This is a genomic window from Pseudoduganella sp. GW821-FHT05F09, from assembly GCF_059419605.1.
The window spans coordinates 617,505-672,140 of sequence record NZ_JBWKSD010000003.1 but is presented as its reverse complement, the minus strand read 5'-3'; the positions used below and the strand labels follow the sequence as shown (position 1 = coordinate 672,140).

The window sequence follows — 54,636 nt, the reverse complement described above, 5'->3', positions numbered from 1 at the left end:
TCGTCGTCCCCATCCTCTGGCTCGCCCTGCTCGCCTTCCGGCTTGTTCTTGGCTTCCAGCTTGCGCCTGGCCTTTTCCTCGTTCTTCTTTTTCTTCTCCAGCTCCCGTTGCCGTTTTTCGTACTGGAAATTTGTCTTAGCCATTTGCTACTCTCCCATGTTGCGAACTATGTTTGTTCAGCTACATTATGACGCAGATGCGGCGCGCGCAAATTTTTCAGCCCCGGGGATGATGTTGCGCATGCAAATGCTTCAAACGCTCGCGCGCCACGTGGGTGTAGATTTGCGTGGTGGAGATGTCGGCATGGCCCAGCAGCAGCTGCACCACGCGCAGATCCGCCCCATGGTTGAGCAAATGCGTGGCGAAAGCGTGGCGCATGGTGTGCGGCGACAGCGGCGAGGTGATGCCGGCCTTGTGGGCGTGCTTTTTGATAATCACCCAGAACATCTGGCGCGTCATCGGCCCGCCGCGCCCGGTCACGAACAGCGCGTCGTCCTGCTGGCCGTCCAGGATGGCCCCGCGCGCCTCCTTCATATAGCGTTCTATCCACTGCCGCGCCTGGCCGCCGAACGGCACCAGCCGCGTCTTGCCGCCCTTGCCGGTGATGCGCAGCACGCCGTCGTTCAGGCTCAGCTCGAAAGTCTTCAGCGCCACCAGTTCGGACACCCGCAAGCCGCTGGCGTACATCAGCTCGAGCATGGTGCGCTCGCGCAGGCCCAGCGGGGTGCGCGTGTCCGGCGCGGCCAGCAAGGCCTCCACCTGCGCCTCGCTCAGCGTGTGGACAAAGCGCTGCGCCTGCTTGGCCGAGGCCAGCTTCAGGCACGGATCGGCCGCCACCAGCTTCTGCCGCAGCGCATACTGGTAATAGCGTTTCAGCACTGACAGGCGGCGATTGGACGAGCTGGCCTTGGTGTCCGCGTGGCGCGCGCTGAAATAGGCGTCGATATCGTGCGTGGCCACCGCGTTCAGGCCGGCCACGTCCGGCCGCGCCACGTCCAGCCAGCGCGCGAACAGGCGCAGGTCGCGGCGGTAGGCGTCCAGCGAGTTCTTGGCCAGGCCGTCCTCCAGCCACAGCGCGTCGCAGAACTCGTCGATCAGAGCAGCGTTGTCTGTTGCCATGCGTATTCGCTATGCCCTTCGTGCGCCAGCAGCCAGCGCTTCACGTTCAGGTGGAAGCCGTTGGCGTCGTCGTGGTGGGCGAAGCCGCCCAGGCCGTTGGCGCCCGTCACGCGGTGGCAGGGCACGGCCAGCGGGAACCAGTTGGCGCCGCAGGCCTGGCCCACGGCGCGCGGCGCCGATTCCAGGAACTTGGCCAGTTCGCCGTAAGTGCGCACCTGGCCGCGCGGAATGCTGTTGATGGCGGCCCACACGCGGCGCTGAAAGGCGCTGCCCACCGTCGCCAGCGGCAGGCTGAAGGGGAAGTCGGCGTCGGCGCAGTAGCGCAGGATCTGCTCGGCGGCCAGCGCCGCCACCGCGTCCTGGGCGTCCTTCTCGGCGTAGCCGGCCGGCAGGTAGACCAGTTCGGTCACCAGCGCGCCGCCGGTACGCACGCCCATGGCGCCGAACGGCGTGGCGACGACGGCGTTGAAAATATGGCTACTCTGTTGTTTATCCATCACAATTGTCCGGCTCATTGTTGCATCAATACTACACCACCAAAATGGGGCAGAGCAAAAAAAAAGCGCACTATAAGAGTGCGCTTTCAATCCTGCTGTCACGGAACCGGCCGTTTGGCGTCGACGTAGCTCACTTGTGGCGGCCTTCGTCAATCTTCCAACGACATACTGTGAACCGTGTGTCTCCTCAATGTATATGCGGCATGCGTGCCGTTTTTTTATTTACTCTCCCCACTAAACTTCATGTTCTTGCTACCAGACCAGATATCGTTATTTGTTTTGTTTGCCTCTGGAGCGAAGCAATCATAACTGATCCACTTCGCTTTTTGCTCATTTTTTTGAGCCATGAATTTTTTTAGTTTAGGAGTAAATTAAGTTAGGCAACCACAGCGAAATTTGTGGTACGTAGGTCACCAGCACCAGGAAGGCGAGCATGGTAAGCAGCCATGGCCACACCGCCACGGTCAATTCCGTAATCCCCATTTTGGTGATTCCGGACGCCACGTACAAATTCAGGCCGACCGGCGGATGGCACATCCCCACTTCCATATTGACAACGATCAGGATACCGAAGTGCACAGGATCGATGCCCAGCTTCATCGCCACCGGGAACAAGATCGGCGCCATGATCAGCACGATGGACGACGGCTCCATCACGTTACCCGCCAGCAGCAGCAGGATGTTGACCACCAGCAGGAAGCTGATCACGCCCAGGCCCTGGCCGGTGATCCATTCCGCCATCGCCTGCGGGATGTTTTCGCTGGTCATCAGGAAAGAGAACAGCACCGCGTTGGTGATGATGTAGAGCAGCATGGCCGACATGGCCGCCGAGTCCAGCAGCACCTTGCCCACCTGCTTGATTTTCAAGTCCTTGTAGACGAACACGGCGATCACGAAGGCGTACACGGCGGCCATGGCGGCCGCTTCGGTCGGCGTGAACGCGCCGCTGTAGATGCCGCCCATCACGATGACGATCAGCAGCAGGCCCCAGGCGCTCTTGCGGAAGGTGGCCCAGCGCTCGCCCCAGCTGGCCTTGGGCATGCGCGGATAGTTATGCTTCTTGGCCAGGGACCAGGTGGTCAGGCCCAGGAAGAAGGCCAGCATAATGCCCGGCACTACGCCGGCCATGAACAGCTTGCCCACCGAGGTGTTGGTGGTGACCGAATACATCACCATCACGATGGACGGCGGGATCAGGATGCCCAGCGCGCCGGAGGTGGTGATGACGCCGGCGCCGAAGCCTTTCGGATAGCCCTGGCGCACCATGGCCGGCAGGATGATGGAGCCGATCGCCACCACGGTGGCCGGCGAAGAGCCGGACACGGCCGCGAACAGCGCGCAGGCCAGCACGCCGGCCAGGGCCAGGCCGCCGTGCCAGTGGCCCACCATGGAGCTGGCGAAGTTGATCATGCGCCGCGCCACCCCGCCATGGGTGAGGAAGTTGCCCGCCAAAATAAAGAACGGGATGGCCATGATCTCGAATTTCTCGATGCCGGTGAACAGCTTCAGCGCCACCGATTCGATCGGCACCGAGGTCATGGTAAACAGGAAGGTCAGCACCGTCAGGCCGAGCGAGATGGAGATCGGCATGCCGGTCAACATCAGCGCCAGCAGCAGCACGAAGATAATCATGGCGTTCATGCTTTGGCTCCTTTTTCTTCAGCCGTCAGTTCGTCTTCCAGGCCCTCGACGTGCGAGTGGTCGTGTTTCGGCAGATTGCCGGTGCGCAGGAAGGCCACCGTCACCTGCAGGAAGCGGAAGCACATCAGGTAGGAACCCAGCGGCACGGCCAGGTAGACCAGCCACATCGGCACTTCCAGGTCGGCCGAGGTCTGGTCGGTGTGGCCGATTTCCCACACAAAGCTGGCGCCCAGGGTGCCCACGATGCCGGTGAAGGCGGCGCCGGCCAGCAGGCCGAACACCACGAACTTGTTGCGCCAAGCCGGGTTCATGCGGTTGATGATGACGTCCACGCCGACGTGGATGCCGGTGCGCACGCCATAGGCGGCGCCGAACTTGGCCATCCACACGAACATGTAGATGCACAGCTCTTGCGCCCAGCTGGTGTTAATTTGGATCAGGGCGTCTTGCAGGCCGGGGATGGGCAGGCCCGCCAGGTAGCGGTGCACCACCGCCACGAAGATAATGAAGGTGGCCAGACCCATCAGGGTCGCGATCAGCCATTCTTCCAGGTGGTCCAGGAATTTCATGGTCGAGATCTTTCCAGAGAAAGAGGAATAGAAAATGCGGGACGGCAGGACGCCGCCCCGCTACAGCCGGCTTACTTGGCGGCTTCTTTGTTGATGGCCTGGATCAGATCCTTGCCGATGCGGCCTTCCATGTCCTTCTGGACCGGCAGCAGCGCCTTGCGCCATTCGGCTTGTTCCTTGGCGCTCAGGTTGTAGATCTCGGTCTTGCCGGCCTTCTTGATGGCGTCCATGGCCAGGTCGTTGTCACGCTGGGCGATGGCTTTTTCAAACGTGGTGGCGTCGCGCATCGCCGTTTCCAGCGCGGTGCGCACGTCGGCCGGCAGGCCGTCCCAGAACTTCTTGTTGACGATGACGGCATAGCCCAGGTAGCCGTGGTTGGACACGGTCACATGCTTCTGCACCTCGTGCATCTTCTGGGTGTACATATTCGACGGCGGATTCTCGGTGCCGTCCACCACGCCGGTCTGCAGCGCCTGGTACACCTCGGAGAAGGCCAGCACTTGCGGGTTGGCGCCCAGGGTGCGCATCTGCGCGTCCAGCACCTTGGACGACTGGATGCGCATCTTCAGGCCCTTGAAGTCGGCCGGGGTGCGCAGCGGCTTGTTGGCCGACATCACCTTGAAGCCGTTGTCCCAGTAGGCCAGGCCGGTGATGCCCTTGCTTTCCAGCTTCTTCAGCAGGCCCTTGCCGATCGGACCTTCAGTCACGTTGTACAGCGCGGTCTTGGTGGGGAAGATGTAGGGCAGGTCGAAGGCTTCGAATTCCTTCACGCCCAGCGGGCCGAACTTGGCCAGCGACGGCGCCAGCATCTGCACCGCGCCCAGCTGCAGCGCTTCCAGTTCTTCCTTGTCCTTGTACAGCTGGCTGTTCGGGTACAGCTCCACCTTCACGCGGCCGTTGGTGGCCTTCTCGGCCAGCTGCTTGAAGCGCTCGGCGGCCTGGCCCTTCGGCGTGTCGGTCGCCACCACGTGGCTGAACTTGATGACGATGGGGGCTTGAGCAAAGGCGCTGAAGCTGGCGATGGCGCACAAGGCAGCCAGGGTGGCTTTCAATTTCATGTGGGGTCTCCCGTGGTGGATTTACATTATTATGCTTACGTTAGCAGTTTGGAACAGTCCTAAGATACACGGCAACTGTGGAAAACCACAATAGCCGCTGACACACTAAAGTTGAATGCTCCGGCCCATGCCCAACGCCACCGACCGTCCGCCGCGCCTGCACTTCGCCAACCCGGTACGCTGGCTGCTGCCGGTGGTGCTGGTGCTGTTCTTCCTCGCCGTGCTGATCTGGCTGCCCTGGCAGGCGCGCCAGATGGAAAGCAGCGAGCGCCAGGAGCAACTGATCGCCGACACGCTGTGGGTGGAACAGACCATCCGCTTCCAGCTCGGGCGCCACGAAGAAGCCATGCGCACGCTCAGCGGCGAGATCGCCGCCGGCCACCTGAGCCCTGCCCAGCTGCATGCGCGGCTGGTGCAACTGTTGCAAACGGGACACGAAATCCGCCGCGTGCTGTGGCTCACGCCGGACGGCGCGGTGGCCGCCACCAGCGAGGCGGCCGGCGCGTCCCCTGCGGCCGGGTCCGGACTGGGTCCGGCCTCGCTGGCCGCCGCCGACCATGCGCGGCGCGCGCGCAGGCCGGTCTACAGCCAGCCCGAGCTGCTGCCCGGCGGCAGCAAGCCCGGCCTGGACTACCACTACCCCATCTACAACGGCGACCAGTACCTGGGCAGCCTGGTGGCGCACTACGCGCTGGCCACCGTGCTCGACGAGCTGGTGCCGTGGTGGTTTGCGCAGGACAACCAGATCACCCTGCTCGACCGCGACGACAAGGTGCTGGCGCGCCGCTCGGCCGCCGGCGCCGGCCACGGCGTCTACACCCACAAGCGCGCGCTCGACCTGCCCGGCACCTCCATCACCCTGGTCACCGACAGCGTGAAAAGCGAGCCGCGCCTGCTGCCCAACCTGCTGGTGGGCTCGGTGATCGCGCTGTCGCTGGCCCTGCTGTGGAGTCTGCTCGCGCTGTGGGGCCATATCTCGCGCCGCCTGGCCGCCGAAGGCGCGCTGCGCCAGCAGATGAGCTTTCGCACCGCCATGGAAAATTCGCTGGTGACCGGGCTGCGCGCGCGCGACCTGGAGGGCCGCGTCACCTACGTCAACCCGGCCTTCTGCCAGATCGTCGGCTATCCGCCGGAAGAGCTGGTGGGCAAGCTGCCGCCCATGCCCTACTGGGCGCCGGAGGCGATGACGGAATACCAGCACCGCTTCGCCGGCGTATTGGCCGGCAACGTCACGCCGCAATTCGAAACCATCTTCCAGCGCGCCAGCGGCGAGCGGGTGCCGGTGCTGATCTTCGAGGCGCCGCTGGTGGACAACAACGGCAAGCAGACCGGCTGGATGGGCTCCATCCTCGACATCTCGGACCGCAAGCGCATCGAGGAACTGAACCGCCAGCAGGAACAGAAGCTGCAGACCAGCGCCCGCCTGGCCACCATGGGCGAACTGGCCTCCATGCTGGCTCACGAGCTAAACCAGCCGCTGGCGGCCATCTCCAGCTACACCACCGGCGCGCTGAACGTGATGGCGCGCGCCGAAGACTCCGGCCAGCCGCTCGACTGCGGCATGCTCAAGCCGGCCCTGCAGCAAGCCGGCGCGCAGGCCCAGCGCGCCGGGCAGATTATCCGCAGCGTGCATGAATTCGTGAAAAAGCGCGAGCCGGAGCGGCGCGAAGTGGCGGTGCAGTCCCTGCTCGACGGCATCGAAGCGCTGATCGAACTGCAGGCGCGGCAAAGCTATGTGGCGCTGCAGACCGACATCCCGGCCGCGCTGCCGCCGGTGCTGGCCGACCGCGTGATGATAGAGCAGGTGCTGCTCAACCTGACCCGCAACGGCATCGAATCCATGGCCCAGGTGCCGCCCGAGCGGCGCCTGCTGCGGGTGCGCGCGCGGCACGACGCGGCCGCCGCGCAGGTGGCGGTGGACGTGATAGACCAGGGCCACGGCATTCCGGACGACGTGGCCGAACGCCTGTTCGCGCCCTTCTTCTCCACCAAGGCCGAAGGCATGGGCATGGGTTTGAGTATCTGCCGCACCGCGATAGAATTCCATGGCGGCACGCTGGTGCACAAGGCCAATCCGGCCGGCGGCACCATTTTCACATTCACGCTGCCGGCCGCCGGCGCGCCCTGAAAGGACCCCTATGCTGCACATCGTGGACGACGAAGCCGTAGTGCGCGACTCGCTCTCCTGGCTGGCCTCATCGCGCGCCATCCCCGCCACCGCCTACGCCAGCGCGGCCGACTTCCTGGACTGGGCCGGGCGCGCCGAATTCGACGCCATGGGCGACTGCGTGCTGCTCGACGTGCGCATGCCCGACGTCAGCGGCGTGGCCGTGTTCGACCAGCTGGCCGCGCGCGGGCTGACGCAACGCCTGCCGGTGATCTTCCTGACCGGCCACGGCGATGTGCCGATGGCGGTCGACACCCTCAAGCGCGGCGCCTTCGACTTCTTCGAAAAACCCTTCAACGACAACCAGCTGATGGACCGGGTGCAGGAAGGCCTGGCCAACTCGCGCGCCGCCAGCGCGGCGGCGGCGGTGCACGCCCGGCTGGCCACCTTGTCCACCCGCGAGCGCGAAGTGCTGGACCTGATCCTGGCCGGCAAGATGAACAAGGTCGTGGCCGACCAGCTCGGCATCAGCATGCGCACGGTGGAAGTGCACCGCGCCCACATCTTCGACAAGATGCAGGTCAAGACCGCCGTGGAACTGGCCGGCCTGCTGAAATAAGCCGTAGCGCTGCAGCCCCGCAGCGCGCGCGCAAAATTACTTTACCGCTTATATAACTGCTGATATTATTGCCCCATGAAACCTGGACTCGGAACCCAATTGCGCCATTTGATCGATCTGCTGGACGGAGCGGTGGGCGCCGCCTATGAGGAAGCGGGGCTGGATTACCGGCCGCGCTACACGCCGGTGATGCGCGCGCTGATGCAGGGCGAGGCGCGCACCATAGGCCAGATCGCCGAGTCCGCCGGCATCACGCAGCCGGCCGCCACGCAGACCATCGCGCTCATGCTCAAGGCCGGGCTGATCGTTTCCGCGCCGGGCGCGCTGGACGGGCGGCAGAAAATGATCAGCCTGAGCGCCCAAGGCCAGGCGCTGCTGCCGCAATTGCAGCAGTGCTGGCAAGCCACGGCGGCGGCGGCCCGCAGCCTCGACGGCGACCTGCCCTATCCGCTGTCGGACGCGCTGGCCAACGCCATCGCCGCCCTGCAGCAGCAATCTTTCGGCGAGCGCATCCGCGCCGCGCGCAGCAAGCAGAAATAAAACCCGCAGCACTACCTGGAGAACATCATGAGCACGACGCAGCACGCTGTTCCGGTTTCCCCCGTCCCCGCCAGCCTGGCCGCGCGCGCCGCGCGCCAGCCGGTGGCCCGCATCCTGCTGGCCACGCTGGCCATGGTGCTGCCGGTGGCGGCGGTGCTGGTGTTCGCCAACGTGGCGCTGGAAAAATCCATGCGCGTGGCCTGGCCGCAGCTGCTGGCCGCCGCGCTGTGCGTGCTGGGCTACCGCCTCTACGCGGCGAAAATCGAAGGGCGCGCGCCGGACGAACTGGGCACGGCCGGCGCGGCGCGCGAAACCGGCGCGGGCCTGGCCTGGGGCGCGGCGCTGTCGCTGGGCGTGATCGGCGCGCTGGCGGCGGCCGGCGCATTCCAGGTGGTGGGCAGCAACAGCTGGACCGTCATCTTCAAGCCGGTTGCCGAGCTGGTGCTGGTGGCGCTGTTCGAAGAACTGCTGTTCCGCGCGGTGCTGCTGCGCATCCTGCAAGCGGCGCTAAGCACGCGCTGGGCGCTGGCGCTGTCGTCGCTGCTGTTCGCGCTGGCGCACTTCCCCAACGACGGCGTGAGCGCGCTCGGCCTGGTGATCACCGTGGCCGCCGGCGCCATGTTCGGCGCGGCCTACCTGAAAACCGGCCGCATCTGGCTGGCGGCGGGCCTGCACTTCGCCTGGAACTTCATCACCGGCACCGTGTTCTCGCTGCCCGTCTCCGGCGGCGCCGCCAAAGGCTGGATCATCGGCCGCCTGAGCGGCCCCGAATGGCTCAGCGGCGGCAACTACGGCATCGAAGCCTCCGCCGTCACCCTGCTGGCCGTCATCGCCGCCGCCATCCTGCTGCGCCCGGCCCGCTCGCCTGCCAAGGCCGCTTGATACAGGTCAAGTGCAGGCATAGTATGCAAAGGGAGAATGAAGTAGCGCGGCTGATTTCCTGCCGAAGGAGTACCAAGCATGAAAATCGAAAATATCTTCAAACCTTGGGCTAGCAGAGAGGCTTTTGAAAAGGCTCTTGCAGAAGCGCCAGACTGGGCCGATGATGCCGACACACGTGACGGCGCCTGGGCCAATCCAAGAGTCACCATGCCGGGACAAAACCCTTTCGAGACCAGCTCAACAACAATCGCTGAGCAGTTGGGCATACCGGCGGCGGGTAAGATCGCTGTCATTAATGGTGGCGATGCAAATGCCACCTTGCGCTCCTTAATTCCGACAGAAAAAATCGCCAGCTCCGTATCATCAGCAGATCTAGTTCTGCTTTTTGTTTGCGATCAGCAGGATTTCAATCGGCTTCTATCGAACGCGGCTGACCGCCTATCCTTGGATCCAGGAGCAACTCTATGGTTGTGCCACCCACGGCACCTGACAGGCACGGTGATGCTCAAGGACGCAGAAGAGCTCGGGCTGTTTAACGATGCCTTTCTGGTCATCGATAGCGACTGGGTTTGCCTACGCCTCAGACACCCATAATTCCTCAGTCAGGCATGCTGCGCCAGCGCCCATTCGACGTGTTCGCGCACCAGCGCTGACTCGTGGCTGCGGCGCGACTCCAGCGCGGCGATGATGGCCGCGTCGCCGCGCGCGCCGGCGGCGGCGTTGCCCAGGCCGACCGCGATGTTGCGCAGCCAGCGCTCGTGGCCGATGCGCCGTATCGGACTGCCTTCCATCTTGCGGTTGAACTCGTCCTCGCTCCAGCCGAACAGCTCCACCATGCCCGCGCTGCCCAGGCCGTGCCGTTCGTCGAAGTCCGGCAGCGTGGCGCGCTGGGCGAATTTATTCCACGGGCAGACGGTCTGGCAGTCGTCGCAGCCGTACACGCGGTTGCCGATCAGCGGGCGCATCTCTTCGGGGATGGCGTTCTTCAGCTCTATGGTCAGGTAGGAGATGCAGCGCCGCGCGTCCAGCCGGCCCGGGCCCAGGATGGCTTGCGTGGGGCAGGCCGTGATGCAAGCGCTGCACTGCCCGCAGTGCGCGCCGGTCGGCGGGTCCACCGGCAGCGGCAGGTCGACCAGGATCTCGCCCATGAAGAACATGGAGCCGGCCCTGCGGTTGATCAGCAAGGTGTGCTTGCCGCGCCAGCCCAGGCCGGACTTCTCGGCCAGCGGCAGCTCCATCACCGGCGCCGAGTCGGTAAACACCCGGTAGCCGAATGCGCCGATGGCGCGCTGGATGCGGTCGGCCAGTTGCTGCAGCCGCGCGCGCAGCACCTTGTGGTAGTCGCGTCCGCGCGCATAGACCGAGATCACCGCCGCCGACGGGGCGGCGATGCGCGCCGCCTCGCGCTCGCGCCAGTCCTCCTCCAGCGCTGCGGGCAGGTAGTTCATGCGCGCCGTGATCACGCGCACCGTGCCCGGCACCAGCTCGTCCGGGCGGGCGCGCTTCATGCCGTGCGCCGCCATATAGTCCATTTCGCCGTGCATGCCGGCGTCCAGCCAGGCCTGCAGCCCGGCCTCCTGCGCCGACAGGTCGATGTCGGCCACGCGCACTTCCGCAAAGCCCAGCTCCGTGCCCCATTCCTTGATGGATTGGGCAAGTTCGTCTAAATTGAGATCGGCAAGGGACATCGGCTTTACAATGCAACGGTTTACAACCTCACATTTTATTCGATGCAGCACTTTAAATCCCATCTCCACGACGAAGCCGGCACCGCCGCCCTGGGCGCGGCCCTGGCGCGCGCCATCCTGCCGGGCATGGCGATCTATCTGCACGGCGACCTGGGCGCGGGCAAAACCGCCCTCACGCGCGCGCTGCTGCACGCCGCCGGCCACGCGGGCAATGTGAAAAGCCCCACCTACACGCTGTCCGAGCCGTACAGCGTGCAGCTGGAAGGACGCGCCGTCAACGTGATCCACTTCGACCTGTACCGCATGGGCAGCCCCGAGGAATTCCTCGACGCCGGCTTCCGCGAGGACTTTAATGGCGACAACATCTGCATCGTCGAATGGCCGGAGAAGGCCGACCCCGTGCTGCCGCCTCCGGACCTGCATGTATTCTTGGCTGTGGCTGGCGAAGGACGTGATGTAGAATTGCAAGCGTCCTCCGCTTTAGGTCTGTCATGCCTGCAACGCCTCAAATTCGCACCGAACATGTAAAGTCCCGCCACAGGCGCACGGTACTGAGGGCCGGCAGCGCGCTGCTGCTGTCCGTGATGGCGCCGCTGTCGGCGCGCGCCGCGCAGATCCTGGCGGTGCGCGTCTGGCCCGCCGCCGACTACACCCGCGTGACGCTGGAGAACGATTCCAACCTGAAGGCCACCCACTTCATCGTGAAGGACCCGGAGCGCCTGGTGGTCGACATCGAAGGCCTGGAGCTCAATCCCACGCTGAAAACCCTGGTCGCCAAGATCCAGTCCAACGATCCCTACATCCGCCAGGTGCGCGTGGGCCAGAACCGGCCCAACGTGGTGCGGCTGGTGTTCGACCTGAAGGAAGAAATCACGCCGCAGGTGTTCGCGCTCGCGCCGGCCGGCCAGTACAAGCACCGCCTGATCTTCGACCTGTACCCGGTGAAGGCGGTCGACCCGATCGCGGCCATGATAGAAAAAGGCGACTGGAGCGGCGCGCCCGAGCTGCCGCACGGCGAGGCCGTCGTCGCTGGAACGGCGCCGGCGCCAGCGCCGGTCGGCGCCCCGGGCAGCGGCGTGCAGGCCAGCCAGGCCACGCAGGCAGCGCAAGCCAAAGCCGAAGCGCGCGCCGAGATCAAGGCCGAAGCAAAGGCAGATGCGGCCGCGCCGAAACCGGACCTGGCCCACACGCCGCCCGAAGCGCGGCCGGAGAACAAAGACCCGCTGCCGCAAGCCAAGCCCCTGCCGGGCCAGAAAGTGGCGCGCATGATCACCATCGCGCTCGACCCAGGCCACGGCGGCGAAGACCCCGGCGCCATCGGCTCCAGCGGCTCGCGCGAGAAGGACATTGTGCTGTCCATCGCCAAGCGGCTCAAGGGCAAGCTGGAACAGCACCCCAATATCCGCGTCATGCTGACCCGCGACGGCGACTACTTCGTGCCGCTCGGCACCCGCGTGGACAAGGCGCGCAAGGTGCAGGCCGACCTGTTCGTCTCCATCCACGCGGACGCCTTCGTGCAGCCGTCCGCGCGCGGCTCGTCGGTGTTCGTGCTGTCCGAAAAAGGCGCCAGCTCCAGCGCCGCGCGCTGGCTGGCCAACAAGGAAAACGACGCCGACAACATCGGCGGCGCCAACGTGCAGACCCAGGACAAGCAGCTCGCCAGCGTGCTGTTCGACCTGTCCACCACGGCCCAGATCAACGACAGCCTGAAACTGGGCAAGGCCGTGCTGGGCGAGATCGGCGGCATCAACCGCCTGCACAAAGGCTCGGTCGAACAGGCCGGCTTTGCGGTGCTGAAAGCGCCCGACATTCCGTCCATCCTGATTGAAACGGCCTTCATCTCCAACCCGGAAGAAGAAGCCCGCCTGAAGGACAACGACTACCAGGACAAGCTGGCCGACGCCGTCGTGAAAGGCATCCGCCAGTACTTCGCCAAAAATCCGCCGCTCGCCAAGAGCCGCATGACTTAAGCCAGGAAGACCACATGATCAGCCACACCAGGCACGGCGAGCTGCCGGCCATCCGCATCACCGCGCCCGACGGCGCCCAGGCCACCATTGCGCTGTACGGCGCGCACCTGCTGTCTTGGAAGACCCCGGACGGCAAGGAGCGCCTGTTCCTGAGCGCGTGCTCGCCGATGGACGGCAGCGCGGCCATACGCGGCGGCGTGCCGGTGATCTTTCCGCAGTTCTCCACGCGCGGCGACGGCCAGCGCCACGGCGTGGCGCGCCTGTCGCACTGGCGCCTGGGCGAGTCCGGCTCGGCGCAGGACGGCGTGTACGTTGAATTCGAACTGACGCAGGCCGACGTGCCCGCGCCGCTGGCCGCAGGCTGGCCGCACGACTTCGCGCTGCGCCTGCGCTTCGCGCTGCAAGGCAATGCGCTGCACATGCGCTTCAATGTGCGCAATACGGGCGCGCACAGCTTCGATTTCGCCAGTGCACTGCACACCTACTACGCGGCCGGCGACTTCCTGAAAACCACGCTGCAAGGCCTGGAACAGGGCGACATCGCGTTCGGCCCGCCGCTGGACAACATCTACGCCGCCGGACCGGAACTGGCGCTGCGCACGGCGGACAGCCAGCTGCAGCTGCGCCAGCAGGGCTTTACGGAATGGGTGGTGTGGAATCCAGGCGCCGAGAACGCGGCCAAGCTGACCGATATGGCGGACCACGAATGGCGCGAATTCCTGTGCATCGAACCGGCGCGCGTGGACAAGCAAGAGTTGAAGGCCGGCGCCGAATGGACCGGCCATCACAGCATTACTGCGACTCTTTGATGATGCGGCCCGAAGCGGGCTGGATCGGGCGCGAATTGAGCGGGTACAAGCGGCTGAACAGCGCCATCTGCGCCGGCGAGGCCTGCACCGGCTCCTTCATCACCAGCCACAGCACGTTCTCGGTGCACGGCGGCGTGGTCAGCGAACCCATATAGGTGTAGTAGTCGCGCCGCTGCGGCAGCAGGTCGTTCGGGTCGAGTACGATGGACGGCGCGGTCACGTCGCCCTTCTCCAGCGGCAGGTTGTTCCACACGGTCTGGATGGCCGGCTGCGGCTTGCCGCGCTCGAGCAGCAGCGCCAGCACCGCCAGGCGGCCCTCGCCGTCCTTGTGCACCAGGTGCACCACCATTTCAAAGCCCTTGCCGTTGATGCGTTCTTCCGAGGGACGGTGGAAGTGGAACTGCACCAGCTCATACATGCGGTTGCCCACCGACAGGAAGTTCCCCCCGCCCATGGTCACCTGCACGGTGTGGCCGTTGTCCTGCACGTTGAACGAGGACGGGCGGTAGTCGAAAGTGATCTGCTCCAGCTCCACCTTCATGCCGTCGCGGATATCGATGGGCGACTGGCGGTTGCCGGTGCTGCACTTGGCCCAGTCCGAATTGATCTTGCTCCAGTTGGCCGGGCCGAATTCGCCCTCGTAGCCCCAGTGGGTGCCGTTGGCGCGCGGCGGCGGCGCGGCGGCCTTGATGGCGGCGGCCTTTTTGGCCTGGGCTGCGGCGGCGGCGCGCGCGGCCTGGTTGGCGCGCATCTGCGCCAGGCGCTCGGCGATCTTGGCCGACAGTTCGGCTTCCGCCTGTTCCTCGCGTTCGCGCTCGCTCAGCTTGGGCGCGGCCGGCGCTTTCGCGGCCGGCTTGGCGCCGAATTTGGTAGCGCCGGTTGCGGGGGCAGCGCCGGCGGTGCCGGCAGTGCTGCTGGCCGCCCCGCCCCCGCTGCCGCCGATAGGCTGCGGGTTCGACGGACGGATATTGTTGATGTTGGCCTGCGCCAGCTTGGTCAGCGGCGGCGCATACGGCGCGGGATCGGCGGCGCCCGCCGCCGCAATGGCGAGCCAGCAGGCAGTCAGGGCGATCAGGTTGCGCATGGGAGTCCAGGTATAAAGTGCATACCTGGATTAACGGTTGCACAGCGGGAAAACTTGAGCTGTGCAGGACGAATCAGCGTCCCGGGTCAGCGTCCCAGCACGCGGCGTCCCAGCTTCCAGGCTCCGCCCAGCATCAGCGGCACGATCGCGGCGCCCACGCCGACCATGACGATGGTGGTCAGATGGTCGCGCACGACAGGAATATTGCCGAACAGATAACCACCCACGGTCAGCGACACCACCCACGCCACGGCGCCGGTGACGTTGTAGAGCTGGAAGCGGCTGAACGTCATGTCCGACACGCCCGCCACGAAGGGCGCGAAGGTGCGCACCACGGGAATAAAGCGCGCCAGGATGATGGTTTTGCCGCCGTGCTTCTCGAAGAAGTTGTGCGTGCGGTGCAGCGCGTCCTTGTTCAGCCAGCGGTAGTCATGGGTAAACACCCGTTGCCCGATGGCCTCGCCTATCCAGTAATTGACCGTGTTGCCGCTGACGGCCGCCGTGATCAGCAGCGCGATCAGCACCGGCAGGTTCATCTGGCCGGTGGCGCACAGCGCGCCGGCGATGAAGAGCAAGGTGTCGCCAGGGAAGAAAAACAGCACTACCAGGCCTGTCTCGCTGAAAATGATGAAGAACAGCACCGCGTAGACCCACAGGCCATACTGCGCGATCAACCCATCCAGAGCCTTGTCGACATGCAGCAGCATGTCTAGTAATTGCACGAAATCCATAAAAATCCCAAAAGGTAGCGCCGGAATCATACACCACACAGAGCAGTGCAAGAACGTAGTGACGGTTAAATTTCACCAAGCTGCAGTATGGGGTCGCTTGCCGGTATTACAATTCCCGCATTCATAACCTGGAGACAAACGGATGGATTACACGACGAAGCAAGCGCTGGCGATCCCGGCGCTGGCCGCCCTGCTCTGGCAAACCGCCCACGCGGCCCCGGCCGCCCCGGCCGCCAACCCGCCCAAGCCCACCGTGGCCGACGTGGTCAAGGCCTCCAAGCCGGCCGAATGGCGCCCGCTGGACCCGGAGCACACGCTGTACATGGACCTGCCCGGCGGCCGCGTGGTGATCGAACTGGCGCCAGCCTTCGCGCCCGCCCACGCCGCCAACCTGCGCGCGCTGGCGCGCGACCGCTATTTCGACGGCCTGGCCATCCTGCGCTCGCAGGACAACTACGTGGCCCAGTGGGGCGACCCGGACGAAAAGAACCCGCGCGCCTTCAAGACCGCGAAAGCCAGGCTGCCCGGCGAATTCACGGTCCCCATGGCCAATGACAAGCACTTCACCCTGCTGCCGGACCGCGACGGCTACGCCGCCCAGGTCGGCCACTCGAACGGTTTCCCGTCCGCGCGCGACCCAAAAACCGGGCGCGCCTGGCTAGCGCACTGCTACGGCATGGTGGGCGTGGGCCGCGACGTGGACAGCGACAGCGCCAACGGCAGCTCGCTGTATGCCGTCACCGGCCACGCGCCGCGCCACCTGGACCGCAACATCACGGTGGTCGGCCGCGTGGTGGCCGGCATGCCGCTGCTGTCGTCGCTGCCGCGCGGCACCGGCGCGCTCGGCTTCTACGAGAAGCCCGAGCAGCAGACGCCGATCAAATCGGTGCGCCTGGCGGCCGACGTGCCGGAAGCCGAACGCGTCAAGCTCGAAGTGATGCGCACCGACTCGGCCAGCTTCCAGGCCGTGGCCGAAGCCCAGCGCAACCGGGGCGGCCCGTGGACCAAGGTCCCGGCCGGCTACATCGAGCTGTGCAACGTCACCATCCCCGTGCGCGAAGCGAAATAGCCGTTTGGATGCCCGCCGCGCGGGAATCCCGAGGCGGGAGCCGCCGTGTTTTATAATCACGGCATGAACGCTCCCGCCCCACACCGTCCCATCCAGGCCCTGCCCGACCAGCTGATTTCCCAGATTGCCGCCGGCGAGGTGGTGGAGCGGCCCTCGGCCGTGGTCAAGGAATTGCTGGAAAACGCACTCGACGCGGGTTCCACGCAGATCACCGTGCGGCTGGAGGAAGGCGGCGTGAAGCGCATCGCCATCACCGACAACGGCCGTGGCATCGCCCCCGAGCAGCTGCCGCTCGCGCTGGCGCGCCACGCCACCTCCAAGATCGCCTCGCTGGACGACCTGGAAAACGTCCACACCCTGGGCTTCCGCGGCGAGGCGCTGGCCTCCATCGCGTCCGTGGCGGCGGTGACGCTGACCTCGCGCACGGCCGACGCGGCCCACGCCTGGGAAATCACCGGCTCGCACCTGGCCACCGTCACGCCGTCCTCCGGCGCGCACGGCACCACCATCGACGTGCGCGACCTGTACTTCAACACCCCGGCGCGGCGCAAATTCCTGAAATCCGAACAGACCGAATTCGGTCACTGCGCCGACGTGGTGCGCCGCATTGCGCTGGCGCGGCCGGACGTGTCGTTCTCGCTGTCGCACAACGGCAAGACCGTGGACCACTGGATGGTGGGCGAAATGGCCAAGCGCAGCGCGCAGATCCTGGGCGACAATTTCGCCAGCGCGCGCCTGTCCATCGATGAAAACGCCGGCCCGCTGCGCATCCACGGCTACGCCGGCCTGCCCACCGCCTCCAAGGCGCGCGCCGACGGCCAGTTCTTCTACGTGAACGGCCGCTTCGTGCGCGACAAGGTGCTGATGCACGCGGTGCGCGCGGCCTACGAGGACGTGCTGCACGGCGACCGATTCCCATCCTACGTGCTGGCGCTCGACCTGGACCCGGCGCTGGTGGATGTGAACGTGCACCCGTCGAAAATCGAAGTGCGCTTCCGCGACAGCCGCGCCGTGCACCAGTTCGTGTTCCATGCGGTGCAGCGCGCGCTGGCGCAGACCTCGGCCACCTCGCACGGCAGCGTGCCCTCGCCGCTGCCCGCAGCCGACGGCCTGACCGCCACTGCGCCGTGGCGCCCGCAGGAGCAGACTTCGTTCGGCTCCATCCTGAATCCCGACTACCAGCCCACGTTCTCGGCCTCGCCTTTCGGCCAGCCGCAGCGCCAGTTTGGAGACACCGGCGGCGTGGCCCAGAGCACCGAGCGCTACGGCGCCCTGTTCAGCGGCGGCAGCGCATTCGGCGCGCGCGCCAGCTATGGCGTTGACGGCGGCGACGGCGCGGCGGGCGGCCCATCCGGCAGCGGCGGCGGCTCCGGCAGCGGCTACGCCCTGCCCCAGGCCGCCCCCTACATCGCCTCCCCGGCCACCATGGCCGACGAAGAATTCCCGCTCGGCTTCGCGCTGGCGCAGCTGCACGGCATCTACATCATGGCGCAGAACAGCAAAGGCCTGGTGCTGGTGGACATGCACGCCGCGCACGAGCGCATCCTGTACGAGCAGCTGAAAAACGCGCTCGACGCGCAAGTGTCCGGCCAGGACATGCAGGTGCAGCAGCTGCTCATCCCCGTCACCTTCTACGCCGACGCGGTGGAAGTGGGCACCGCCCAGGAGCACCAGGAAACCCTGCACTCGCTGGGCTTCGACATTGCCGCCCTGTCGCCCACCACGCTGGCGGTGCGCACCGTGCCCGCCCTGCTGAAGAACGCCGACGCGCAAACCCTGGCGCGCGACGTGCTGCGCGACGTGCGCGAATTCGGCGGCTCGCGCGTGCTCATCGAGCGCCGCAACGAGCTGCTCGGCACGTTGGCCTGCCACACCGCCGTGCGCGCCAACCGTATCCTGTCGGTGCAGGAAATGAACGCCCTGCTGCGCCAGATGGAAAGCACCGAACGCGCCGACCAGTGCAACCACGGCCGCCCGACCTGGGTGCAGGTGGAAATCAACGCGCTGGACAAGCTGTTCCTGCGCGGCCAGTAATCAAGAAAAGCATCATGACGCAAGCATCGAAGAAAGCGCTGGCCGTGGCCATCATGGGTCCCACCGCCAGCGGCAAGACCGCCGCCGCGCTGGCCATCGCGCGGCAGATCCCGTCCGAAATCATCTCCGTCGACTCGGCGCTGGTGTACCGGGGCATGGACATCGGCACCGCCAAGCCCACGCGCGCAGAGCGCGCCGCCGCGCCGCACCACCTGATCGACATCATCGACCCGCTCGATTCCTACTCGGTGGCCCAGTTCCGCAACGACACCCTGCGCCTGGTGGACGAGATCACCGCGCGCGGCAAGCTGCCGCTGCTGGTGGGCGGCACCATGCTGTACTTCAAAGGCCTGGCCGACGGCCTGGACGACCTGCCCGGCGCCGACCCGGCCCTGCGCGCCGAACTGGAAGAGCAGGCCGCGCGCGACGGCTGGCCCGCCATGCACGCGCGCCTGGCGCAGCAGGATCCGGCCACCGCCGCCCGCCTGGCGCCCAACGACGCCCAGCGTATCCAGCGCGCGCTGGAAATCATCGCGCTCAGCGGCAAGCCCATGTCCGAACTGCTGGCCCTGCGCGAAAAGACCGAGCTGCCGTTCGAGCTGCTGTCGTTCGCGCTGGAACCGTCCGACCGCGCCGTGCTGCACGCGCGCATAGCGCAGCGTTTCAACCTGATGCTGAAGGAAACCGAAGACGGCGACCTGATCACCGAAGTGGAGCAACTGCGCCGCCGCGGCGACCTGCATCCCGGCCTGCCGTCCATGCGCTGCGTGGGCTACCGCCAAGCCTGGGAATACCTGGACGGCGCCATCGACTTCAAGACCATGCGCGAGACCGGCATCATCGCCACGCGCCAGCTCGCCAAGCGCCAGCTGACCTGGCTGCGCTCGATGCCGGAGCGCGTGGTCATCGATTGCCTGGCCCCGGACACGGCCGGCACGATGCTGGCCGACATCCGAAAAATTATGTAATCGCTATCAAAAACAGCTCTGCAGCAAATTATTTAGGCGCTTTCCTTGACAGCCCCCGCTCCAAAACGCGATAATGCTGGCCGTTGCGCGGTGATATAGCTCAGTTGGTTAGAGCACAGCATTCATAATGCTGGGGTCGGTGGTTCAAGTCCACCTATCACCACCAACCTTTCGGTGATATAGCTCAGTTGGTTAGAGCACAGCATTCATAATGCTGGGGTCGGTGGTTCAAGTCCACCTATCACCACCAGGATTCATCAAAAAAGCCCTGCCCCGGAAACGGCGCAGGGCTTTTTTGTTGACTTCTTAAATGCGACGATTATAATCACATTCAATTGAAGTGTGCATATGCACTCTTTGTCGAAAAACAGTCGTCAACATTAAGGAAACCACCATGATCCTCCGACCTACCGTGGCTCTATTGGCCACCGCCGGCCTGGCCGCCGCCATCCTCAGCGGCTGCGGCGACGCCAACAGCAAGCCTGCCGAGGCGGCCGCCGGCCAGGGCGCGCCCATCACCGCCGCCGTGGTGCTGGAAAAACCAGTGACCGAGACGCAGGAGTTCTCGGGCCGCCTGGAAGCCATCGAACGGGTGCAGATCCGCTCGCGCGTGTCCGGCTACATCACGGCGGTGAATTTCCAGCCCGGCGGCAAGGTGAAAAAAGGCCAGGTGCTGTTCGTGATCGACACCCGCCCCTTCCAGGCCGAGGCCAACCGCGCCGACGCCGCCGCGCATGCAGCCCAGGCCAAGGCCGACCTGGCGCGCCTGGAACTGGCGCGCGCGGAAAAGCTGCTGGCCGATAAAGCCATCGCCCAGCGCGAGTACGACGAGCGCGCCTCCAGCCTGAAAGAGCTGGACGCGAACGCGCGCGCCGCGCTGGCGCAGGCGGAGAACGCCAAGCTCAATCTGGGCTACACGCAGGTGATCGCGCCCATCGACGGCCGCGTGGGCAAGGCCGAGATCACCGTGGGCAACCTGATCGACGCGTCCGCCGTGCTGACCTCCGTGGTCTCGGACGACAAGATCTACGCCAGCTTCGACGGCGATGAATCGACCTATCTGAACGTGGGCGCGCGGGCGCATGGCGGCCAGCCGGTCAAGGTGCGCATCGGCCTGGCCAGCGAGAGCGGCTTCCCGCACGAGGGCAAGCTGGAATTCGTGGACAACCAGCTGGATCCGCGCACCGGCGCCGTGCGCATGCGCGCCGTGTTCGCCAACGAGGACAATCTGCTGGCGCCCGGCCTGTTCGCCAAGGTGCAGCTGGACAGCAGCGCCCAGGCGCGCCGCGCGGCCCTGCTGATCAGCGAGCAGGCCATCGGCACGGACCAGAACCGCAAATTCGTCTTCGTGGTCACGCCGGACAGCAAGGCCGAGTACCGCCAGGTGACGCTGGGCCAGACCGTGGACGGCTTGCGCATCGTGCGCTCCGGCCTGAAGGCGGGTGAAAAAATCGTCGTCAACGGCTTGCAGCGCGTGCGCCCCGGCGCGCCGCTGTCGCCGCAGCTGGTGCTGATGGACGGCGGCCAGGCCGCCGATAAACTGGCCTCCGCGAAAGGCAACTGATCATGAACTTCTCCCGATTCTTCGTGGACAAACCGATCTTCGCGGCGGTGCTGTCCATTATCGTGTTCGTGGCGGGCCTGATCGCCATCTTCAAGCTGCCCATCTCCGAATACCCCAACGTGGTGCCGCCTTCGGTGGTGGTGACGGCCCAGTACCCGGGCGCCAATCCCAAGGTGATCGCCGAAACGGTGGCCGCGCCGCTGGAGGAGCAGATCAATGGCGTGGAGCACATGATCTACATGTCCTCGCAAAACACGTCCGACGGCGCGCTCAAGCTGACCGTCACCTTCAAGATCGGCACCAATATCCAGCAGGCGGAAACCGAAGTGCAGAACCGCGTCCAGCGCGCGCTGCCCCGCCTGCCCGAGGAGGTGCGCCAGATCGGCGTGACGACGGTGAAGACCTCGCCCAACCTGACCATGGTGGTGCACCTGGTATCGCCGGACAACAGCTACGACGAACTGTATCTGCGCAACTACGCGGTGCTTAACGTGAAAGACCAGCTGGCGCGCATACCCGGCATGGGCCAGGTCAACATCCTCGGCTCGGGCGACTACGCCATGCGCATCTGGCTCGACCCGCAAAAGGTCGCCGCCCGCAACATGACCGCCACCGACGTCACCAACGCCATCCGCGAGCAGAACGTGCAGGTGGCCGCCGGCGTCGTGGGCGCCTCGCCCAGCAAGGACAGCGAGTTCCAGCTCACCCTCAACACCCAGGGCCGCCTGAAAACCGAGGAAGACTTCGGCAACATCATCGTGCGCACCAATGAGAACGGCGCGCTGACGCGCTTGCGCGACGTGGCCCGGATCGAGCTCGGTTCCGGTTCCTACGCGCTGCGCGCGCTGCTGGACAACAAGCCCGCCGTGGCGCTGGCCATTTTCGCCTCGCCGGGCGCCAACGACCTGCAGCTGTCGGCCGACGTGCGCGCCAAAATGGCGGAGCTGAACAAGCAGTTCCCGCAAGGCGTGCAGTACTCGGTAGCCTACGACCCGACCATGTTCGTGCGCGACTCGATCACCGCCGTGATCCACACGCTGCTGGAAGCCATCGCGCTGGTGGTGCTGGTGGTGATCGTGTTCCTGCAAACCTGGCGCGCGTCCATCATCCCGCTGCTGGCGGTGCCGGTATCGGTGGTGGGCACGTTCGCCGTCATGCTGGGCTTCGGCTTCTCCATCAACACGCTGACCCTGTTCGGACTGGTGCTGGCCATCGGCATCGTGGTGGACGACGCCATCGTGGTGGTGGAAAACGTGGAGCGCAATATCGCCAACGGACTGACGCCGCGCGCGGCCACCGTGCAGGCCATGAAGGAAGTGAGCGGCCCCATTATCGCCATCGCGCTGGTGCTGTGTGCGGTGTTCGTGCCTATCGCTTTCGTGCCCGGCCTCACCGGCCAGTTCTACCGCCAGTTCGCGCTCACCATCGCCATCTCCACCGTGATTTCGGCATTCAGCTCGCTGACGCTGGCGCCCGCCCTGTCGGCCGCCCTTCTGCGCCCGCACGACGCGCCCAAGGACGCGCTGACCCGCGTGATGGACAAGGTCTTCGGCCGCTTCTTCAACTGGTTCAACGGCTTCTTCGGCCGCGCATCGCACCGCTATGAAGGCGGAGTGAAGGGCGTACTGGCGCGCAAATCGGCCTCGGTGGGCTTTTACCTGGTGCTGGTGGCGCTGGCCGCCGTGATGTTCCAGCTGGTGCCGGCCGGCTTCGTGCCGTCGCAGGACAAGGGCTACCTGGTGGGCTTCGCGCAGCTGCCGGACGCAGCCTCGCTGAACCGCACCGAGTCCGTCATCCGCCGCACCGCCGACATCGCGCTGGGCGTGCCGGGCGCGCGCAACACGGTGGCCTTCCCCGGCCTGTCGGTCAACGACCTGACCAACGCGCCCAATTCCGGCATCGTCTTCGTAGGCGAACTGGCGCCGGAAACCCGCAACACCAAGGAAGTGAGCGGTCCCGGCATCGCTGCGGAAATCAACAAGCGCGTGGGTTCCATCCAGGACGCCTTCGTGATGGTGTTCCCGCCGCCGCCCGTGAACGGCCTGGGCACCATAGGCGGCTTCAAGATGATGGTGGAAGACCGCGGCAACCTTGGCTACGACGCGCTGTACGAGGCGACGCAGAAGCTGGTGCAAAAGGCGCGCGCAGCGCCGGAACTGGCGGGCGTGTTCTCCGGCTACCAGATCAACGTGCCGCAGCTGTATGCGGACATCGACCGCGACAAGGCCAAGCAGCTGGGCGTGCCGCTGGCGACCATCTACCAGACCTTGCAGATCAACCTGGGTTCGCTGTACGTGAACGATTTCAACCAGTTCGGCCGCACCTATCAAGTGCGCGTGCAGGCGGATGCGCAATTCCGCTCGCACGTGGAAGACGTGGCGCAGCTGAAGGTACGCAGCGACAAGGGCGAGATGATTCCCCTGTCCTCGCTCATGCGCATCAGCGACAGCTATGGCCCGGACCGCGTGCAGCGCTTCAACGCCTACACGGCGGCGGACGTCAACGCAGGTCCGGCGCCGGGCTACTCGTCCGGCCAGGCGCAGGCGGCGCTGGAACGCATTGCGCAGGAAGTGCTGCCGCAAGGCGTGACCTATGAATGGACCGAGCTGACCTACCAGAACATCCTGGCCGGGAATACGCTGGTCTATGTGTTCCCGCTGTGCGTGCTGCTGGTGTTCCTGGTGCTGGCCGCCCAATACGAAAGCTGGACCCTGCCGCTGGCGGTGATCCTGATCGTGCCGATGTCCATCATGAGCGCGCTGCTTGGCGTGAAGCTGACCGGCGGCGACAACAACATCTTCACGCAGATTGCGCTGTTCGTGCTGGTGGGGCTGGCGTCCAAGAACGCCATCCTGATCGTGGAATTCGCCCGCGAGCTGGAGCACCACGGCCGCACCGTGCTGCAAGCGGCGCTGGAAGCGTGCCGCCTGCGCCTGCGCCCCATCCTGATGACGTCGATCGCCTTCATCATGGGCGTGCTGCCGCTGGTGTTCTCGCACGGCGCCGGCGCCGAGATGCGCCACGCGATGGGCGTGGCCGTCTTCGCCGGCATGCTGGGCGTGACCTTCTTCGGCCTGTTCCTCACGCCGCTGTTCTACGTGCTGCTGCGCACCCTGGCCAAGCGCCTGGAAAGCAAACGCGCCGCTGCCGGAGATGCGCTGGAAGCGCCGGCGGCCAACCTGGAAGGACATTGATATGAAAAGCATTCCCAAGCGCGCCGCGCCACTGCTGGCGCCCCTGCTCGCAGCTTTGCTGCTGAGCGCCTGCGCCGCGCCGGCGTTCAAGCAGCCGGACATCGCCGTCCCGCTGGCATTCAAGGAGGCGCCGCAAGGCGCGGCCACCGGCGCCGTGCAGACCGCCGCCGACGGCACGCAGTGGCGCCAGGCCCGTGCCGCCGAGCAGCAGCCGCGCGGCGAATGGTGGCTGGCCTTTAACGATACGGCGCTGAATGCGCTGATCGCCGAGGCCACGCGCAACAACGCCAGCCTGGCCGGCGCCACGGCCCGCGTGAAACAGGCGCGCGCCATCGCGGGCATCGTCGAGGCGGACCGCGTGCCGCAGGTGGGCGTGAGCGCGGGCGCCCAGCGCGCCCTGTCCTCGCCCACGCAAGCCGGCCTGCCGGCGGGCACGCCGATGTCGCCGCACACCAGCTACACGGCCAAGCTGACGGCCAGCTACGAGGTGGACCTGTTCGGGCGCGTGTCGTCCAACGTGTCGGCCGCGCACGGCGACGCGGCAGCAGCCGAAGCAAGCTACCGCTCCGTGCTGCTGGCCCTGCAGGCCGACGTGGCGCAGACCTATTTCCGCCTGCGCGCCACCGACGCCGAACTGGAAACGCTGGCGCGCACCGTGCAGACGCGCGAGGAAAACGTGAAGGTCAACCAGCGCCGTTTCGACCTGGGCGACATCGGCGAATTCGACCTGGCGCGCGCCAAGACCGAGCTGTCCTCCACGCGGGCCGAAGCCATCGGCCTGCAGCGCCAGCGCGCCACCACGGAGCACGCGCTGGCGGTGCTGCTGGGGAAACCGGCGGCCGATTTCACGGCAGGCGCCAGCCCGCTGCTGGATACGGCGCTGATGCCGGCCATCCCGGCCGGGCTGCCGTCGGCGCTGCTGGAGCGGCGGCCGGACATCGCCGCCGCGCAGCGCGCGATGGAAGCGTCCAACGCCCGCATCGGCGTGGCGCGCGCAGCCATGTTCCCGGCGCTGAACATCGGCGCCTCGGGCGGCGGCGTGGGCGGCGCGTTCTCGGACGTATTCAAGATCAGCAGCCGTTCCTGGCTGCTGGGCGCGCTGCTCTCGGCGCCGCTGCTGGACGGCGGCCGCAACAAGGCCAATGTGGCGCGCAGCGAAGCAGTGCTGGACGAGTCGGTGGCGGCCTACCGGCAAAGCGTACTGGTGGCGTTTGCCGAGGTGGAGGACAATCTGGCGGGCCTGCGCATACTGGCGGGCCAGGCCGGGCAGGTCGAGGAGGCCGTGCTGTCGGCGCGGCGCTCGGCGGAACTGGCGCAGAAGCTGTACAGCGCGGGACGCTCGAGCTACCTGGAGCTGCTGGACGCGCAGCGCAACCTGGCGGCGGTGGAGCGCACGGCGGTGCAGCTGCGCGGGCAGCGCGCGCTTACCACCGTGGCGCTGATACGCGCGCTGGGCGGCGGCTGGGGGCAGGCGCCGGCGTGACGCGTGCTTGGCGGGTTAGCGGCGACGCCGCGTAACCCGCCATGCCGCCACATACGTTACACTTGCCGCTGAAAGCCGCCTGGAAGCTCCACCATGTCACAGAAGAACGTACAATTTACCGTCGCCGCCCACATCGCGTCCGTACTCGGCTACCGCTATGGCGAGGACGTCACGTCGGCCGTGCTGGCCGGCAGCGTCAACGCCGATCCGACCTTTGTGCGCCGCTCCATCGCCAAGCTGGCCAAGGCGGGCATCGTCTCCGCCACGCGCGGCAAGAACGGCGCCTGCACGCTGGCCCGCCCGCCGCAGGACGTCTCGCTGCTGGACATCTACCGCGCCAGCGCCGCCCCGGCCGCCTTCGCCATCCACGACTATGACGTGCAGCCCGTATGCCCGGTGAGCGACCATATCAAGGACAGCATGGCCGAAGTGCTGGACGACGCGCAAGCCGGCTTTGAAGCGCGGCTGGCGGCGCGCACGCTGGCCAGCCTGATCGAAAGCATCCAGCACAAGGAGCACGCATGAGCAGCGCCGACCTCGCCCCCCCCCTCTGCAACTGCTTCGCGCTGCGGCAGGCTGCGCGCCACGTCACCTCGCTGTACGACCGCCACCTGGCGCCGTCCGGCCTGGCCACGTCGCAATACAGCCTGCTGGCGCACATCCGCGCCCAGCCCGGCATCGGCATGCAACAGCTGTCCGAGCGCATGGTGATGGACCGGACCAGCCTGGTGCGCGCCATCAAGCCGCTCGCGCGCGACGGCTACGTGCTGCAGGCGCCGGACCCGGAAAACAGCCGCAAGCTGGTGTTCTCCCTCACCGCCGCCGGCCAGGCCAAATACGCGGAAGCCCACGGCTACTGGGCGCAGGCGCAGGCCGAGTACGAAGCGGGCGTGGGCGCCGAACGCGCCGCCGCCCTGCGCGCCGAGCTGCGCGCCCTCACTCAGAACGGTTTGTAAGGCAGGAACTTCCCGTCCAGCGTAATGATGGCCCGCGAGCCGCCCTCCGGATCGTCCACCTTCTGGATGTCCATCTTGAAGTTGATGGCGCTGATAATGCCGTCGCCGAACTGCTCGTGCACCAGAGCCTTGAGCGTGGTGCCGTAGACCTGCACCATTTCGTAAAAACGGTAGATGGTGGGATCGGTCGGCACGCCGCCGGGTATGCTGCCGCGCAGCGGGATGGTTTGCAGCAGCGCGGCCGCCTGCGCATCGAGGCCGAGCCGCTCGGCCACGGCCAGCGCGGCCTGCTTGGGCAGCGCGTGCTGGCCCAGCAGGGCCGCCGTCACATAAGGCACGCTCAGCCCCGTGCCCTCCGCCAGCTGCGCCCACGTTAAGTCCTTCATGGCTTTGGCGGTGACGATCTGGGCGCTCAGCGCCATGTGCGCGTCCTGCGTGTGGGTCGATTGCAGCATGGTGATTCCTTTCAAGGTTGAAGGGGTGGTTACTCCCACGATGCAACTACCATGCCAGTTTTTTTGCACCAGTTTGCGCCAGCGCAGAACATCCGCCTCCGGCCCGCGCCATCATCGAAGCTCCTTACCACGCGCGAGGCCGACATGAATCCAGACAAACTGATGATCCCACTGACCCAGGTGCTGACCCGGCACCGCGAACAGATCCTGCCCATGCTGGGCGGGAAGGCCAACGGCAATGCGCGCGCGCTGCTGGGCAACGACGCGGCCATGCGCACGCTGGCCACCTACTCCTACGCCCTGCTCCCCGGCCTGGTGCGCCTGACCGTGAAGGAACCGGTGTTTATCGACTTCGTCATGAGCCACCGGGACCAGATACTGGAGCGCCTGCTGGTGCAATAGCAGGCCTGCGGGCGTAAATCTTGCTAGACATACCAGGACTACGCTACCTGGGAATGCGAAATGACGGTGTCTGCACCAAAAACGGGCGTGGCCGACCAGGAACCGCCGCAGCGCATCGTCAAGATACGCCGCGACTACAACACCTGGGTGGCCAACGAAACCATCGAAGACTACGCGCTGCGCTACACGCCGCGCTCGTTCCGCAAATGGTCGGTGTTCCGCGTCTCGAACACGGCTTTCGGCGCCATTTCCTTCCTGGTGCTGGAGGCGATCGGAGGCACCATCGCCGTCAACTACGGCTTCATCAACGCCTTCTGGGCGATTATGGCGGTGGGCCTGATCATCTTCCTGACCGGCCTGCCGATCAGCTACTACGCCGCCAAATACGGCGTGGACATGGACCTGCTCACGCGCGGCGCCGGCTTCGGCTATATCGGCTCCACCATCTCGTCCTTCGTCTACGCCTCCTTCACCTTCATCCTGTTCGCGCTGGAGGCGGCCATCATGGCCTATGCGCTGGAGCTGTATTTCCACCTGCCGCTCTACCTGGGCTATATGGCAAGCGCGCTGGTGGTGATACCGCTGGTGACGCACGGCGTAACCCTCATCAGCCGCATCCAGATGATTTCGCAGCCGGTGTGGCTGGTGCTGCTGGTGCTGCCCTTCATCGCCATCATCGCCAAGAAGCCGGAACTGCTGTCGCAGCTGGGCAGCTTTGCCGGGCAGTCGCCGGACAACGGCAAGTTCAATATGCTGATGTTCGGCGCCGCCACCGCCGTCGGCGTGGCCCTCATCACGCAGATCGGCGAACAGGTGGACTTCCTGCGCTTCATGCCGGAGAAGACCGAAAAGAACCGCATCCAGTGGCACCTGGGCGTGCTGGCCGCCGGCCCCGGCTGGATCCTGCTGGGCATCGCCAAGATGCTGGGCGGCGCGCTGCTGGCCGTGTTGGCCATCAACAGCGGCGTATCGCTGGCGCAGGCGGTCAATCCCAACCAGATGTACCTGGCCGGCTTCCAGCAGGTGTTCGCCAGCCCCACCGCCGCCGTGCTGGTGACGGCCTGCTTCGTCATCATCTCTCAGGTCAAAATCAATATCACCAACGCCTACGCCGGTTCGCTGGCCTGGTCCAACTTCTTCGCCCGCCTGACGCACAGCCATCCGGGGCGCGTGGTGTGGGCGGTGTTCAACGCGCTGATCGCCGTGCTGCTGATGGAGCTGGACGTGTTCCAGGCGCTGGACCAGGTGCTGGGGCTGTACTCCAACATCGCCATCTCGTGGATCACCGCCGTGGTGGCGGACCTGGTGGTGAACAAGCCGCTGGGGCTGAGCCCCAAGGGCATCGAGTTCCGCCGCGCCTACCTGTACGACATCAATCCGGTGGGCGTGGGCGCCATGGTGCTGGCGTCGGCCCTGTCGGTGGCCGCGTTCGCGGGCCTGTTCGGCGCGCAGGCGCAGGCCTTCTCGGCCTTCATCGCGCTGGGCACGGCCTTCATCGCCTCGCCGCTGATCGCCATCGCCACCAGGGGCAAGTACTACATTGCGCGCCAGCCCGCGCCGGCGGGGACGCTCAACAAGGTCTGCTGCATCTGCTCCCGCGAATACGAGCAGGAAGACATGGCGCACTGCCCGGCCTACCAGGGGCCGATCTGCTCCCTGTGCTGCTGCCTGGACGCGCGCTGCAACGACGTGTGCAAGCCGCACGCCCGCTTTACCGCGCAGTGGGACAGCGCCATGAAAGCCCTGCTGCCCAAGTCCATGTGGCCCTACATTACCAGCGGCCTTGGCCACTACCTGCTGCTGATGATGGTGACGGTGCTGTTCCTGGGCGGCCTGCTCGGCCTGATCTACGTGCACGAGGAGCGGCTGCTGATCGAGGCCGGGTCCAGCATGCTGCCGCAGCTGCGGCTGGCCTTCATCAAGATCTTCGGCGCGCTGCTGCTGGCCAGCGGCATCGTGGCCTGGTGGCTGGTGCTCACCAGCGAAAGCCGGCGCGTGGCGCAGGAGGAGTCGAACCGCCAGACCGGCTTGCTGACGCGCGAGATCGAGCTGCACGGCCAGACCGACGCGCAGCTGCAGCAGGCCAAGAAACAAGCCGACCAGGCCAACCAGGCCAAGAGCCGCTATATCGCCGGCATCAGCCACGAAATCCGCACGCCGCTCAACAGCATCCTCGGCTACGCGCAGCTGCTGGACAACGACCCGTCGATACCGGAGCACCGCCAGCAGGCCATCCGCGTGATACGCGGCAGCGGCGAGCATTTGCTGTCGCTGATCGAAGGCACGCTCGACATTGCGCGCATCGAAGGCGGCAAGCTCAGTTTCGACCTGAAGGAAGTGAAGTTCCCGGACTTCATCGGCCAGATCGTGCGCATGTTCGAGCAGCAGGCCAGCAGCAAGGGCCTGTCCTTCCGCTACGAACTGACCGGCGAGCTGCCGCGCGTGGTGCGCGCGGACCGCAAGCGCCTGGGCCAGATCCTCATCAACATCCTCGGCAACGCGGTCAAGTTCACGGAGCACGGCGGGATTGTGTTCCGCGTGCGCTACGCGCGCGACATGGCGGCCTTTGAGGTGGAGGACAGCGGCCCCGGCATCCTGGACGCGGAACGCGAACGCATCTTCGAGCCCTTCACGCGCGGCAGCGCGGGCGACCAGGCGGGGGCAGCCGGCACCGGCCTGGGTCTGCCGATCAGCAAAATGCTGACGCAGCTGATGGGCGGCGAACTTACGCTCGACAGCACGCCGGGCAGCGGCAGCGTGTTCAAGATCCGGCTGATGCTGCCGCGCGTGCACACCGAGGCGCGCGCGGACGGCGCGCCGGAAGCGGTGCGCACCGGCTACGCGGGCCGGCGCCGCAAGGTGCTGGTGGTGGACAATGAACGCGTGGACCGCGAGCTGCTGGTCAACATCCTGGCGCCGCTGGGCTTCGAGATGGCGCAGGCGGTATCAGGCGCGGACTGCGTGGAGAACTACGCGGCCTTCGGCCCGGACCTGATCCTGATGGACCTGGCCATGCCGGTGATGGACGGCTGGGAGGCCAGCCACATCATCCGCAAGGTGCACCAGTCCGACGTGCCGATTGCCATCGTCTCGGCCAACGCCTATGACAAGGGGCTGGACAACCCGGCCGCCATCGCCGCCGAGGACTTCTTCGTCAAGCCGGTCAACGTGGCCGAGCTGCTGGACTGGATAGGCCGCCGCCTGCAGCTGGAATGGATATCGCATGCGGCGCCGAAAGGCATCAGCAGCGAGATCGTGGAGCCGGGGACCGCAGCGCAGCCTGCGCTCATCTTCCCGCCCGCCGCGCAACTGGAGCCCTTGCGCGCGCAGCTCAAGCTGGGCTATGTGCGCGGCATCGTCCACCAGCTCGACGAAATCGCCATGCTCGGCCCCCAGTACTCAGCCTTCATTGCCGCCATGCGCGGCCACGCGGCCCGCTTCCAGCTCGATGCGATGGCGCGCCTGTTGGAACAGCAGGAACAACATGAACAGAAAAAAGGAGTCAACCATGATACCGAAGCAGTTTGAGCACCGCCCCGGCCACCTGGTACTGATCGTGGACGACGTGCCGGAAAACCTGGCCGTGCTGCACGATGCGCTGGACGAATCCGGCTTTACGGTGCTGGTGGCGAACAGCGGTGCGGCCGCGCTGGAGCGCTGCGCGCAGGCGGTGCCGGACATTATCCTGCTGGACGCGGTCATGCCCGGCATGGACGGCTTTGAAACCTGCCGCCAGCTGCGCGCGCAGATCGCCACGCGGCATGTGCCGATTATTTTCATGACCGGGCTGACCGAGACGGAGCACGTGCTGGCGGCCTTCAACGCGGGCGGCACGGACTACGTGAGCAAGCCGGTGCGGCAGAGCGAGGTGCTGGCGCGCATCGCCGCGCACTTGCAGACGGCGCGGCTGATGAACCAGGCCCGCAGCGCGCTCGACGCCTTCGGCAACGCCACGCTGGCGATAGGGCCGCGCACCGGGCGCATCGTGTGGCAGACGCCATTGGCACGGCAGCTGATGCTGAATTATTTCGGCTTGCCGGGCACGGGCCAGCTGGCCGATACGCCGGCCGAGCTGACGGCGTGGCTGGCGGCCACGGTGGAGGCGCGGCGCGCGGGGCAGGATTATCCGCCGCTGAACGTGATCCAGGGTGCGGCGCGGCTGATCTTCAGCGCGGCGGACGTGAGCAACCAGGAGCAGTGGATGGTGGTGCTGCGCGAGGAGTCGGACGCGGCGCAAGTGCAGGCGCTGGTGGCGCTGTTCAAGCTGACCATGCGCGAGTCGGAAGTGCTGCACTGGGTGATCAAGGGGAAGACCAACCGGGACATCGGCGATATTCTCGGCACCAGCCCGCGCACGGTGAACAAGCACCTGGAGCATGTGTTCGAGAAGCTGGGGGTGGAGACGCGCACGGCGGCAGCGTCGCTGGCCATCAACAAGCTGCGCGGCTCGGCGGAGGCGATGGCGGCGAGCGCCTGAGCCGGCGGCGCGCATGGCGGGTTAGTGCGCAGCACGTAACCCGCCAGCTCCGTCACACCGCCAAATGCCGCCTTACGTCTTCGCCATCCATCAGGTCCGGCGCGCCGGCGGCGACCACTTCGCCGCGCGACAGCACCACGAACTTGTCCGCCAGTGCGCGCGCGAAATCGAAATACTGCTCGCACAGCAGTATGCCGATATCCCCGCGCTGCCGCAGCAGCCGTATCACCCGCTCGATGTCCTTGATGATGGAAGGCTGTATGCCCTCCGTGGGCTCGTCCAGGATAATCAGCTTGGGCCTGGCCAGCAAGGCGCGTGCGATGGCCAGCTGCTGCTGCTGCCCGCCCGAGAGGTCCCCGCCGCGCCGTCCCAGCATCTCCTTCAGCACCGGGAACAGCTCGTACACTTCCCCACTGATGGTGGCCGCTTCGCGCCGCGACAAGGTGGCCATGCCCATCAGCAGGTTCTCCTCCACCGTGAGCCGCGCGAAAATCTCCCTGCCCTGCGGCACGTAGGCAATGCCCGCCGCCGCGCGCTGGTGCGGCTTCAGGCGCGTGATGTCGCGACCGTTGAACGTCACCTTGCCGCGCGCCACCGGCAGCACGCCGGTCAGGCACTTGAGCAGCGTGGTCTTGCCCACGCCGTTACGGCCCAGCAGCGTCAGGCACTCGCCCTTCTCCACCGACAGCGACACGCCGCGCAGCGTGTGCGACGAGCCGTAGTACTGGCTCACTTGTTCGACTTGCAGCATATGGCTCCCTAGCGTCCCAGATAGACTTCAATCACGCGTTCATCGGCCTGCACCTGGTCCATGCGGCCCTGCGCCAGCACCGAGCCCTCGTGCAGCACCGTCACCTCGCCCTGCTGCGCAATCTCGGTGACAAAGCCCATGTCGTGCTCCACCACCATGATGGAATGCTTGCCGCGCAACTCGTTCAGCAGCTCGGCGGTGCGCGCGGTTTCCGCGTCCGACATGCCGGCCACCGGTTCGTCCAGCAGTATCAGCTGCGGTTCCTGCATCAGCAGCATGCCTATCTCCAGCCACTGCTTCTGGCCGTGCGACAGCAGCCCGGCCAGCCTGTCCTCCTGCCCGTTCAGGCGTATCAGGCGCAGGATCTCGGCGATCTTGTCGCGCTGCTCGGAACTCAGGCGCGCGAACAGCGTGGGCCGCACGCGCTTGTCCATCTTGGCGGCCAGCTCCAGGTTCTCGAACACCGTGTGCTGCTCGAACACCGTGGGCCGCTGGAATTTGCGGCCTATGCCGGCGTGCGCGATGTCGTATTCCGTCATGCCCGCCAGGTCGTAGGTCTGGCCGAAGAAGGCGCTGCCGGAAGTGGGCCGCGTCTTGCCGGTGATGACGTCCATCATGGTGGTCTTGCCCGCGCCGTTGGGGCCGATGATGCAGCGCAGCTCGCCCACGGCAATGTCCAGGCTCAGTTTATTGAGCGCCTTGAAGCCGTCGAAGGAAACGGTGATGTCGTCCAGGTAGAGGATGACGCCGTGTTCCGTGTCCAGCCCTTCGCGTTTGACTGTCATGCCGCCTCCTTCGCAGGAGTGGCGGCAGAAGCGGTGCCAGGCGCCGGTGCCGCTTCGGATGCCGGCGCCGGATCGGGCGGCGGCGCGCCACGTTTCAGTTTTTCCATCAAGCCCAGTATGCCCTTCTGCATGAACAGCGTGACGAGGATGAACAGGAGGCCCAGTGCGAACAGCCACAGGTCCGGGAAGGCGGCGGTGAACCAGCTTTTCAGCCCGTTCACGGTGAAGGCGCCGATGATGGGGCCGACCAGCGTGCCGCGCCCGCCCACCGCCGCCCAGATCACCATTTCGATCGAGTTCGCGGGCGACATTTCGGATGGATTGATAATGCCCACCTGCGGCACGTACAGCGCGCCCGCTATGCCGCACAGCACCGCCGACAGGGTCCACACGAACAGCTTGAACCACAGCGGGTTGTAGCCGATGAACATGAGGCGCGATTCGGAGTCGCGCACGGCCTGCAGCACGCGGCCCAGTTTCGACGTGACGATCCAGCGGCACAGCAGCAGCGCGCCGGCCAGGAAGCCCAGCGTGATCAGGTAGAGCACGGCCTTGGTGCCGGGGGCGGTGACGCTGAAGCCGAGGATGCGCTTGAAGTCGGTGAAGCCGTTGTTGCCGCCGAAGCCGGTGTCGTTGCGGAAGAACAGCAGCATGAAGGCATAGGTCATGGCCTGCGTGATGATGGAGAAGTACACGCCCTTGATGCGCGAGCGGAAGGCGAAGTAGCCGAACACGAAAGCCAGCACGCCCGGCACCAGCACCACCAGCGCCATGCAGTACCAGAAATTGTCCGTCATGGACCAGTACCAGGGATAGGTTTTCCAGTCGAGGAAGACCATGAAGTCCGGCAGATTGCTCTGGTAGACGCCGTCGCGGCCGATGGCGCGCATCAGGTACATGCCGTGGGCGTAGGCGCCCAGCGCGAAGAACACGCCGTGGCCCAGCGACAGGATGCCGGTGTAGCCCCACACCAGGTCCAGCGCCAGCGCGGCCAGCGCGTAGCACATGAATTTGCCGATCAGGCCCATGGCGTAGCTGGACACGTGCAGCGCGTGCCCGGCCGGGAAGGCGAGGTTCAGCACCGGAAGCAGCGCGGCCACCGCCACGGCGGCGCAGACCAGCGTCCACGCGCGGGAGGAATACAGTGAGGTGCTCATTCTACGCTCCTGCCTTTCATCGCGAACAGCCCTTGCGGCCTGCGCTGGATGAAGATGATGATGAACACGAGGATGGCGATCTTGGCCATGACGGCGCCGGCCAGCGGTTCAAGGAATTTGTTCACTTCGCCCAGGCCCAGCGCGGCGATCACGGTGCCGGCCAGCTGGCCCACGCCGCCCAGCACCACCACCATGAAGGAGTCCACCACATAGGCCTGGCCCAGGTCCGGCCCCACATTGCCGAGCTGGGACAGCGCCACGCCGCCCAGGCCGGCGATGCCGGAGCCCAGGCCGAAGGTCATCATGTCGATGCGGCCGGTGGGCACGCCCACGCAGTCGGCCATGCGGCGGTTCTGCATGACGGCGCGCACGAACAGGCCCAGGCGGGTCTTGTTCAGTATCAGCCAGACCGCCGCCACCACGATGACGGCGAAGGCGATGATGGCGATGCGGTTGTACGACAGCACCAGCGAGCCAAGCACGGTCACGCCGCCGGACATCCAGGAAGGATTGGCCACTTCCACGTTCTGCGCGCCGAAGATGGTGCGCACCAGCTGCATCAGCATCAGGCTGATGCCCCAGGTGGCCAGCAGGGTTTCCAGCGGGCGGCCGTACAACCAGCGTATCACCGTGCGCTCCAGCGCCACGCCGACCGCGAACGCCACCAGGAAGGCGGCGGGCAGCGCGGCGGCCAGATACCAGTCCAGCGCGCCGGGGAAGTAGTTGCGGAACAGGGACTGGCACAGATAGGTGGTGTACGCGCCTATCATCAGCAGTTCGCCGTGCGCCATGTTGATGATGCCCATCAGGCCGAAGGTAATGGCCAGGCCGAGCGCGGCCAGCAGCAGCACGCTGCCCAGCGACACGCCGTAAAACAGCTTGCCGACGAATTCCGTGCGGGCGATGCGGCTGTCGATGCGGTCCAGCGCGTCGACGGCGGCGGCGCGCACCGAGGCGTCGGGTTCGGCGTAGCTGCCGCCCTGCTGCGCCAGCATGGCTTGCAGCACCGGGCGCAGCGCGGCCCTGCCGCTGTCAGCCAGCGCGGAGACGGCGGCCTTGCGCACGGCCGCATCGGGCGACTGCAGGTCGGCGGTGGCGACCAGGGATAGCAGGATGGGCTTGATGGCCATGTCCTTTTCGAGCGCGTAGGCCTTGCGGATCAGCGGCGCCTGGGCGGCGTCGGCGGATTTGGCCTGCAGCTGCAGGGCGGCGGCCAGGCGCTGTTCGCGGTCCGGCGACAGCAGCGCCATGCCCGACAGCGCGCCCTCCACCGCGCCGCGCAGGCGGTTGTTGACGACCACGCCATCCACGCCATCCGGCACGGGGCCGGTGGCGCCGGTGGCGGGGTTCCACGCCTTGTCGCCGTCAACCACGAGGATGGCGCCGTCCGGCGTGGCGTACAGCGTGTCGCCGTTCAGCGCCTGCAGCACTTTGAGCGCATCAGCATCCGCCAGCGCGGCGATCTTGCCGACCGCTTCAATGCGGGCGTCCGGATCGCCGCCGGCCAGCGGGGCGAGCAGCGCGGGATCGATGGCGGCGTGCGCCGCCAGGGCTTGCAGGCAGAGCGCAGCCGCGACGACCGCGCGCCGCGCCACTTTAAGAGTCGCGGTCGTCATCATCATCACATCTTCTGTTTGCCTTCGTTACCCTTGATGAAGGGACTCCATGGCTGTGCGCGCAGCGGGTCTTTGGTCTTCCACACCACGCTGAACTGCCCGTCGCCCTTGATCTCGCCTATCATCACCGGCTTGTGCAGGTGGTGGTTGGTCGGGTCCATGGTCAGGGTGAAGCCGGACGGCGCCTTGAAGCTCTGGCCGCCCATGGCCGCGATCACCTTGTCGGTGTCCGTGGTGCCGGCCTTCTCCACCGCCTGCTTCCACATATGGATGCCGACGTAGGTTGCCTCCATCGGGTCATTCGTCACGACGGTGCTTGCGTTGGGCAGCTTCTTGGCGACGGCGTAGGCCTTCCACTTCTTGATGAACTCCGTATTGACCGGGTTCTTCACCGACTCGAAGTAGTTCCATGCCGCCAGGTGGCCCAGCAGCGGCTTGGTGTCCACGCCGCGCAGTTCCTCCTCGCCCACCGAGAACGCCACCACCGGCACGTCGGTCGCCTTCAGGCCGGCATTGCCCAGCTCTTTATAGAACGGCACATTGGAGTCGCCGTTGATGGTGGAGATCACCGCCGTCTTGCCGCCCGCCGAGAACTTCTTGATGTTGGCGACGATGGTCTGGTAGTCCGCGTGGCCGAACGGGGTGTAGACCTCGTCGATGTCGCTGTCCTTCACGCCTTTGCTCTTCAGGAAGGCGCGCAGGATCTTGTTGGTGGTGCGCGGGTACACATAGTCGGTGCCGAGCAGGACGAAGCGCTTGGCGGAGCCGCCGTCCTTGCTCATCAGGTACTCCACGGCGGGAATGGCCTGCTGGTTGGGCGCGGCGCCGGTGTAGAACACGTTCTTCTCCAGCTCCTCGCCTTCATACTGCACTGGGTAGAACAGCACGCTGTTCAGCTCCTTGAACACCGGCAGCACGGACTTGCGCGACACCGAGGTCCAGCAGCCGAAGACGGCGGCCACCTTGTCCTTGGCGATCAGCTGGCGCGCCTTTTCGGCGAACAGCGGCCAGTTCGAAGCCGGGTCCACCACCACGGCTTCGAGCTTCTTGCCCAGCACGCCGCCGTTGGCGTTGATTTCGTCGATGGTCATCAAGGCCACGTCTTTGAGCGACGTTTCGGAAATGGCCATCGTGCCCGACAGGGAATGCAGGATGCCGACCTTGATGGTGTCGGCCGCTTGCGCGGAAACGCCTCCGATCAGCATGGCGGCGCCGGCGGCGATCTGCGTGAAGGTGGCGATGAATGTGCGGCGAGTTTGCATGGCGGTCCTCGTAAAGTGTGGGTTCAATATTGGAGTTGCAGCGCGACGACGAATTTGTTCTGGTCCGGCGCGGCCGCGACCTTGGTGCGCGAGTACACGGCGCTGATCTGCGCGTTGTAGCCGTCGATGATGTAGTTCACGCCGATGTCGCTCTGGCGCGTATTGAGGTTGGTGTCCGGCTTGAATTTCTGGAAGCGCGCGAAGGGCTGCAGCTTGCCCCAGCCCAGGCCCTGGTCGAAGATGTAGGACACGCCGGCGGACCAGGCTTCGCCCTGTTCGGACTTGATGACGTTGTCCGTGTCGTAGTCGTAGTAGGCCGCTTCGATGGCGACGGCGCCGGAGCCGGGGATGCGTTTCTCCAGCAGGAAGTCCACGTTCCAGGCGCTGTAGTCGCCCACGCGGCCCACCGTCAGCACGCCGTCCTTCTGCTGGCGCGCGGCCACGCCGATGGCCAGGATGTCCTTGCCGCCGAGGTAGTTGCCGGTGCCGTAGTAGCCCGGCTCGGCGTCCCAGAAGTCGTATTGCAGGCGGCCCGCGTACATCAGCGAATCCGAGGTTTTCACGCCGGCCGCCTTGGCCTGGTTCTGGGTCAGCGAGCCGATGCCGAAGGTATGGCCCTCGAAAGCGCCGAAGGAGTAGCCCAGCTTGCCGCCGTCGAGCACATTGCCCCAGACGACCACGCCGTCGTCGCGGCCGCGGAAGATGCCGCCGTTGTAGCCGTAGCGGGAGGACACGCCGGCCCAGTAGCCGCCGCCCAGCGAGTAGTAAGGCCCGGCCATGTTGGCGCGGTCGCTCGGCGAGAGCAGGCGGCCGGCCCAGATATTGAGTTCGGGCGAGATGGCGAACTGGCCCGCCGCGTCGAGCACGCGGATCTTGTCGCCGTCCCACTCGGTGTTGAACATGCCCTTGATGTTCTTGTTCAGCGAAGCGCCGAAGAACAGGCGGGCGCTGTCCAGGTTCAGGTCATTCGAGCGCGAAGTGCCGTTGGAGGCGCCGTCCTCGATGCTGGAATAAGAGCCGCGCATGCCGAAGCCCACGCTGACCGACTTGTCCTCGCCTATCTTGATGGTTGCGCCGGCCTGCGCCAGCATGGGCGCGGCGGCCAGCATGGCGCATAGCGCTCGTTTTCGTATCGTAGTCATTCCAGGCCTCTCTCATGTTGTGGTTCACTATTGACATGAGATTAACCATTGAGGAATGACTACGACATACGTCAACCTACGTAGTGGCTACGCGGCCACGCCCGCGCATCAGTTGCGCGAGCGGCACAGCAGCAGCGCGATCAGGCTCAGGCCCGCTGCGGTGGACAGGTAGTAGCCGACGTAGCCCAGGCCGTAGTGCGTGGCCAGCCAGGTTGCGGCATACGGCGCCAGCGAGGCGCCCAGGATGCCGGCCAGGTTGAACGTGAGCGAGGCGCCCGTGTAGCGCACTTCCGCCGGGAACAGCTCGGACAGCATGGTGCCCAGCGGTCCATACGTCATGCCCATCAGGCCCAGGCCGATCGACATGGCCAGCGTTACTTCCACCGTGCTGCCGGAGCCGAACAGCGGCGCCAGCACCAGGCCGAAGGCCATGATCAGCGCGGACACCACGATCAGCGTCAGGCGGCGACCGTAGCGGTCCGCCACCAGCGCGGTGACGGGGATGGTCAGGCCGAAGAACAGCACCGAGAACAGCTGCAGTATCAGGAAGTCCTTGCGCGTGTAGCCCAGCGCGGTGGTGCCCCAGCTCAGGGTGAACACCGTCATCAGGTAGAACAGCACGAAGGTGGCCATGGCCATCAGCGTGCCCAGCACCAGCATGCGGGTGTGGTCGCGCAGCACGGCCACCACCGGCACTTTCACGCGCTCGCCCTTGTCCAGCACTTTCTGGAAGTCCGGCGTTTCGGTGATCTTCAGCCGCACGTACAGGCCGACGATGACCAGCAGCGCGCTGGAGACGAAGGGAATGCGCCAGCCGTAGGCGAAGAACTGCGCGTCGGTGAGCACCTGGCTAAGCAGCAGGAAGATGGAGCCGGACAGGAAGAAGCCGATCGGCGCGCCCAGCTGCGGGAACATGCCGTACCAGGCGCGCTTGCCCGGCGGCGCGTTCTCGGTGGCCAGCAGCACTGCGCCACCCCACTCGCCGCCCAGGCCCAGGCCCTGGCCGAAGCGGCACAGCGCCAGCAGCAGCGGCGCCAGCGTGCCGATGCTGGCATAGGTCGGCAGCAGGCCGATGGCGACGGTGGACAGGCCCATGGTCAGCAGCGCCGCCACCAGCGTGGCCTTGCGGCCGACGCGGTCGCCGAAGTGGCCGAACACGGCCGAACCTATCGGCCGCGCGAAGAAGGCGATGGCGAAGGTGGCCAGCGACTGCAAGGTGGCGGCCGCCGCGTCGCTGGCAGGGAAGAACAGCTTGGGGAAGACCAGCACGGCGGCGGTCGCGTAAATATAGAAATCGAAGAATTCGATGGTGGTGCCGATCAGGCTGGCGAATAAAACGGTGCCGGGCGAATTGACCTTGTGCGCGCCGGGTTGGGACTGGCTCATAACACTCCTGGATTACTTGGGAAGGGACGATTGCAAACGCTGCGTCACCTGGTCGCGGAGGTAGCCGTTTTCCAGATAGCGGTACAGATTGACACCGGGGCAGACGGTTTGCGCCGAGTAATCCTTGTGGCCGTGGATGGTGGCCGGGGCTACATTGTATTTCATTGCCAGCAGCGCCATCAGGTCGGCGGTGGCGTCGAGCTGCTTCTGGTTGGGCTGCACTTCCTCGAAGTTGCCCACCACTTCAATCAGCGCGTGGCCGGTGGGGTCGTATTCGGTGTTGGTGTCGCCCGCGTAGTCTATGCTGCGGCCTTCGTAGATGCGGCCATCAAGGTCGATGATGTAGTGGTAGGGAATGTCCAGCCAGTGCTTGGTGTTGCGCGACCAGGTTTGCAGGTTGCGCAGGTAGACCTGCGGGTCCTTCCCTTCCGGGAATGGCTCGCCCTGGTGGTGCAGCGTGATGTGCTTGATGGTGTGCTTGCGCGCCTTGGCCGGATCGGCCGGCGTGCCGCCCCAGGCGGCCACCGATACGATGCGGCTTTCGGTTTGCGCCAGCGCGGGCGGCAGGTCGGCGGCCCAAACGGGCAGTTGCAGCAGCATGGCTGCGGCGCAAATCAACGATCGCATTTATTCTCCAGTGATGTGCGCAAAGCCTGCGCGGATTTCGTCGGCGTTCTCGGGACGCACCACGCGCGCCACTTCCTGGCCGTCGCGCAGGAAGACCAGCGTGGGCCACAGCTTCACGCGGAAGGAGCGGCCCAGCAAGCGGCCCGGCCCGTCCTCCACTTTGTAGTGCGGCACCTGCGCGTGGTCCGCGTAGGCTTCCGCCAGCGCGGGCTGGGCGGAGCGGCAGTAGCCGCACCAGTTGGTGCCGAACTCCAGCACCGCCGGCCCGCGCAGCGCGTCGATCTCGGCGCGCGTGGGTGCGCTTTCCTTGTATATCGTTTCCATTATCGAACCCTCCTTATGCCTGCATGATCTACGATTTCGGTTTCAGGCTGGCGCACGGGTCCGGGCGCTGCTTCTTGGGCACCGTGTAGCTGGCGTCGTACAGGCCGGGCGCGGCGGCGCTTTCCACATAGCCCACGCTGCGCACGGCCAGTTTCGGCTCCAGCGCATTGAGCCAGCGCGGCACGCCGTAGTCCTTGCGCACATGGCCGTTGCCGGCGATGAGCACCACGTCGCGCGGCTGCTGGGCGCGCAGCAGCTTGGCCATCCAGATGTCGCGCGCCACCTGGGCGTTGACCATGCCGGGCACCATCATGTCCGGCAGCATATTGCAGTGGCCGGCCACGATTTCCTTTTGCTGCGCCTGCACGATATCGGCCGGCAGCGCTTCCTTCAGGCGGTACTCGGCCACGGTTTTTTCGTCGAAGCTGGAGGCCACGCCGTCGCGCACCACCAGGGAGGCGTCCTTGCGCGACAGGTTGGCGGCAATCAGCGGCAGGTCGTAGCGCAGCGCCAGGTCGATGATGGGGCGGTACTGGTCCCAGTCCCAGCGCGGTCCGGCCATCACCAGAATGACGCACTGGGCGTCGCGGCAGTCCTTCTGCGCCTTGTTGAGCAGGGCCTGGTTTTCGCGGTCGAACTGCTCCATGGCGATGGCCGGGCGCCAGCCGGCTTCCACGCGCTGGAACAGGTGCTGGTAGCGCAACTTGTGGCCGTCGGGGTTGTCGTGCACCTCGCCCAGCAGCAGTACTTGCGGGTTGGCGGTGACGGGTTCGGGTTGGGGTTTGTTCTTGCTGCCTGCACAGCCGGCGATGGCGGCGGCGACCAGCAGCAGCGCGGGTAGGGAGCGGTTCATATTGCTTTGCTTGGGTTGGAGAATGCTCCAGTCTAGCGCAAGCGGCTCTTTGTGTGGCGATGATGCTGCATGGACGGCGCCGGCATCCCGGTGGACCGTAGGGCGGGTTAGGCGGACGGCGCAGCCGGGCGCCGTAACCCGCCAGGCGCGGCGATGCATTGCCAGGCAATCGCGGCGGCGGCAAGCAGCAGCGCGGCGGAGACGGCAAGCGCGGTGCGCAGGCCGCCCATGGCCAAGGCAGGCGTGCCGGCGGCGACCATGGAGCCGTACACGGCCACGCCCAGCGCGCCGCCCACCTGGCGCGCGGTGTTCAGCACGGCCGACGCGGTGCCGGCCTGCCCCGCGCCCACGCTGGACAGGATGGAGGTGGTCATGGCCGGCACGGCCAGTCCCATGCCGGCCGGGATCAGCGCCAGGCCGGGCAGCATGGCCCAGAAGCCCGCATGGTCCGAAATGCCGAACACGCCCAGCAGCGCGTAGCCGCTGGAGCCTATCAGCCCGCCCAGTATCATGGGCGTGCGCAGCCCGGTGCGCGCCGACACGCGGCCGCTGGCGATGTTGGAGAAGATGAAGGTGCCGGTCAGCGGCAGGAACATCACGCCCGCCGCCAGGGCCGTGTAGCCGCGCACGGTCTGCAAATAGAAACTCAGCACGAAGATCACGCCGTAGTAGGCGAAGTTCACCAGCACGCCGAAGGCCACCGCGCCGGAAAAGCCGGCGCTGCGGAACAGCGCCAGCGGCAGCATGGGCGACTTGCTGCGCTCCTCCACCAGCAGGAACACGGCGAAGGCCGCAGCGGCCAGCGCCAGGCCGCCCTGCACCATCGCGTGGGTCCAGCCCAGCGCATGCACTTCGATGACGGCGCCGATGAAGGCGGTCAGCGCCACCACGGCCAGCAGCTGGCCCGGCATGTCGAAGGCGCGGCCGGGGTCCTTGCCCGCCGCCGCCGGCACGGTGCGCAGCGTGAGCCAGGCGCCCGCCAGGCACAGTGGAATATTGACCCAGAAGATGCTGCGCCAGCCCGCCAGCTCCAGCAGCACGGCGCCCAGCACCGGCCCGATGGCAATCGACACGCCGCCGGCCGCCGTCCACCAGCCCACGGCCTTGGCCAGCTGCGCCTTGTCGTGCGCGTAGGCGGCGTTCAGGATGGCCAGCGAACTGGGCACCAGCAGCGCCGCGCCTATGCCCTGGGCGGCGCGGGCGACATTGAGCATGACGGCGCCGGTGGCCGCCGCGCAGGCCAGCGAAGCCAGCGTAAAGAGCCAGAAGCCGCCCAGGAACACGCGGCGCGAGCCGAACTTGTCGCCCAGCACGCCGGCCGAGAGCAGGAAGACGGCAAAACCCAGGGTGTAGGCGTCAACCACCCATTGCAGGTCCCCAACGCTGGCGCCGAGGTCCCGCCCCATGCGGGGCAAGGCGACGTTGACGATGGTGACGTCGAGCTGGACGATGATGAAGGCGAAGCTGCAGGCCAGCAATACAGCGCGCGAGGGTGTGGTGGCGGTTTTCATGCTTCCACTATAGGCGGGTTTGCATATCCCGAAAAATGAATAATAATGAAGACATTCATCGCATATAGAGAAACATCATGGAACTGTCCGCGCTCCGCATTTTCCAGGCCGTGGCCGAAGAAGGCAGCGTCACCCAGGCGGCGGCGCGGCTGAACCGCGTGCAGTCCAATGTGTCGGCCCGCCTGGCGCAGCTGGAGGAGACGCTGGGCGTGCCGCTGTTCCACCGTTCCGGCCGGCGCCTGCTGATTACCGCCGAGGGGGAACGCCTGCTGGCCTACGCCGGCCGCCTGCTGACCCTGGCCGACGAGGCCCAGGCGGCGGTGCGCGGCGACCAGCGCCCGGCCGGCCAGCTGCGCATAGGCGCCATGGAAACGGCGGCGGCGGCGCGCCTGCCGCTGGTGCTGGCGGCCTTCCACCGTCGGCATCCGGAGGTGGACCTGCTGCTGGAAACCGCCCCCACCGACCAGCTGGTGCAGGCGGTGCTGAACCACAAGCTGGACGTGGCCCTGGTGGCCGCGCCGGTGCTGCGGCCGGAGCTGGCGCAGCTGGCGGTGTTCGAGGAGGAGCTGGTGCTGCTGACCGACGCCGCGCAAGGCCCGGTGCGCAGCCCGCGCGACGTGGCGCGGCGCGCGCTGCTGGTGTTCCGCAGCGGCTGCGCCTACCGGCGGCGGCTGGAGAACTGGTTCGCGGAGGCGGACGTGGCCACCACCCGCATTTCGGAATTCGGCACTTTCGAGGCGATACTGGGCTGCGTGGCCGCCGGCATGGGCGTGGCGCTGATGCCCAAAGAAGTGTTGAAGCAGCGCCAGCTCGGGGGCAGCATCCAGTGCCACACGCTGCCGCCGCAAACGGCCCTGGTGCAGACCATGCTGGTGTGGCGCGGCGACGTGCTGCACCATCCGGCGCGGCACGCTTTCGCGGCGTGCTTCGACGCAGGGACTAGCTAGGAAGCCTAGCGGCCCAGGCCGCACACGGCGGCGATATTGCCGACCGAAATGCCGCTGGTAATGGCACGGCCGACGCAGCTGGCCTTCTGCAAGCCGTTGTCCGCCAGCGCAAACGAGCCCACCACCAGCACCACCACCAGGCCGACCATGATCAGCGCGCCCTTGTATAGATCTTTATTCATTTTTGTTGCCGTAGAGCAAAATAATGCGCCATTGTAGCGCAAACGCTAAGGCAGGGCTGCAATCACATAATCGAGGGTATAGAAGTGCTTGCCGCCTTCGTTGCGTATGCCTAGTTTACCACTGAGGCCGGTCAGTTCGCCGCTGCCCGAGTCGGGCACCACCAGCACGCTCAGGCTGGGCTGGCCGCGGTCCATGATGCCGCTGTGCTGCAGGGTAAAGCCGCCGCTCAGGCCGTCGAGCGTGCCCTCTACGCGCTCCATGGCCACGTAGCCGGCCGAGCCTTGCGCCGCGCCCATAAAGCTCAGCATTTCGCCGTTGCCGCTGGCCTCCAGCGCGCCGTGGTAGCGCTTGTCCAGCACCATGCGGTGCAGGCCGAAGCCAGACGCGCCCACCGACATATGCTCGGGACTCATTGTTACGTCAAACTCGCCTTCCACGACCGCCATGATGTGCTCCTTAGTGAACTTCGGGACTTAGCGCTCGCAGGCGAGCGCGTGCAATTTATTGATCGTGGTCCAGTTGCGGGTGGTGACGGCGTCGCCCAGCAGCTTGCCCATGGCGGCCGCCGCGCGGCTGGCCAGCACGCCGTCCGCGCACCACAGGTAGGCCGCCCAGCGGCCCAGCGCAAACGCTTCCGGGGTCCAGTCCTGGTGCGCCAGGGGCTGCAGCTTGCCGCTGTCGGCCGGGTTGGTCAGCACGGCCACCAGCAGGCGCGAGGGGTCGTCCGCCAGCGCGTGCAGGCTGTTGTCCTCCACCACCTGGGCCAGCTGGCCGGCCTCCAGCACCGTCACGCGCGCGCCCACGCCCAGCTTGAGCACCAGCGCTTCCTCGATGCGGACGGCGGCTTCGGCGCCGCCGCAGGCGCCGTCCGGGCAGTCGTACACCACGTTGCCGCTGTTGAGCACCGTGCGCACATCGTCATAACCCAGGTCGGTAATCAGCTTGCGCAGGTCGGCCATGGCCACGCGCTTGGCGCGGCCCACGTTGATGCCGCGCAGCAGGGCGATCTGCCTGCGTATTGCCATCCTTGTCTCCTTCACGGCAAAGCCATAGTATGCGGCAGCTGGAATTTAAGCGGCGTGCGCTTTACACGTGCAGCGGCGCGTCCGCATGCGGTTCGATGCTGCCCGGTCCACTCTCGATCGGCGTCACGCGCGGCATGCGCAGCACAAAGCTGGCGCCCTGCCCCAGCGTGCTGGACACCGTGATGGTGCCGGCGAACTGCTTGGCGATCAGGTTGAACACGATGTTCAGCCCCAGCCCGGTGCCGCCCTGCCCCCGGCGCGTGGTGACAAAGGGATCGAACACCTTGTCCAGCATGTCCGGCGGGATGCCTTTGCCATTGTCCACCACCTGCATCTCTATCCAGTCGCCGTCCGGCTTGACGTTGATGCCGATGCGGCCCTCGGCGTCCGGCTCGAAGGCGTGCTCCACGCAGTTCAGCGTGAGGTTGGTGATGACCTGGGCCAGCGCACCCGGATAGCTGTCGAGCACAATCTCGGCCGGACAGTCGATGTCCACCCTGATATGCGTCTTCTTCAGCTTGGGCTGCAGGCTGGACACCACCTCGCCGATGTATTCGCGCAGCTCGAAGCGGCGCCGCGCCTCGCTCACCTGGTCCACCGCGATCTGCTTGAAGCTGTGGATCAGGTGCGCGGCGCGGTAGGCGTTGTTCATGATGAGCTTGGTGCTCTCGCTGGCCGTTTCCAGGTATTTCAGGATCTCCGACTTCTTGATGGCGCCGTCGGCCACCGACTGGTGCACCTTCTCGGTCGCCTCGGCCAGGATGGAGGCGCTGGTCAGCGCAATACCCACCGGGGTGTTGATCTCGTGCGCCACGCCGGCCACCAGGCCGCCCAGCGAGGCCAGGCGCTCGGCCTGCAGCAGCGACTCCTGGGTGCGGCGCAGGTCGTCCAGCGCTTTCGCCGTTTCCTGCGCGGCGCGGCGCGCCTCGTCCTCGGCCTCGCGGGTGCGGCCGATAATCGCCTTCACGCGGCGCTGGATGGCGTTGAAGCCGCGTATCACCTGGCCCAGCTCGTCGCGCCGGCTCTCCGGCAGCTCGCCCACCTCGTCCGAGCCGCGCGTGGCCAGGTCATGCAGGCCGTCGCGCAGCTGCTTGAGCGGATCGAACACGATGCGCAGGCTCAGCGCCAGCGCCGCCACCAGGATGGAATCGAGTATCAGCACCTCGATCACCTTGCGCTGCACCTCGCTGCGCAGGGTGGCGTCCATCTGCGCGCGGCTGAAGTTGACCACCACCCGGCCCACGATCACCGGCTTGGGCGCGCTGCCGGCCGCGCCGGCGTCGCGGTAGGCCAGGTCGGCCACCACCGGCGTGCCGCCCACGGCGGTATCCGATTCGATGCCGCTGATGGCGCCGCTGTCGGCGCGCAGCTTGCCCGAGAACAGGCCCACCGAGGTGTCGTAGACGCGGATCGCCACCAGCTCGGGCGGCAGCATTTCGGCGGCCACGATGTTGTCCACCTTGGCCTTATCCAGGTCCCACAGCGCGGACGGCAGGCTGGTTTGCAGCCGCGTCAGCACGCCCTGGCGCAGGCGCTGGTTGTTCACTTCCAGTTCGTGGCTCAGGCTGTATTGCGCATAGGTGCCGGAGATGCCCAGCACCAGGGTCACGATCACCACGAACAGCAAGGTCAGCCGACCTTGAATTCCAAACATCGAGCAGCTCCTCCCAGTCTTGCGCGGCACGGATATGACGGCAACGCCCCAATGTAAAGTATGGCTAGCAACTTGGCAAGATTTTCGACCGCGCCGCGGCGCCGATGGTAAGATCATGCGACGAGAATGACGGAGGCTGCAATGACTGCCAGTTATCAGCACCTGCCCCTGGGCGAGGTGCAAGCCGGAATGATATTGTCGGACGAACTGCTGGACGCGCAGGGCCATGTGCTGCTGCCGCAGGGTACGGTGCTGACCGACGCCACGCTGGCGCTGATGCCGCGCCACGGCATCGCCATGCTGCCGATAGCGCTGCCCGAGCAGCCCAGCGAGGCCGAGCAGGCCGCCAGCCAGGAGCAGCGCATCGCGCGCATCGAGCACCTGTTCCGCAAGAACGAACCGGACAGCGACACCGACTGGGCCACCGCCCTGCTGCGCCGCTTCGTCACCGATTACCGCCTGGGTCAGGCCCCGGCAGAAGAATGAGCACCATGCTGACATACGACGATGTAGTAAAAAACCTGGACGACCTGCCCTCGCTGCCCGCCGTGGTGATGGAGCTGCTCAACAGCATAGACCAGGAGGACGTGGACATTTCCGTGCTGGCCAAGAAGGTCTCGCACGACCAGGCGCTGACCGCCAAGACGCTGCGCCTGGCCAATTCCTCGCTGTACGGGCTGCAAGTGAAGGTGACCACCATCCAGCAGGCCATCACCTACCTGGGCTTCCAGGCCACGCGCAACCTGATCACGGCGGCCGCGCTGACCGGCTGCTTCGCCGAGCGCTCCTGCGCCGGCTTCGACCACAAGGCCTTCTGGCGCCACTCGATCGCCAGCGCGGCCTGCGCCAAGGTGCTGGCGCGCCAGATGCGCTTCAACCAGGACTACGCCTTCACGGCCGGCCTGCTGCACGATATCGGCCGGCTGGTGCTGGTGGCCTGTTTCCCGAAAGAGTACGAACAGGCGCTGGCCTACCGCAACGAGCATGACTGCCTGCCGCTGGAGGCCGAACGCACGGTGCTGGGCATCGACCACGTCGACGCCGGCATGGCGCTGGCGGAACACTGGAATTTTTCGGACACGATGCGGCTGGCGATCGCCCACCACCACAACCCGGAAGCGCCGGGTGCGGGCTTTTTGGCCGCCATCATCCACGTGGCGGACGCCATTGCCCATGCGCTCGATCTGGCGCAAATCCCGGACGGCCTGGTGCCGCCGGTCTCCACCGTGGCCTGGACTGCGCTGGGCCTCGATGAAACCATCTATCTACAACTGTTCCGCGAGACGGAACTGCAATACGAAGAAATTGCCATGGTGCTGCTGAGCTAAGCCGGCACTTTGCAGTCCCGGCCCCAGCGTTGTCACCGCGCGCCTCAGTGCGCGTAACTGCCGGCTTCCTGCTTTTCCGGCCGGTCCTCCGGCTTGGGGCGTCCTTGCGCGTCGGACAGGCGGTACTTGGTGCGGCGGTCGCCCATCAGGTCGCGCAGGTCGCGGATGCTCATGCCGGTCACTTCGTGCATGCGTATCAGCAGCGAGGCGCCAACCGGCAGGCGGTGGTGGCGGATCTTGCTGATGACGGGCGGCGCCACTTCCAGCATGCGCGACAGCGCGGCGTCGTTCTTCAGCTGCATTTTTCCTAGCAGCATATCCAGCAGATGGTTGGGGTTATAGCTTTCTTGAGAAGCAAGGGCGTGGTGTGCCATGATTTTCCTCGTCTAGTGAGTTGTCTATCCCGGATTGGCATTGCAATTTCAATAACAATTCTAATACCAAACCAGCCCGTTCAGGCCAAGCTGCAACTAGCGAAGCTTGTGTTAGGTCAAGCACCCGCTAGAATTCTTAGCAACAATGCCATTTCAACACACGGGAATATTCCGTGGCGCACGAAAGAACTATCAGGAAATAAAAACGCCCGCAGGGGGCGGGCCGAGGGGAGCCCAGGGGAGTTACGCAGTCGTATTGATGTTCTGGCCGATCCGGGCGGATGGCGACGTGCTGTTCTGGCTGCTCTGCTGCGATTCGAGTTGCTGCCGCTTCACGGCGTCGGCCTGCTGGGTCTGGCGCTCCTGCTCGGCGCGCGCGGCCTGCTGGGATTGCTGGGTCTGCTGCTCGGCGCTGGCCGTCTCCTGCTCGCGCCGCGCCGCCTCCTCGCGCCGCGCCTGGCGGGCCTGTTCGGCGCGCTGGTCGGTAACGGCGCTGGTCTGCTGCGCCGGGCTGCCGCCCGCGCTGGGAATCGCACTGACTGCCATGGCTTGCTCCATTGAAAAGTAAGGCCCTCACAACGACTGTAGGGCAAGCCCGGCCGAAAGCAATGACGAAACATCAACAGGTCCGGGAAAAACACCGGCGCCCCCGCGATACGGTAAACTACCGGCATCCAGTACACCCTACCAGGCAGCGCCCATTGAAAACCAAGACACCAGTCCAGCCGCATTATTTCATCCCGGAACCGCTCGACAACACGCGCCTGGCGCACCTGTGCGGGCCGCTGGATGAGAATCTGCGCCAGATTTCCGCCGCGCTGGATGTGACCATCTTCCGCCGGGGCGAGAAATTCATCGTCAACGGCACCAACGCCGAGCGCGCGGTGCAGATCCTGGAGCAGTTCTACAACGTGGCGCAAAAAGTGGTGCCGGTGGAGGAAGTGCAGCTGGCCCTGGTGGAGCAGCGCGCCGGCTTGGCGCCGCCGCTCGAGCCGGACCAGGAGGAGCCGCCGTTCAACGAGCCGGACATCACCAGCCCGGTGCTCAAGACGCGCCGCGCCGACCTGCGCGGCCGCACGCCGCACCAGATCAAATACCTGCGCAACATCCTCGACCACGACATCAGCTTCGGCCTGGGACCGGCCGGCACCGGCAAGACCTATCTGGCGGTGGCCTGCGCGGTGGACGCGCTGGAGCGCGACGCGGTCAAGCGCATCATCCTGACCCGCCCGGCGGTGGAGGCGGGCGAGCGCCTAGGCTTCCTGCCGGGCGACCTGGCGCAGAAGGTGGACCCGTACCTGCGCCCGCTGTACGACGCGCTGTACGACCTGCTGGGCTTCGACCGCACGCAGAAAATGTTCGAAAAAGGCGTGATCGAGATCGCGCCGCTGGCCTATATGCGCGGACGCACGCTGAACCACGCCTTCGTGATCCTGGACGAGGCGCAGAACACCACGGTGGAACAGATGAAAATGTTCCTGACCCGCATAGGCTTCGGCAGCAAGGCCGTGATCACCGGCGACACCACCCAGATCGACCTGCCGAAAAGCCAGAAGAGCGGCCTGGTGGACGCCAGCCACGTGCTGCGCGACGTGCGCGGCATCGCCTTCACGCAGTTCTCCAGCGCGGACGTGGTGCGCCACCCGCTGGTGGCGCGCATCGTGGACGCCTACGAGAGCGCGCACAACGCCTCGGCCGAAATCTCCCCCCTGTTCACCCCAGCCAAGACTGCCGCTGTTAAACATGTCCGAAAAAAATAAACTGACCCTGTCGGTGCAATACGCCGACCCGCGCCTGCAGGACGGCATCACCCGCCCCATGGTACGCCGCTGGATCAAGGCGGCGCTGTTCGCCCCGGCCGAGCTGACCATCCGTTTTGTGGATGCGGAGGAAGGCCGCGTGCTGAACCGCGACTATCGCGAGAAGGACTACGCCACCAATGTGCTGACCTTCGCCTACAACGAGGGCGAGGACTACGCCGAGGACGAGCCGACCCGCGCCGACATCATCCTGTGCACCGACGTGCTGGAGAAGGAAGCGGCCGAGCAGAAGAAGACGGTGGAGGAACACACGGCCCACCTGATCGTGCACGGCGTGCTGCACGCGCAAGGCTACGACCACATGGACGACGAGGAAGCGGCCGAGATGGAAGGCCTGGAAACCGAGATCCTGGCGGGGCTGGGCTACGCCGATCCTTACGCGTAGCAATGGCGGGTTACGCGCTCCGCGCTAACCCGCCAATGTCCGCCGCCAATCAGCCGCCCTTGGTGCCGCTGGTGCCCAGCAGGGCGCGGTTGACGTCGAACGGCGTCTTTTCAATCAGGCGGGCGGTGGAGTCCGGCGGCAGCGTGTCGCTGTCGAACCGCATCGGCACCGGCGCTTCGGGCGGCGGCGCCTCTGGGCTGGCTTCGGCCGGCGGCAGGTCGCTGATGGACTGCGCGTCCGGCGCCACGGTGTCGACGTCGGCCGCCTGTTCGGCGATTTTACGCTGCGGGACCAGGCCGGTGGCCGGGTTGAGGGAGGAGATGCTGCTGACCATGGCGGGCTCCGCGCAAGAGATAAAAAGTCCCCCATTGTAGCGCCAAAAAAGACAAAAACGGAGGCCGGCCGGCATTTGTAGTATCCTATAGCACTCCGAAACAACTGGCTCACGCCTCCTATGCAAGAGCACCCTAGTGGCGTCAAGACTGACGCCAAACCCCACAGATCGCTTTTTGAGCGACTCACCGCTTTCATCTCCCCCGAGCCCGAGAACCGCGCGGAACTGCTCGAAGTGCTGCACGATGCCCACGAACGCAACCTGATCGACGCCGATGCGCTGTCCATGATCGAAGGCGTGTTCCAGGTGTCGGACCTGTCCGCGCGCGACATCATGGTGCCGCGTTCGCAGATGGATGTGATCGACATTTCCAAGCCCATCGAGGAATGGATGCCCACCGTGCTGGAAACGGCCCACTCGCGCTTCCCCGCCATCGAGGGCGAGCGCGACAAGGTGATCGGCATCCTGCTGGCCAAAGACCTGCTGCGCTACTACGCCGAAGACAGTTTCGACGTGCGCGACATGCTGCGTCCGGCCGTGTTCATTCCCGAATCCAAGCGCCTGAACGTGCTGCTGCGCGACTTCCGCGCCAACCACAACCACATGGCCATCGTGGTGGACGAGTATTCCGGCGTGGCCGGGCTGATCACCATCGAGGACGTGCTGGAACAGATCGTCGGCGACATCGAGGACGAATACGACTTCGACGAAGAGGAAGACAACATCCTCTCCATCAAGGAAGGCAAGTTCGGCCCGCGCTGGCGCATCAAGGCGCTGACCGAGATCAGCCAGTTCAACGAGGAACTCGACACCGACCTGTCCGACGAGGATGCCGACACCATAGGCGGCTACGCGGTCAAGCACCTCGAGCGCATGCCGCACAAGGGCGACACCTTCGACATCGGCAACCTGCGCTTTGAAGTGCTGCGCGCCGACGCGCGCCAGCTGCACGTGCTGCTGGTCGAGAAGCTGCCGCCGGCAGCGGACGAACAAGACTGATGCGCTGGCGCCGCGCCCAACCCGGCGACGCTCCCGCACCACAGCGCAGCACCCGTGGCCGCATGGCCATCGCCGCGCTGGCGGGCGCCGCCAGCGTGTTCTCCTTTGCTCCCTTCGGCTGGTGGCCGCTGCAAATCCTCTGCCTGGCCGCGCTGTTCTACCAGGCGCTGCGTTCGGCCACGCCGAAAGCCGGCGCGCTGGTGGGCTGGGCTTTCGGCTTCGGCTGGTGCCTGGCCAACACGCACTGGCTGGTGGTGGCGCTGAACCGCTTCGGCGGCCTGCCGCTGCCGCTGGCGGTGGCCGCCATCGCCCTGCTGGCCGCCGCCATGGGCATCTACGCCGCCCTGGCCATGTATTCCGCGCTGTGGCTGCGCAAGCGCTGGCTGCTGCCGCTGCCCGCCGCCAACCTGCTGATGCTGCCCGCCATGTGGGCACTGTTCGAGTGGGTGCGCGGCTGGCTGTTCACCGGCTTCCCCTGGGCCGCCGCCGGCTATGCCCATAACGACGGCCCGCTGGGCGGCTACGCGGCCATTGTTGGCGTGTACGGCGTCAGCTGGCTGGCCGCGCTGTGCGCCGGCGCGCTGCTGCTGGCCGCGCACCGCACGCGCTGGTTCGCGCTGGGCGGCCTGGCCGCCGTCATGGCCGCCGGCTTCGGCCTGCGCTACGTCGACTGGACCCATCCCGTGGGCGAGCCGATCTCGGTGCGCCTGCTGCAAGGGAATACGCCGCTGCAGCAGAAGTTCGACGCGCGCCACACCGAGGCCACGCTGCGCCGCTACCGCGACACCATCACCGCCGAACCGGCCGACCTGATCGCCACGCCGGAAACGGCCATCATGCTGTTCCAGCACCAGCTGCCGCCGGACTACCTGCCCAGCCTGGGCCAGTTCGCCAAGCGCTCGGGCAGCCACCTCGTGCTGGGCATACCGCTGATGGACAGCCCCACCCAGTATTCGAACAGCGTGATCGGCCTGCCGCCCGCGTCCGGCCTGCCCACCTACCGCTATGACAAGCACCACCTGGTGCCGTTCGGCGAATTCATCCCGACCGGCTTCCGCTGGTTCACGGACCTGATGCACATCCCGCTGGGCGACCAGACGCCGGGCAAGGCGCTGCAGGCGCCGTTCCAGGTGAAGTCGCAGCGCGTGCTGCCCAATATCTGCTACGAGAACCTGTTCGGCGAAGAGATCGCGGCGCAACTGGCGACCGATCCGAACCCCGCCACTCTGCTGCTGAACGTCTCCGAACTGGCCTGGTACGGCGAGTCCATCGCCATCCCCCACCATTTGCAGATTTCGCAGATGCGCACGCTGGAAACCGGCCGCCCCATGCTCGGCTCGACCAACACCGGCGCCAGCGTGGTGATCGACAGCCACGGCAAGGTGACCGCAGCGCTGCCCTACTACCAGGCCGGCGTGCTGAAAGCCTCGGTGCGCGGCATGGCGGGCGACACGCCCTACATCGTGCTGGGCAACCGCCTGTTCCTGGCCCTGGCCGCGCTGGCCGTGGCCGGCGCGTGGCTGTGGGCCCGAAAAAACGCAAATAAGCGCTCCACCAACCCCGATTAGTTGCCAAATACGGCTAAAATTAGCCGTTTATGGCTAGCCATCCCAAAGAATAACGATGCTCACATTTCAACAAATCATCCTGACGCTGCAATCCTACTGGGACAAGCAGGGTTGCGCCCTGCTCCAGCCCTATGACATGGAAGTCGGCGCCGGCACTTTCCACACCGGCACCTTCCTGCGCGCGATCGGCCCCGAGCCTTGGCGCGCGGCCTACGTGCAGCCTTCGCGCCGCCCGAAAGACGGCCGCTATGGCGAGAATCCGAACCGCGGCCAGCACTACTACCAGTACCAGGTGGTGATGAAGCCCGCGCCGGAAAACATCCTGGACCTGTACCTGGGTTCGCTGGAAGCGCTGGGCCTGGACCTGAAGCAGAACGATGTGCGCTTTGTTGAAGACGACTGGGAAAGCCCGACCCTGGGCGCCTGGGGCCTGGGCTGGGAAGTCTGGCTGAACGGCATGGAAGTGACGCAGTTCACCTACTTCCAGCAAGTGGGCGGCCTGGATTGCAAGCCGGTGCTGGGCGAAATCACTTACGGCATCGAGCGCCTGGCCATGTATCTGCAGGGCGTGGAGAATATGTACGACCTGGTGTGGACCCAGTGGGAGGAAAATGGGGTCACGAAAACGCTGAAATACGGCGACGTGTTCCACCAGAACGAAGTGGAGCAGTCGGCCTACAACTTCGAGC

Annotated in this window: 55 protein-coding genes and 2 tRNA genes (2 of these 57 running past the window's edge); 29 read left to right on the top strand and 28 right to left on the bottom strand. The window is 66.1% G+C overall.

Annotated elements, in window-relative coordinates; translation table 11 throughout:
• The 6 genes from AC07S4_RS12925 to AC07S4_RS12900 form a co-directional block, all read right to left on the bottom strand.
• Positions 1-143, bottom strand: partial view of a hypothetical protein gene (locus AC07S4_RS12925; RefSeq protein WP_494987028.1) — the 5' portion only. It extends 34 nt beyond the left edge of the window; the window shows 143 of its 177 coding nt (coding positions 1-143); its start codon is at positions 141-143; the stop codon falls past the left edge of the window.
• 73 nt (positions 144-216) lie between these two features.
• The gene (gene xerD / locus AC07S4_RS12920) at positions 217-1,119 is read right to left on the bottom strand and encodes a site-specific tyrosine recombinase XerD (protein ID WP_494987027.1); all 903 of its coding nucleotides are present in this window, start codon (positions 1,117-1,119) and stop codon (positions 217-219) included.
• Positions 1,095-1,616: a methylated-DNA--[protein]-cysteine S-methyltransferase gene (locus AC07S4_RS12915; protein WP_494987026.1), complete on the bottom strand. Its 522-nt coding sequence runs from the start codon at positions 1,614-1,616 to the stop codon at positions 1,095-1,097. Before AC07S4_RS12915 ends, xerD begins: the two co-directional genes overlap by 25 nt.
• Before the next feature lie 360 nt (positions 1,617-1,976).
• Positions 1,977-3,257: a TRAP transporter large permease gene (locus tag AC07S4_RS12910; RefSeq protein WP_494987025.1), complete on the bottom strand. Its 1,281-nt coding sequence runs from the start codon at positions 3,255-3,257 to the stop codon at positions 1,977-1,979.
• Positions 3,254-3,826: a TRAP transporter small permease gene (locus AC07S4_RS12905; RefSeq protein WP_494987024.1), complete on the bottom strand. Its 573-nt coding sequence runs from the start codon at positions 3,824-3,826 to the stop codon at positions 3,254-3,256. The genes AC07S4_RS12910 and AC07S4_RS12905 overlap by 4 nt, the downstream gene beginning before the upstream one ends.
• A gap of 71 nt (positions 3,827-3,897) precedes the next feature.
• Positions 3,898-4,884: a TRAP transporter substrate-binding protein gene (locus AC07S4_RS12900; protein WP_494987023.1), complete on the bottom strand. Its 987-nt coding sequence runs from the start codon at positions 4,882-4,884 to the stop codon at positions 3,898-3,900.
• Positions 4,885-5,011: 127 nt separating this feature from the next.
• On the opposite strand from AC07S4_RS12900, the gene AC07S4_RS12895 reads away from it, so the two are divergent.
• The 5 genes from AC07S4_RS12895 (at position 5,012) to AC07S4_RS12875 (ending at position 9,626) form a co-directional block, all read left to right on the top strand.
• Complete coding sequence (locus tag AC07S4_RS12895) at positions 5,012-7,012, top strand: PAS domain S-box protein (protein ID WP_494987022.1); 2,001 nt, start codon at positions 5,012-5,014, stop codon at positions 7,010-7,012.
• Positions 7,013-7,022: 10 nt separating this feature from the next.
• On the top strand, positions 7,023-7,610 hold the full coding sequence (locus tag AC07S4_RS12890; protein WP_494987021.1) for a response regulator transcription factor: 588 nt from the start codon (positions 7,023-7,025) through the stop codon (positions 7,608-7,610).
• A gap of 99 nt (positions 7,611-7,709) precedes the next feature.
• Positions 7,710-8,150, top strand: coding sequence for a MarR family winged helix-turn-helix transcriptional regulator (locus tag AC07S4_RS12885; RefSeq protein ID WP_494987020.1), 441 nt, complete (start codon positions 7,710-7,712; stop codon positions 8,148-8,150).
• A 27-nt stretch (positions 8,151-8,177) separates the two neighbouring features.
• On the top strand, positions 8,178-9,032 hold the full coding sequence (locus AC07S4_RS12880; RefSeq protein ID WP_494987019.1) for a CPBP family intramembrane glutamic endopeptidase: 855 nt from the start codon (positions 8,178-8,180) through the stop codon (positions 9,030-9,032).
• Between the two features lie 78 nt (positions 9,033-9,110).
• Positions 9,111-9,626 carry a hypothetical protein gene (locus AC07S4_RS12875; RefSeq protein WP_494987018.1) on the top strand — a complete coding sequence of 172 codons (516 nt, stop codon included), beginning with the start codon at positions 9,111-9,113 and terminating at the stop codon, positions 9,624-9,626.
• An 8-nt stretch (positions 9,627-9,634) separates the two neighbouring features.
• On the opposite strand, the gene queG is transcribed toward AC07S4_RS12875, so the two are convergent.
• Positions 9,635-10,720 carry a tRNA epoxyqueuosine(34) reductase QueG gene (gene queG / locus AC07S4_RS12870; RefSeq protein WP_494987017.1) on the bottom strand — a complete coding sequence of 362 codons (1,086 nt, stop codon included), beginning with the start codon at positions 10,718-10,720 and terminating at the stop codon, positions 9,635-9,637.
• A 42-nt stretch (positions 10,721-10,762) separates the two neighbouring features.
• On the opposite strand from queG, the gene tsaE reads away from it, so the two are divergent.
• The 3 genes from tsaE to AC07S4_RS12855 are packed head-to-tail and all read left to right on the top strand — an operon-like array spanning position 10,763 to position 13,499.
• Entirely contained in the window at positions 10,763-11,248 is a 486-nt protein-coding gene (gene tsaE / locus AC07S4_RS12865; RefSeq protein WP_494987016.1) for a tRNA (adenosine(37)-N6)-threonylcarbamoyltransferase complex ATPase subunit type 1 TsaE, read from the top strand.
• On the top strand, positions 11,212-12,690 hold the full coding sequence (locus AC07S4_RS12860) for an N-acetylmuramoyl-L-alanine amidase (protein ID WP_494987015.1): 1,479 nt from the start codon (positions 11,212-11,214) through the stop codon (positions 12,688-12,690). The genes tsaE and AC07S4_RS12860 overlap by 37 nt, the downstream gene beginning before the upstream one ends.
• A 14-nt stretch (positions 12,691-12,704) precedes the next feature.
• The gene (locus AC07S4_RS12855; protein WP_494987014.1) at positions 12,705-13,499 is read left to right on the top strand and encodes a D-hexose-6-phosphate mutarotase; all 795 of its coding nucleotides are present in this window, start codon (positions 12,705-12,707) and stop codon (positions 13,497-13,499) included.
• Here AC07S4_RS12855 and AC07S4_RS12850 read toward each other — a convergent pair.
• On the bottom strand, positions 13,483-14,583 hold the full coding sequence (locus AC07S4_RS12850; RefSeq protein WP_494987013.1) for a carbonic anhydrase: 1,101 nt from the start codon (positions 14,581-14,583) through the stop codon (positions 13,483-13,485). The two genes, AC07S4_RS12855 and AC07S4_RS12850, sit on opposite strands and share 17 nt — an antisense overlap.
• Positions 14,584-14,669: 86 nt before the next feature.
• Positions 14,670-15,314 (bottom strand): VTT domain-containing protein, encoded by a 645-nt coding sequence (locus AC07S4_RS12845; RefSeq protein ID WP_494987012.1) that lies wholly within the window; start codon positions 15,312-15,314, stop codon positions 14,670-14,672.
• A 142-nt stretch (positions 15,315-15,456) separates the two neighbouring features.
• Here AC07S4_RS12845 and AC07S4_RS12840 point away from each other — a divergent pair, with 142 nt between their 5' ends.
• The 10 genes from AC07S4_RS12840 (at position 15,457) to AC07S4_RS12795 (ending at position 26,582) form a co-directional block, all read left to right on the top strand.
• Complete coding sequence (locus AC07S4_RS12840; protein WP_494987011.1) at positions 15,457-16,383, top strand: peptidylprolyl isomerase; 927 nt, start codon at positions 15,457-15,459, stop codon at positions 16,381-16,383.
• A gap of 63 nt (positions 16,384-16,446) precedes the next feature.
• Positions 16,447-18,417: a DNA mismatch repair endonuclease MutL gene (mutL, locus tag AC07S4_RS12835; protein ID WP_494987010.1), complete on the top strand. Its 1,971-nt coding sequence runs from the start codon at positions 16,447-16,449 to the stop codon at positions 18,415-18,417.
• Positions 18,418-18,431: 14 nt separating this feature from the next.
• Positions 18,432-19,385: a tRNA (adenosine(37)-N6)-dimethylallyltransferase MiaA gene (miaA, locus tag AC07S4_RS12830; protein WP_494987009.1), complete on the top strand. Its 954-nt coding sequence runs from the start codon at positions 18,432-18,434 to the stop codon at positions 19,383-19,385.
• An 89-nt stretch (positions 19,386-19,474) separates the two neighbouring features.
• A tRNA-Met gene (locus tag AC07S4_RS12825) sits at positions 19,475-19,551 on the top strand.
• A gap of 7 nt (positions 19,552-19,558) precedes the next feature.
• Positions 19,559-19,635: transfer RNA gene (locus AC07S4_RS12820), tRNA-Met, on the top strand.
• Positions 19,636-19,779: 144 nt separating this feature from the next.
• Positions 19,780-20,949 (top strand): efflux RND transporter periplasmic adaptor subunit, encoded by a 1,170-nt coding sequence (locus tag AC07S4_RS12815; protein WP_494987008.1) that lies wholly within the window; start codon positions 19,780-19,782, stop codon positions 20,947-20,949.
• A gap of 2 nt (positions 20,950-20,951) precedes the next feature.
• On the top strand, positions 20,952-24,143 hold the full coding sequence (locus tag AC07S4_RS12810; protein ID WP_494987007.1) for an efflux RND transporter permease subunit: 3,192 nt from the start codon (positions 20,952-20,954) through the stop codon (positions 24,141-24,143).
• A gap of 1 nt (position 24,144) precedes the next feature.
• Positions 24,145-25,626, top strand: a complete 1,482-nt coding sequence (locus tag AC07S4_RS12805) for an efflux transporter outer membrane subunit (RefSeq protein WP_494987006.1) — start codon at positions 24,145-24,147, stop codon at positions 25,624-25,626.
• 93 nt (positions 25,627-25,719) lie between these two features.
• Positions 25,720-26,151: an Rrf2 family transcriptional regulator gene (locus tag AC07S4_RS12800; protein ID WP_494987005.1), complete on the top strand. Its 432-nt coding sequence runs from the start codon at positions 25,720-25,722 to the stop codon at positions 26,149-26,151.
• On the top strand, positions 26,148-26,582 hold the full coding sequence (locus AC07S4_RS12795) for a MarR family winged helix-turn-helix transcriptional regulator (protein ID WP_494987004.1): 435 nt from the start codon (positions 26,148-26,150) through the stop codon (positions 26,580-26,582). Before AC07S4_RS12800 ends, AC07S4_RS12795 begins: the two co-directional genes overlap by 4 nt.
• On the opposite strand, the gene cynS is transcribed toward AC07S4_RS12795, so the two are convergent.
• Positions 26,567-27,037: a cyanase gene (gene cynS / locus AC07S4_RS12790; protein ID WP_494987003.1), complete on the bottom strand. Its 471-nt coding sequence runs from the start codon at positions 27,035-27,037 to the stop codon at positions 26,567-26,569. The genes AC07S4_RS12795 and cynS overlap by 16 nt on opposite strands.
• A gap of 144 nt (positions 27,038-27,181) precedes the next feature.
• On the opposite strand from cynS, the gene AC07S4_RS12785 reads away from it, so the two are divergent.
• From AC07S4_RS12785 to AC07S4_RS12775, 3 genes are read left to right on the top strand one after another with little or no spacing between them, the layout of a single operon-like run.
• On the top strand, positions 27,182-27,439 hold the full coding sequence (locus AC07S4_RS12785) for a hypothetical protein (RefSeq protein ID WP_494987002.1): 258 nt from the start codon (positions 27,182-27,184) through the stop codon (positions 27,437-27,439).
• A gap of 60 nt (positions 27,440-27,499) precedes the next feature.
• Complete coding sequence (locus AC07S4_RS12780; RefSeq protein ID WP_494987001.1) at positions 27,500-30,967, top strand: hybrid sensor histidine kinase/response regulator; 3,468 nt, start codon at positions 27,500-27,502, stop codon at positions 30,965-30,967.
• Positions 30,948-31,916, top strand: coding sequence for a response regulator (locus tag AC07S4_RS12775; protein ID WP_494987000.1), 969 nt, complete (start codon positions 30,948-30,950; stop codon positions 31,914-31,916). Before AC07S4_RS12780 ends, AC07S4_RS12775 begins: the two co-directional genes overlap by 20 nt.
• Positions 31,917-31,968: 52 nt before the next feature.
• On the opposite strand, the gene urtE is transcribed toward AC07S4_RS12775, so the two are convergent.
• From urtE to AC07S4_RS12720, 11 genes are all read right to left on the bottom strand, one after another.
• Positions 31,969-32,667 (bottom strand): urea ABC transporter ATP-binding subunit UrtE, encoded by a 699-nt coding sequence (gene urtE / locus AC07S4_RS12770; RefSeq protein ID WP_494986999.1) that lies wholly within the window; start codon positions 32,665-32,667, stop codon positions 31,969-31,971.
• A gap of 8 nt (positions 32,668-32,675) precedes the next feature.
• Complete coding sequence (urtD, locus tag AC07S4_RS12765; protein ID WP_494986998.1) at positions 32,676-33,452, bottom strand: urea ABC transporter ATP-binding protein UrtD; 777 nt, start codon at positions 33,450-33,452, stop codon at positions 32,676-32,678.
• Positions 33,449-34,609, bottom strand: coding sequence for an urea ABC transporter permease subunit UrtC (urtC, locus tag AC07S4_RS12760; protein WP_494986997.1), 1,161 nt, complete (start codon positions 34,607-34,609; stop codon positions 33,449-33,451). The genes urtD and urtC overlap by 4 nt, the downstream gene beginning before the upstream one ends.
• Complete coding sequence (gene urtB / locus AC07S4_RS12755) at positions 34,606-36,228, bottom strand: urea ABC transporter permease subunit UrtB (protein ID WP_494987144.1); 1,623 nt, start codon at positions 36,226-36,228, stop codon at positions 34,606-34,608. The genes urtC and urtB overlap by 4 nt, the downstream gene beginning before the upstream one ends.
• 2 nt (positions 36,229-36,230) lie before the next feature.
• Positions 36,231-37,430, bottom strand: a complete 1,200-nt coding sequence (gene urtA / locus AC07S4_RS12750) for an urea ABC transporter substrate-binding protein (protein WP_494987143.1) — start codon at positions 37,428-37,430, stop codon at positions 36,231-36,233.
• Between the two features lie 80 nt (positions 37,431-37,510).
• Complete coding sequence (locus AC07S4_RS12745) at positions 37,511-38,629, bottom strand: porin (protein WP_494986996.1); 1,119 nt, start codon at positions 38,627-38,629, stop codon at positions 37,511-37,513.
• A gap of 108 nt (positions 38,630-38,737) precedes the next feature.
• Positions 38,738-40,015 carry an MFS transporter gene (locus AC07S4_RS12740; protein WP_494986995.1) on the bottom strand — a complete coding sequence of 426 codons (1,278 nt, stop codon included), beginning with the start codon at positions 40,013-40,015 and terminating at the stop codon, positions 38,738-38,740.
• Positions 40,016-40,027: 12 nt separating this feature from the next.
• Positions 40,028-40,642 (bottom strand): peptidoglycan recognition protein family protein, encoded by a 615-nt coding sequence (locus AC07S4_RS12735; RefSeq protein ID WP_494986994.1) that lies wholly within the window; start codon positions 40,640-40,642, stop codon positions 40,028-40,030.
• The gene (locus AC07S4_RS12730; RefSeq protein ID WP_494986993.1) at positions 40,643-40,966 is read right to left on the bottom strand and encodes a thioredoxin family protein; all 324 of its coding nucleotides are present in this window, start codon (positions 40,964-40,966) and stop codon (positions 40,643-40,645) included.
• 28 nt (positions 40,967-40,994) lie between these two features.
• Complete coding sequence (locus AC07S4_RS12725) at positions 40,995-41,819, bottom strand: ChaN family lipoprotein (protein ID WP_494986992.1); 825 nt, start codon at positions 41,817-41,819, stop codon at positions 40,995-40,997.
• 107 nt (positions 41,820-41,926) lie between these two features.
• Positions 41,927-43,330, bottom strand: coding sequence for an MFS transporter (locus AC07S4_RS12720; protein ID WP_494986991.1), 1,404 nt, complete (start codon positions 43,328-43,330; stop codon positions 41,927-41,929).
• 77 nt (positions 43,331-43,407) lie between these two features.
• On the opposite strand from AC07S4_RS12720, the gene AC07S4_RS12715 reads away from it, so the two are divergent.
• Positions 43,408-44,277, top strand: a complete 870-nt coding sequence (locus AC07S4_RS12715) for a LysR family transcriptional regulator (protein ID WP_494986990.1) — start codon at positions 43,408-43,410, stop codon at positions 44,275-44,277.
• A 5-nt stretch (positions 44,278-44,282) separates the two neighbouring features.
• Here the strand turns inward: AC07S4_RS12715 and AC07S4_RS12710 are convergent, their stop codons facing one another.
• The 4 genes from AC07S4_RS12710 to AC07S4_RS12695 all read right to left on the bottom strand — a co-directional run bounded on the left by AC07S4_RS12710 (position 44,283) and on the right by AC07S4_RS12695 (position 47,139).
• Entirely contained in the window at positions 44,283-44,459 is a 177-nt protein-coding gene (locus tag AC07S4_RS12710) for a hypothetical protein (protein WP_494986989.1), read from the bottom strand.
• A gap of 45 nt (positions 44,460-44,504) precedes the next feature.
• Complete coding sequence (locus AC07S4_RS12705; RefSeq protein WP_494986988.1) at positions 44,505-44,906, bottom strand: DUF3224 domain-containing protein; 402 nt, start codon at positions 44,904-44,906, stop codon at positions 44,505-44,507.
• A gap of 27 nt (positions 44,907-44,933) precedes the next feature.
• The gene (locus tag AC07S4_RS12700) at positions 44,934-45,485 is read right to left on the bottom strand and encodes a DUF1697 domain-containing protein (RefSeq protein WP_494986987.1); all 552 of its coding nucleotides are present in this window, start codon (positions 45,483-45,485) and stop codon (positions 44,934-44,936) included.
• Between the two features lie 61 nt (positions 45,486-45,546).
• Entirely contained in the window at positions 45,547-47,139 is a 1,593-nt protein-coding gene (locus AC07S4_RS12695; RefSeq protein ID WP_494986986.1) for a sensor histidine kinase, read from the bottom strand.
• 141 nt (positions 47,140-47,280) lie between these two features.
• Between AC07S4_RS12695 and AC07S4_RS12690 the strand changes: the two genes are divergently transcribed.
• Complete coding sequence (locus AC07S4_RS12690; RefSeq protein WP_494986985.1) at positions 47,281-47,625, top strand: hypothetical protein; 345 nt, start codon at positions 47,281-47,283, stop codon at positions 47,623-47,625.
• On the top strand, positions 47,622-48,467 hold the full coding sequence (locus tag AC07S4_RS12685; protein WP_494986984.1) for an HDOD domain-containing protein: 846 nt from the start codon (positions 47,622-47,624) through the stop codon (positions 48,465-48,467). The genes AC07S4_RS12690 and AC07S4_RS12685 overlap by 4 nt, the downstream gene beginning before the upstream one ends.
• Positions 48,468-48,511: 44 nt before the next feature.
• Here AC07S4_RS12685 and AC07S4_RS12680 read toward each other — a convergent pair whose 3' ends face one another.
• Positions 48,512-48,841, bottom strand: coding sequence for a hypothetical protein (locus AC07S4_RS12680; RefSeq protein WP_161073809.1), 330 nt, complete (start codon positions 48,839-48,841; stop codon positions 48,512-48,514).
• A 243-nt stretch (positions 48,842-49,084) separates the two neighbouring features.
• A complete protein-coding gene (locus AC07S4_RS12675; RefSeq protein WP_494986983.1) occupies positions 49,085-49,387 on the bottom strand; it encodes a hypothetical protein in 303 nt (100 codons plus the stop codon).
• 155 nt (positions 49,388-49,542) lie between these two features.
• Between AC07S4_RS12675 and AC07S4_RS12670 the strand changes: the two genes are divergently transcribed.
• Positions 49,543-50,601 (top strand): PhoH family protein, encoded by a 1,059-nt coding sequence (locus AC07S4_RS12670; RefSeq protein ID WP_494986982.1) that lies wholly within the window; start codon positions 49,543-49,545, stop codon positions 50,599-50,601.
• Entirely contained in the window at positions 50,585-51,046 is a 462-nt protein-coding gene (gene ybeY / locus AC07S4_RS12665; RefSeq protein WP_494986981.1) for an rRNA maturation RNase YbeY, read from the top strand. The genes AC07S4_RS12670 and ybeY overlap by 17 nt, the downstream gene beginning before the upstream one ends.
• A 49-nt stretch (positions 51,047-51,095) precedes the next feature.
• On the opposite strand, the gene AC07S4_RS12660 is transcribed toward ybeY, so the two are convergent.
• Entirely contained in the window at positions 51,096-51,380 is a 285-nt protein-coding gene (locus AC07S4_RS12660) for a hypothetical protein (RefSeq protein WP_494986980.1), read from the bottom strand.
• Between the two features lie 120 nt (positions 51,381-51,500).
• Between AC07S4_RS12660 and AC07S4_RS12655 the strand changes: the two genes are divergently transcribed.
• The 3 genes in view from AC07S4_RS12655 to glyQ are tightly spaced (at most 55 nt apart) and all read left to right on the top strand, a layout consistent with a single transcriptional unit that may run on beyond the window.
• Positions 51,501-52,379, top strand: a complete 879-nt coding sequence (locus AC07S4_RS12655; RefSeq protein WP_494986979.1) for a CorC family transporter — start codon at positions 51,501-51,503, stop codon at positions 52,377-52,379.
• Positions 52,379-53,947, top strand: coding sequence for an apolipoprotein N-acyltransferase (gene lnt, locus AC07S4_RS12650; RefSeq protein ID WP_494986978.1), 1,569 nt, complete (start codon positions 52,379-52,381; stop codon positions 53,945-53,947). Before AC07S4_RS12655 ends, lnt begins: the two co-directional genes overlap by 1 nt.
• 55 nt (positions 53,948-54,002) lie before the next feature.
• On the top strand, positions 54,003-54,636 hold the 5' portion of the coding sequence (glyQ, locus tag AC07S4_RS12645; protein ID WP_161073816.1) for a glycine--tRNA ligase subunit alpha. 266 nt of this gene lie beyond the right edge of the window; the window shows 634 of its 900 coding nt (coding positions 1-634); it begins with the start codon at positions 54,003-54,005; the stop codon falls past the right edge of the window.

What these genes read in the sequence shown, in the direction of transcription:
- AC07S4_RS12655 (WP_494986979.1), top strand. Translation starts at nt 51,501, where the DNA reads ATGCAAGAGCACCCTAGTGGCGTCAAGACTGACGCCAAACCCCACAGA.
- AC07S4_RS12700 (WP_494986987.1), bottom strand. Translation starts at nt 45,485, where the DNA reads ATGGCAATACGCAGGCAGATCGCCCTGCTGCGCGGCATCAACGTGGGC.
- AC07S4_RS12720 (WP_494986991.1), bottom strand. Translation starts at nt 43,330, where the DNA reads ATGAAAACCGCCACCACACCCTCGCGCGCTGTATTGCTGGCCTGCAGC.
- AC07S4_RS12910 (WP_494987025.1), bottom strand. Translation starts at nt 3,257, where the DNA reads ATGAACGCCATGATTATCTTCGTGCTGCTGCTGGCGCTGATGTTGACC.
- miaA (WP_494987009.1), top strand. Translation starts at nt 18,432, where the DNA reads ATGACGCAAGCATCGAAGAAAGCGCTGGCCGTGGCCATCATGGGTCCC.
- AC07S4_RS12695 (WP_494986986.1), bottom strand. Translation starts at nt 47,139, where the DNA reads ATGTTTGGAATTCAAGGTCGGCTGACCTTGCTGTTCGTGGTGATCGTG.
- mutL (WP_494987010.1), top strand. Translation starts at nt 16,447, where the DNA reads ATGAACGCTCCCGCCCCACACCGTCCCATCCAGGCCCTGCCCGACCAG.
- AC07S4_RS12675 (WP_494986983.1), bottom strand. Translation starts at nt 49,387, where the DNA reads ATGGCAGTCAGTGCGATTCCCAGCGCGGGCGGCAGCCCGGCGCAGCAG.
- lnt (WP_494986978.1), top strand. Translation starts at nt 52,379, where the DNA reads ATGCGCTGGCGCCGCGCCCAACCCGGCGACGCTCCCGCACCACAGCGC.
- AC07S4_RS12860 (WP_494987015.1), top strand. Translation starts at nt 11,212, where the DNA reads ATGCCTGCAACGCCTCAAATTCGCACCGAACATGTAAAGTCCCGCCAC.
- AC07S4_RS12805 (WP_494987006.1), top strand. Translation starts at nt 24,145, where the DNA reads ATGAAAAGCATTCCCAAGCGCGCCGCGCCACTGCTGGCGCCCCTGCTC.
- AC07S4_RS12890 (WP_494987021.1), top strand. Translation starts at nt 7,023, where the DNA reads ATGCTGCACATCGTGGACGACGAAGCCGTAGTGCGCGACTCGCTCTCC.
- AC07S4_RS12735 (WP_494986994.1), bottom strand. Translation starts at nt 40,642, where the DNA reads ATGCGATCGTTGATTTGCGCCGCAGCCATGCTGCTGCAACTGCCCGTT.
- urtC (WP_494986997.1), bottom strand. Translation starts at nt 34,609, where the DNA reads ATGAGCACCTCACTGTATTCCTCCCGCGCGTGGACGCTGGTCTGCGCC.
- AC07S4_RS12780 (WP_494987001.1), top strand. Translation starts at nt 27,500, where the DNA reads ATGACGGTGTCTGCACCAAAAACGGGCGTGGCCGACCAGGAACCGCCG.
- cynS (WP_494987003.1), bottom strand. Translation starts at nt 27,037, where the DNA reads ATGCTGCAATCGACCCACACGCAGGACGCGCACATGGCGCTGAGCGCC.
- AC07S4_RS12895 (WP_494987022.1), top strand. Translation starts at nt 5,012, where the DNA reads ATGCCCAACGCCACCGACCGTCCGCCGCGCCTGCACTTCGCCAACCCG.
- AC07S4_RS12715 (WP_494986990.1), top strand. Translation starts at nt 43,408, where the DNA reads ATGGAACTGTCCGCGCTCCGCATTTTCCAGGCCGTGGCCGAAGAAGGC.
- AC07S4_RS12800 (WP_494987005.1), top strand. Translation starts at nt 25,720, where the DNA reads ATGTCACAGAAGAACGTACAATTTACCGTCGCCGCCCACATCGCGTCC.
- ybeY (WP_494986981.1), top strand. Translation starts at nt 50,585, where the DNA reads ATGTCCGAAAAAAATAAACTGACCCTGTCGGTGCAATACGCCGACCCG.
- AC07S4_RS12905 (WP_494987024.1), bottom strand. Translation starts at nt 3,826, where the DNA reads ATGAAATTCCTGGACCACCTGGAAGAATGGCTGATCGCGACCCTGATG.
- AC07S4_RS12660 (WP_494986980.1), bottom strand. Translation starts at nt 51,380, where the DNA reads ATGGTCAGCAGCATCTCCTCCCTCAACCCGGCCACCGGCCTGGTCCCG.
- AC07S4_RS12710 (WP_494986989.1), bottom strand. Translation starts at nt 44,459, where the DNA reads ATGAATAAAGATCTATACAAGGGCGCGCTGATCATGGTCGGCCTGGTG.
- AC07S4_RS12880 (WP_494987019.1), top strand. Translation starts at nt 8,178, where the DNA reads ATGAGCACGACGCAGCACGCTGTTCCGGTTTCCCCCGTCCCCGCCAGC.
- AC07S4_RS12690 (WP_494986985.1), top strand. Translation starts at nt 47,281, where the DNA reads ATGACTGCCAGTTATCAGCACCTGCCCCTGGGCGAGGTGCAAGCCGGA.
- AC07S4_RS12745 (WP_494986996.1), bottom strand. Translation starts at nt 38,629, where the DNA reads ATGACTACGATACGAAAACGAGCGCTATGCGCCATGCTGGCCGCCGCG.
- AC07S4_RS12845 (WP_494987012.1), bottom strand. Translation starts at nt 15,314, where the DNA reads ATGGATTTCGTGCAATTACTAGACATGCTGCTGCATGTCGACAAGGCT.
- AC07S4_RS12855 (WP_494987014.1), top strand. Translation starts at nt 12,705, where the DNA reads ATGATCAGCCACACCAGGCACGGCGAGCTGCCGGCCATCCGCATCACC.
- AC07S4_RS12840 (WP_494987011.1), top strand. Translation starts at nt 15,457, where the DNA reads ATGGATTACACGACGAAGCAAGCGCTGGCGATCCCGGCGCTGGCCGCC.
- tsaE (WP_494987016.1), top strand. Translation starts at nt 10,763, where the DNA reads ATGCAGCACTTTAAATCCCATCTCCACGACGAAGCCGGCACCGCCGCC.
- AC07S4_RS12795 (WP_494987004.1), top strand. Translation starts at nt 26,148, where the DNA reads ATGAGCAGCGCCGACCTCGCCCCCCCCCTCTGCAACTGCTTCGCGCTG.
- AC07S4_RS12815 (WP_494987008.1), top strand. Translation starts at nt 19,780, where the DNA reads ATGATCCTCCGACCTACCGTGGCTCTATTGGCCACCGCCGGCCTGGCC.
- AC07S4_RS12730 (WP_494986993.1), bottom strand. Translation starts at nt 40,966, where the DNA reads ATGGAAACGATATACAAGGAAAGCGCACCCACGCGCGCCGAGATCGAC.
- AC07S4_RS12850 (WP_494987013.1), bottom strand. Translation starts at nt 14,583, where the DNA reads ATGCGCAACCTGATCGCCCTGACTGCCTGCTGGCTCGCCATTGCGGCG.
- AC07S4_RS12900 (WP_494987023.1), bottom strand. Translation starts at nt 4,884, where the DNA reads ATGAAATTGAAAGCCACCCTGGCTGCCTTGTGCGCCATCGCCAGCTTC.
- urtB (WP_494987144.1), bottom strand. Translation starts at nt 36,228, where the DNA reads ATGATGACGACCGCGACTCTTAAAGTGGCGCGGCGCGCGGTCGTCGCG.
- AC07S4_RS12785 (WP_494987002.1), top strand. Translation starts at nt 27,182, where the DNA reads ATGAATCCAGACAAACTGATGATCCCACTGACCCAGGTGCTGACCCGG.
- AC07S4_RS12685 (WP_494986984.1), top strand. Translation starts at nt 47,622, where the DNA reads ATGAGCACCATGCTGACATACGACGATGTAGTAAAAAACCTGGACGAC.
- AC07S4_RS12680 (WP_161073809.1), bottom strand. Translation starts at nt 48,841, where the DNA reads ATGGCACACCACGCCCTTGCTTCTCAAGAAAGCTATAACCCCAACCAT.
- urtE (WP_494986999.1), bottom strand. Translation starts at nt 32,667, where the DNA reads ATGCTGCAAGTCGAACAAGTGAGCCAGTACTACGGCTCGTCGCACACG.
- urtD (WP_494986998.1), bottom strand. Translation starts at nt 33,452, where the DNA reads ATGACAGTCAAACGCGAAGGGCTGGACACGGAACACGGCGTCATCCTC.
- AC07S4_RS12875 (WP_494987018.1), top strand. Translation starts at nt 9,111, where the DNA reads ATGAAAATCGAAAATATCTTCAAACCTTGGGCTAGCAGAGAGGCTTTT.
- urtA (WP_494987143.1), bottom strand. Translation starts at nt 37,430, where the DNA reads ATGCTGATCGGAGGCGTTTCCGCGCAAGCGGCCGACACCATCAAGGTC.
- xerD (WP_494987027.1), bottom strand. Translation starts at nt 1,119, where the DNA reads ATGGCAACAGACAACGCTGCTCTGATCGACGAGTTCTGCGACGCGCTG.
- AC07S4_RS12810 (WP_494987007.1), top strand. Translation starts at nt 20,952, where the DNA reads ATGAACTTCTCCCGATTCTTCGTGGACAAACCGATCTTCGCGGCGGTG.
- AC07S4_RS12775 (WP_494987000.1), top strand. Translation starts at nt 30,948, where the DNA reads ATGATACCGAAGCAGTTTGAGCACCGCCCCGGCCACCTGGTACTGATC.
- AC07S4_RS12740 (WP_494986995.1), bottom strand. Translation starts at nt 40,015, where the DNA reads ATGAGCCAGTCCCAACCCGGCGCGCACAAGGTCAATTCGCCCGGCACC.
- AC07S4_RS12705 (WP_494986988.1), bottom strand. Translation starts at nt 44,906, where the DNA reads ATGGCGGTCGTGGAAGGCGAGTTTGACGTAACAATGAGTCCCGAGCAT.
- AC07S4_RS12915 (WP_494987026.1), bottom strand. Translation starts at nt 1,616, where the DNA reads ATGGATAAACAACAGAGTAGCCATATTTTCAACGCCGTCGTCGCCACG.
- queG (WP_494987017.1), bottom strand. Translation starts at nt 10,720, where the DNA reads ATGTCCCTTGCCGATCTCAATTTAGACGAACTTGCCCAATCCATCAAG.
- AC07S4_RS12725 (WP_494986992.1), bottom strand. Translation starts at nt 41,819, where the DNA reads ATGAACCGCTCCCTACCCGCGCTGCTGCTGGTCGCCGCCGCCATCGCC.